The following is a 48,278-nucleotide window of genomic DNA, read 5'->3' as shown; positions in this document are numbered from 1 at the left end:
CCTCCCCATCTCTCGATGGGGAGGATTAAGATGCTGGAGCCGACTCGGCTTTAGGTCTAGGGGCGTCCACATGTTGCGCCTTTCCGGATTGAAGCTGCCCCTCGACCATCCCGCAGAGGCGATGCCCGTCGCCATTTGCGAGCGGCTTGGCCTGGAACCGCAGGAACTGCTCGGCCATGTCGTGGTGCGGCGGGGCAATGATGCGCGGCGGAAAAATGCGATCCAGCTTGTCTACACCGTCGATGTCGATGTGGCGGACGAGGCGGCGGTGCTGGAGCGCTTCGCCAAGGACCATGACGTGCGGCCGCGTCCCGACACCGACTATCGCTTCGTGGCGAAGGCGCCCGCGGGCTGGTCGGGCAAGCGGCCCGTCGTCATCGGAGCGGGGCCGTGCGGGCTGTTCGCGGGCCTGATCCTGGCGCAAATGGGGTTCCGCCCGATCATCCTGGACCGGGGCAAGCTGGTGCGGGAGCGGACCAAGGACACATGGGGGCTGTGGCGCCGGGCCGAGCTGAACCCCGACAGCAATGTCCAGTTCGGCGAGGGCGGGGCGGGGACATTCTCCGACGGCAAGCTCTATTGCCGGGTGAAGGACCCGCGTTTTCTGGGCCGCAAGGTGCTGGAGGAATTCGTCGCGGCGGGCGCGCCGGACGATATCCTGACCGAGGCGCATCCGCATATCGGCACCTTCCGCCTCGTTTCCATGGTGGAGGCGATGCGGCGGCAGATCGAGGGGCTGGGCGGCGAATATCGCTGGCAGCACCGGGTCGACGATCTGGAACTGGAGCGGCAGGGCGACGGCACGCAAAAGCTGCGCGGGGTGCATCTGGCCGATGGCGGCTTTATCGAGACGGATCATGTCGTGCTGGCGGTGGGGCATAGCGCCCGGCCGACCTTCGAAATGTTGCATCGGCGCGGCGTGCATATCGAGGCGAAGCCCTTTTCCATCGGCGTGCGGATCGAGCATCCGCAAAGCTGGATCGACCGGGCGCGCTACGGCAATTGCGCCGGGCATCCGGTGCTGGGCGCGGCGGCGTACAGCCTGGTCCATCATTGCGCCAATGGGCGCACCGTTTACAGTTTCTGCATGTGTCCCGGCGGGCGGGTGGTGGCCGCGACTTCGGAGGAAGGGCGCGTCGTCACCAACGGCATGAGCCAATATTCGCGGGCCGAATTCAACGCCAATTCGGGGCTGGTGGTCGGCATCGATCCGGAGCGCGACTATCCCGGCGGGCCGCTGGCGGGGATAGAATTGCAGCGCCATTGGGAAAGCATGGCCTTCGTCGCGGGGGGCGAAACCTATCACGCGCCGGGGCAGCGGGTCGGGGATTTCCTGGCCGGGCGGGCTTCGACGGCGCTGGGGGAGGTCGTGCCGTCCTACAAGCCGGGCGTCACCATGACCGACCTGTCGCTATGCCTGCCCGAATTCGTGCTGGAGGCTTTTCATGAGGCGATCCCGGTCTTCGGGCGGCAGATCGCCAATTACGATCATCCCGACGCGGTGATGACGGGGGTGGAGACGCGCACATCATCCCCTATCCGGATCACGCGGAGGAAGGATTTGCAGAGCCTGAACGTCGCGGGCCTTTATCCGGCCGGGGAAGGGGCGGGCTATGCCGGTGGCATTCTCTCGGCGGCGATCGACGGGATCAAGGTGGCCGAGGCGGTGGGGATGAGCATCGCGGCGGAGTGACTTTCATGGCTGGCGGACGAGTCGCTGGCCCCTTCGTCCATCAAAACCGCTTGGGTGAAACGGGTTGGGCGGCGCTGCTGCGACAGGGTGGCAGCAATGTGCCATATCGGGACAATGGGATAATTCTTGGAATTTTCCATATGTCGATGAGATCGCTATTTTATATTCATTACTCAAGCGGCGGCTTTTGTAATATATAGCTTCGCGCCGCTTTTCGGCCGGTCAACTACCGCCGCAGCCGCATTTTCCATGATATCGACGATCCTGGCAGAGGAGGCCCTCATGCATGCCAAGCCCTTGATTTTGGCGCTTTGCTCATCCTTGCTGCTTTCGACAGGGGTGGGCGCCAGACAGGCGAACGATCAACTGACCGTGGTCGCGTCGCCGGAAAAGGAAATCACCTATAAGAAATGGTCGGCCCGGGCGGAGAACCGGTTGACCAACAGCGTGCGCCGCAATGCCGGCTTCATGGACGATCAGCGTTCGGTCGGCTTTGCCCGCGTGCTGTTCCGCCTGGACGGCGACGGGCGGCCGCAGGCGGTCGCGCTGGCCCAGCCATCCCAATCCCGCACGGTCGACCGCATTTCGCTGCGCGCGGTCAGGACCATGGGCAGCCTGACGCCGTTGCCGCAGGGAATCCCCGCCAATTCCAAGTTCGAGGCGTGGATCATCGTCGCCAATGACATGTGGCAGCGGGACGAGATGATGAACCAGTTGCGCGCCGGGCACCGGGCGCGGACGCTGGCTCAGGCGGATGGGGAGCGGTCCGTCCTGATTGCGTCGCGCTGACCGCCGCCTCTCCCCCCTTGGCGGCGTGCTGCGACGCGGAGTCTGGAAGGGCGCTGGACAAGTCCATCGCCCTGCGCCCTTCCGGCTTCCGTCCGAAGCATATTGATTTATCTTCGAAATTGAAGATTAAGATAGGATCGTCCGAATTGACGGATGATTGTTGCTTTGTTGATGCTTTTTATGACCGGATTTATCAAAAGATATTTCTTTGGTTATAGATGCGGCGACGGAAGGGGAATTGAAGGACGGCATGGTTCCTGTCGATGAAACCGTTTTCGCGGCGGCGGTGCGCGTGGAATGATCGCGGCCCTGTTCCTCGCCTCGGCCGTGGCGGTTGTCGATGGCGGCACGTTGCGCGTCAATGGCGAGCATATCCGCCTGCTCGGCATAGAGGCGCCCGATATTGCCGCGCGATGCCGCAAGGGCGGCAATTGCCCACCCGCCGATCCGCGCCGGAGCAAGGACAGCCTGAAACATTCGCTGCGCGATCCGATCACCATCATCCCCGTGGCCCGCGATGCGGCCGGGCGGACGGTGGCGATCATCTACGCCGGGGGCCTGAACGTGTCGTGCGAGCAATTGCGCAAGGGCATGGCGGTCTACAGGCCGCGCTGGGACAGCGACCGCCGGCTGGCCAGGGAATGCCGCTTCGCCCGCGCTGGCGGCGGATAGGCGGCTGGCGGGCAATTTCCGACATTGCGATTGTAGCCCATGGCTTTGTCGCGACCTTTATCGAGGGGGTCGGCAGGGCTTCCCCTCATATTGGTGGCGATTAAGCACGTAAGCCTTGCCGTTCCAACGTTCGACCGGAAAGCAAAAGCCGGGACCGCCGATCTCGATGTCCGGCCACCCGTTCGCGCCTTTCGTGGTGAGGAAGTTGGGAATCCCCTGGCTGGCCGTGATCAGTTTCCAGGTGGCATCGGCTTGCTTGCTCACGATCGTGTAGCCTGTTCCCGTCATGCCGAAACAGTAGGTGCCTCCTTCCGTGATGACCGCTTCGGGTCGGCCATCGCCGTTCAGATCGCGGATCGTCTCCATATTGCCGGGGCTATAGCTTGGCGTGCCCGGATCGCCGCAGGCGCGCCATTGCTTGCCGACAAGCTTGAAACCGCCCGCCCGGAAGGCGGCGGCACGGTCGGCGGGAGAGAGATTGGATTGGGCATTGGCGGGTTCCGCAAGCAAGGCGACTGTCGCTGCAAGGGCAATATATCGATACATGGCGCTCTCCCTCCCATAAGCAGGTGCCCGTCATATCACGCCTCGACATGGGAAAGCAGCACCCTCATTCGGATGAGTCTATAAGCAAATCAACCGATCAATTCTGTTGTAACCTTGCCGCCCGGAGAGGACGATCTAGTGCGGCGGAGCCGGATCGCCGCGCATTGACTCTAGACCGGGGTCGCAAAGAGAGTTGGGGATTGGATGGTTTTTCCAAGCCTTGCGTTGCATCTGGTTGTAACTAGGGGGCAAGCCCGCAGAATCTGAAAACGCAGCGCCGATTGAGAAAGGATTCACGCCTCACCGGCTACCGACAACTGGCAATCATGGAAGGTCGCTCATGCAACTGAATCAACAGCATCTTGCGGCATTGCAGATGGCGGCTTTTCAACCCAATGGGCGAGGGGGCATGATGCCCATTTCCTGGGCGGATGTCGCTTTGGATCAATGGGATGGATTTGATCCTCCTCTGCCCCGACAGCGCTTCGACCGGCATGAATTGCGAGCCTTCTGCCGGGATAAGGAAACGCCTGTGTTTCATGCCTTCGTTGCGATCATGGCATGGGGCCGTCAGTCGGCCCGTACCGGCGAATTTCGCAAGTCGGTCGAGGAAAAGCGCGGGCAGATCGAGCAGGCGCTGAATGGCCTTCGTGCAGGGCAAGGGCGCGTTGAAGCCTATAATGCGTGGTCGGGACTGGTGAAGGGTCTGGGCCCCTCATTCTTTACCAAGGTGATTGCCTTCATGTCGCCGTCAGATGATGTCGCGATCATGGACCAATGGGCGGTCAAGGCGCTTCATCTCCTTTATGGGAAGGAGATCGTTCACCTTACCCCGCCTTCGGGCGATCAGAAGCGCTGCTCGCCATCTGGGAAGAATGATGGAACCCGGTATTCCGCCTACTGCGCCCATCTTGAGCATCTTGGGTCTGCGCTTGGCTTGAAGGGCGCCTCTGCGGTGGAGGAGCGCATATTTTGCCGCCCGGATGGGCCGTGGAGAGAATATGTCGACCGAAATTGGCAGCCAATGTAACGGTTGAGACAGATTCCCTGGAGACCCGATACGAGCGACAATGACGCATCCATTCGCGCTTGTTCGGGCGGTTCTGTAGGAAAGATTGTGGGCATGGCGAAGCTCCACGCGGCCAATTCGCCAAGATAATCAGTATTTCATTGGGAAATTTTGGATGCCCGACAAGGATTCGAACCTTGATTGACGGAGTCAGAGTCCGCTCTCTTACCATTAGAGGATCGGGCATCAGGGTGGGCCAAAAGCTCACCGGAGAGGCGCAAATAGGCGGCGATTTCGGATTGGTCAAGAGGGTTTGCGACAGCTATCCCGGACATTTTCATGGCCCGGCCAGCGCCGCCCCAAAAGAAAAACCCGCCGGACAGGCTGTCGCTTCCGGCGGGCTCTTCCATGGCTCGATGAGCCATGATGGCTGGGAAGCCGCTTCCTGAGATAGGAAGCGGCTTCCCTTGTTTCAAAGGGCTTATTCCATGTCCTCGGTGGTGAAATGCTCACCCTGGACGGCGGCCAGCGGATCGTCGCCAATGGCGGCTTCCGGACCCTGGCGCAGTTCGGCGGCATGCTCTTCGGCAGCCGTCTTGGGCGCGATCAGGTCGACCTGGCTGGAGGCGCGCAGCGCGGCCCGCATCGCCGCGTCACGCGACGAGGCGGCAACGCGCATGCGGTTCATGCCCGCGCCGGTGCCCGCCGGGATCAGGCGGCCGACGATGACGTTTTCCTTGAGGCCGACCAGCGTGTCCTTCTTGCCCTGGACCGCCGCTTCCGTGAGGACGCGGGTGGTTTCCTGGAAGGACGCCGCCGAGATGAACGAACGCGTCTGCAGCGAAGCCTTGGTGATGCCGAGCAGCACCGGCTTGCCCTCCGCAGGCTGGAAGCCCGGCTGGAGCTTGGCGTTGATCTCCTCCATCTCCTCGCGGTCGACCTGTTCGCCCACCAGCAGGGTGGTGTCGCCGGACACGGTGATCTCGACCTTTTGCAGCATCTGACGAACGATCGTCTCGATATGCTTGTCGTTGATCTTCACGCCCTGCAAGCGATAGACTTCCTGGATTTCGGCGACCAGATATTCCGCCAGCGGCTCGATGCCGAGCACTTCGAGAATATCGTGCGGGTCGGGCGAACCACCGATCAGGTTGTCGCCGCGCTTCACATAGTCGCCTTCCTGAACGTCGATCACCTTGCTCTTGGGGATCAGATATTCGACCGGCTCGCCGCCATCCTCCGGATTGATGGCGATCTTGCGCTTCGCCTTGTAATCCTTGAGGAACTGGACGCGGCCCGACACCTTGGCAATGATCGCATTGTCCTTGGGCTTGCGGGCTTCGAACAGTTCGGCGACGCGCGGCAGACCGCCGGTGATGTCGCGGGTCTTGGCCGCTTCGCGGGAGACACGCGCCAGCACGTCACCGGCCTGAACCTGCGCGCCGTCGTCCACCGACAGGGTCGCGCCGACCGCCAGCATGTAGCGGGCAGCCTCGCCCGACTGGTCGTCGAGCAGGGTCAGGCGCGGACGAAGGTCTTCCTTGGTCCGGGCGGCGCCGCGATGTTCGGTCACGACGCGCTGGGCGATGCCGGTCGCTTCGTCGGTCTGTTCGGCCAGCGTCTTGCCGTCGATCAGATCCTGATACTTCACGATGCCCGGCTTTTCGGTGATCACCGGCATGGTGAAGGGATCCCACTCGGCGAAGCGGTCGCCCTTCTTCACGGCATCGCCATCCGCGAACAGGATGGTGGCGCCGTAGGGCAGGCGGTGCGTTTCGCGTTCGCGGCCTTCGGAGTCGATGATCGCGATCTCGCCATTGCGGGCGAGCGACAGGCGGCGGCCATTCTTGTCGGTGATGGTCGGCATGTCGCGCAGTTCGACCGTGCCGTCCGACAGGGCTTCCAGGTTCGACGTTTCGTTGAAGTTCGCCGCGCCGCCGATGTGGAAGGTACGCATGGTAAGCTGCGTGCCCGGCTCGCCGATGGACTGCGCCGCGATGACGCCGACCGCTTCGCCGATATTTACCGGCGTGCCGCGGGCGAGGTCGCGGCCGTAGCATTTGCCGCACACGCCCATCTTGCTTTCGCAGATCAGCGGGCTGCGGATCTTCACGGCCTGCGTGCCGATCGCCTCGATCTGCGCCACCAGCGCTTCGTCCAGCAGCGTGCCGATGGGCACGATGACCGAGCCGTCCTTGCTGTCGACGATGTCCTGCGCCGTGGTGCGGCCCAGGATGCGCTCGCCCAGCGAGGCGATGACCGAACCGCCCTGGACGATGGCCTTCATCTCCAGCGCCTTTTCGGTGCCGCAATCTTCCTCGACGACCGTGCAGTCCTGCGACACGTCGACCAGACGGCGGGTCAGGTAACCCGAATTCGCCGTCTTGAGCGCGGTGTCGGCCAGACCCTTGCGAGCGCCGTGGGTGGAGTTGAAATATTCAAGGACGGTCAGGCCTTCCTTGAAGTTCGAGATGATCGGCGTTTCGATGATTTCGCCGCTCGGCTTGGCCATCAGGCCGCGCATGCCGGCGAGCTGCTTCATCTGGGCCTGCGAACCGCGGGCGCCGGAGTGGGCCATCATGTAGATCGAGTTGATCTGCGCCATGCGGCCGGTCTGCGGATCCTTGGGCTGGGCGCGGATTTCGTCCATCATGGCGTTCGCGACCTGGTCGCCGCAACGGCTCCAGGCGTCGATCACCTTGTTGTACTTTTCCTGCTGGGTGATCAGGCCGTCCTGATATTGCTGCTCATAATCGGCCACCAGCGCCTTGGTTTCGTCGACCATCGCGGTCTTCGAATCCGGGATCACCATGTCGTCCTTGCCGAACGAAATGCCCGCCTGGAACGCGTGACGGAAGCCCAGCGCCATGATGGCGTCGGCGAACAGCACCGTGTCCTTCTGGCCGGTGTGACGATAGACCTGATCGATGACGTCGCCGATTTCCTTCTTGGTCAGAAGGCGGTTGACGACGTCGAAGGGCACCTTGTGGCTCTTGGGCAGGCATTCGCCCAGCAGCATGCGGCCCGGCGTCGTTTCGAAACGCTTCATATACTGGTTGCCGGCTTCGTCGGTCTGCGGCACGCGGCTGACGATCTTCGAGTGCAGGGTGACGGCCTTGGCATAGAGGGCCTGGTGGACCTCCTGCATGTCGGCCAGCAGCATGCCTTCGCCCGGCTCGCCTTCGCGCTCCATCGACAGATAATAGATGCCCAGAACCATGTCCTGCGACGGAACGATGATCGGCTTGCCGTTGGCGGGGCTGAGGATGTTGTTGGTCGACATCATCAGCACGCGGGCTTCAAGCTGCGCTTCCAGCGACAGCGGCACGTGGACCGCCATCTGGTCGCCGTCGAAGTCGGCGTTGAAGGCCGAGCAGACCAGCGGGTGAAGCTGGATCGCCTTGCCCTCGATCAGCACGGGTTCGAATGCCTGGATGCCGAGGCGGTGGAGCGTCGGCGCGCGGTTCAGCATCACCGGATGCTCGCGGATCACCTCGTCCAGGATATCCCAGACTTCCTTGCGCTCCTTTTCGACCCACTTCTTCGCCTGCTTCAGGGTCATCGAAAGACCCTTGGCGTCGAGGCGGGCGTAGATGAAGGGCTTGAACAGTTCGAGCGCCATCTTCTTGGGCAGGCCGCACTGGTGCAGCTTCAATTCCGGACCGGTCACGATGACCGAACGGCCCGAATAGTCGACGCGCTTGCCGAGCAGGTTCTGGCGGAAGCGGCCCTGCTTGCCCTTGAGCATGTCGGACAGCGACTTCAACGGACGCTTGTTCGCGCCGGTGATGACGCGGCCGCGACGGCCATTGTCGAACAGGGCGTCGACCGCTTCCTGCAACATGCGCTTTTCGTTGCGGACGATGATGTCCGGGGCGCGCAGTTCCATCAGCCGCTTCAAACGGTTGTTGCGGTTGATGACGCGGCGATACAGGTCGTTGAGGTCCGACGTCGCGAAGCGGCCGCCGTCCAGCGGGACCAGCGGGCGCAGTTCCGGCGGAATGACCGGCACGACGTCCAGGATCATCCATTCGGGGCGGTTGCCCGATTCCAGGAAGCTTTCAACCACCTTCAGGCGCTTGATGATCTTCTTGGGTTTCAGTTCCGACTTGGTGACGGCCAGTTCGTCCAGCAGCGCCTGCTTCTCGCCCTCAAGGTCGAGATCCATCAGCATCTGCTTGACCGCTTCCGCGCCGATCCCGGCGGAGAAGGCGTCCTCGCCATATTCGTCCTGCGCGTCGAGCAGTTCGTCCTCGGTCAGAAGCTGGAACTTTTCGAGCGGGGTCAGGCCCGGCTCGGTGACGATGTAGGATTCGAAATAGAGCACGCGCTCAAGCTGCTTCAACTGCATGTCGAGCAGCAGGCCGATGCGGCTGGGCAGCGACTTCAGGAACCAGATGTGCGCGACCGGCGCGGCCAGTTCGATATGGCCCATCCGCTCGCGGCGGACCTTCGAGACGGTAACCTCGACACCGCACTTTTCGCAGACGATGCCCTTATACTTCATGCGCTTATACTTGCCGCACAGGCATTCGTAATCCTTGATCGGACCGAAGATGCGGGCGCAGAACAGGCCGTCACGCTCAGGCTTGAACGTGCGGTAGTTGATGGTTTCCGGCTTCTTGATCTCGCCGAAGGACCAGGACCGGATGCGTTCCGGAGAGGCGAGGCCGATCTGGATCTGGTCGAAGGTTTCCGGCTTCTGGATCGGATTGGCGAAATTGGTCAGTTCGTTCATTTTTTAGCTCCTAAGCCAAAGGCTTCAGGTTCAAATTCCGGTCCGTTCGTCCTGAGTAGGGGCTGAGCTTGTCGAAGTCCCGTATCGAAGGGGTTCTTCGATACGCCATTTCGACTTCGCTCAATGGCTACTCAGGACGAACGGCAAATGGCATAGGCCGGTTTACTCGGCCGCCTGCGCGAAGCCGTCGCCGTCTTCCTCGACCTCGTCCATCGCGGCGAGTTCGACGTTGAGGCCCAGCGAGCGCATTTCCTTGACCAGCACGTTGAAGCTTTCGGGAATGCCTGCCTCGAACGTGTCGTCGCCCTTGACGATCGCCTCGTACACCTTGGTGCGGCCGATAACGTCGTCCGATTTCACCGTCAGCATTTCCTGCAGCGTGTAGGCGGCGCCATAGGCCTGGAGCGCCCACACCTCCATTTCACCGAAGCGCTGACCACCGAACTGCGCCTTACCGCCCAGCGGCTGCTGGGTGACGAGCGAGTAGGGGCCGATGGAACGGGCGTGGATCTTGTCGTCGACCAAGTGGTGCAGTTTCAGCATGTAGATGATGCCGACAGTCACCTTGCGGTCGAACCGGTCGCCCGTGCGGCCGTCGAACAGGTCCGACTGACCCGACGAGTGCAGCCCCGCCAGTTCCAGCATCGCCGACACGTCGGCTTCGCGGGCGCCGTCGAACACCGGGGTCGCCATCGGCACGCCGCGCTGGAGATGCTCCGCCAGGTCGACGATCTGCTCGGCCGTGCGGCCCTCGATCTGGTCGGCATATTGCGGGCCGTAGGTTTCCAGGAGGCGGGTCTTGACCGCATCCGGCATCTCGCCGCCCTGCGCGTTCGGATTGGCTTCGCGCCAATCCTCCAGCGCATGCTTGAGCTGCTGGCCGAGGCCGCGCGCGGCCCAGCCCAGATGCGTTTCGAAGATCTGCCCCACGTTCATGCGCGACGGCACGCCCAGCGGATTGAGCACGATGTCGACATGGGTGCCGTCCTCCAGGAACGGCATGTCCTCGATGGGCAGGATGCGCGAGATCACGCCCTTGTTGCCGTGACGGCCCGCCATCTTGTCGCCCGGTTGCAGCTTGCGCTTCACCGCGACGAAGACCTTGACCATCTTGAGCACGCCCGGCGGCAGTTCGTCGCCGCGCTGCAGCTTGTCGACGCGGTCCTCGAACTTCTCGACGATCAGCTTCACCGCTTCGTCATACTGCGCCTTGACGGCTTCGATGCCGGCCTGACGGGCGTCGTCCGCGACCGCGAACTTCCACCATTCATGACGCTCGACCTCGGCCAACAGCGCCTCGTCGATCTCCACGCCCTTCTTGATGCCCTTGGGAGCGGCGGCTGCGACCTGGCCGAGCAGCATTTCCTGGAGGCGGTTGAAGGTGGCGCGGTTCAGGATGGCGCGTTCGTCCTCGCGGTCCTTGGCCAGGCGGTCGATTTCCTCCCGCTCGATCGCCATGGCGCGCTCGTCCTTGTCGATGCCGTGGCGGTTGAAGACGCGCACTTCGACGACCGTACCGGCAACGCCCGGCGGCAGGCGCAGGGACGTGTCGCGCACGTCGCTCGCCTTTTCGCCGAAGATGGCGCGGAGCAGCTTTTCTTCCGGGGTCATCGGCGATTCACCCTTGGGGGTGATCTTGCCGACCAGGATATCGCCCGGCTCCACTTCGGCGCCGATATAGACGATGCCCGCCTCGTCGAGGTTGCGCAGAGCTTCCTCGCCCACGTTCGGGATGTCGCGGGTGATGTCTTCCGGCCCCAGCTTGGTGTCGCGGGCCATGACCTCGAACTCCTCGATATGGATCGAGGTGAAGACGTCGTCCTTCACGATCCGCTCGGAGATCAGGATGGAGTCTTCATAGTTGTAGCCGTTCCAGGGCATGAACGCGACCAGCGTGTTGCGGCCCAGCGCCAGTTCGCCGAACTCGGTCGAAGGACCGTCGGCGATGACGTCGCCCGCCTCGATCAGGTCGCCCACCTTCACCAGCGGACGCTGGTTGATGCAGGTGTCCTGGTTCGAACGCTGGAACTTCTGCAGCGTGTAGATGTCCACGCCCGACTGGCCGGGTTCGATGTCGCCGGTGGCGCGGATCACGATGCGGGTCGCGTCGACCTGATCGATGATGCCAGCGCGGCGGGCGGCAATCGCAGCGCCGGAATCGCGGGCGACCGTGCCTTCCATGCCGGTGCCGACGAACGGCGCCTCGGCCCGGACGAGCGGAACCGCCTGACGCTGCATGTTCGATCCCATGAGCGCACGGTTGGCGTCGTCATTCTCCAGGAAGGGAATGAGCGAGGCCGCGACCGAAACGAGCTGCTTCGGGCTGACGTCCATCAGGGTGATGTGATCCTTGGGCGCCATCAGGAATTCGCCTGCCTCGCGTGCCGAGATCAGGTCTTCGGCCAGCGTGCCGTCGGCGTTCAGTTCCGCGTTCGCCTGCGCGATGGTGTGCTTGGCCTCTTCCATCGCCGACAGATAGACGACCTCATTGGTCACCTTGCCGTCGATCACCTTGCGGTAGGGCGTTTCGATGAAGCCATATTTGTTGACGCGGCTGAACGTGGCCAGCGAGTTGATCAGACCGATGTTCGGGCCTTCAGGCGTTTCGATCGGGCAGATGCGGCCATAGTGGGTCGGGTGAACGTCGCGGACTTCGAAGCCTGCGCGCTCGCGGGTCAGGCCGCCCGGCCCAAGCGCCGACACGCGGCGCTTGTGGGTAACTTCCGACAGCGGGTTGGTCTGGTCCATGAACTGCGAAAGCTGCGAGGAACCGAAGAATTCACGCACGGCGGCCACGGCGGGCTTCGCGTTGATGAGGTCGTTCGGCATCACGGTCGACACGTCGACGCTCGACATGCGCTCCTTGACGGCGCGCTCCATGCGGAGAAGGCCGACGCGATACTGGTTTTCCAGCAATTCGCCGACCGAACGGACGCGGCGGTTGCCGAGATTGTCGATATCGTCAATCTCGCCCTTGCCGTCCTTCAGGTTCACCAGTTCCTTGACGACCGCGAGGATATCCTCGGTGCGGAGCGTCGTGACGGTGTCCTCTGCATCCAGGTCGAGACGCATGTTGAGCTTCACGCGGCCCACGGCCGACAGGTCATAGCGCTCCGGATCGAAGAACAGGCCGCCGAACAGCGCTTCGGCGGTTTCCTTCGTCGGCGGTTCGCCGGGGCGCATCACGCGATAAATGTCGGCCAGCGCCTGATCGCGTTCCTCAGCCTTGTCGGCCTTCAGCGTATTGCGAATCCAGGGACCGGTGGTGACATGGTCGATGTCCAGCAGTTCCAGGCGGTCGATGCCCGCCTTGTCCAGCTTTTCGAGATTCTCAGGCGACACTTCGTCGCCCGCCTCGATATAGATTTCGCCGGTGCTCTCGTTGATGAGGTCATAGGCGCTGTAGCGGCCATAGACTTCCTCGGTCGGGATCAGCAGGGTTTCAAGCCCGTCCTTCTCCGCCTTGTTGGCGGCGCGCGGCGAAATCTTGTGACCGGCGGCGAACACGACTTCGCCCGACTTGGCGTCGACGATGTCGAAGGCCGGCTTCTGGCCGCGCCACGCTTCGGTGACATAGGGAATCTGCCAGCCGCCTTCGCCGCGGACGAACGTCACCTTGTTGTAGAAATAGCCGAGCATGTCCTCCGGCGTCAGGCCCAGCGCATAGAGCAGGGCGGTGACGGGAAGCTTGCGCTTGCGGTCGATGCGGACGTTGACGATGTCCTTCGCGTCGAATTCGAAGTCGAGCCACGAACCGCGATAGGGAATGACGCGGGCGGCGAACAGATATTTGCCCGACGAGTGGGTCTTGCCACGGTCATGGTCGAACAGCACGCCCGGCGAACGGTGCATCTGCGACACGATGACGCGCTCTGTCCCGTTGACGATGAAGGTGCCGTTGCCGGTCATGAGCGGCATGTCGCCCATGTAGACGTCCTGCTCCTTGATATCGAGCACGGAGCGGGTCTCGGTGTCCTGGTCCACTTCGAACACGATCAGGCGCAGCGTGACGCGCATCGGCGCGGCGTAGGTGATGCCGCGCTGACGGCATTCCTCGACGTCGTACTTCGGCTCTTCCAGCTCATAATGGACAAAGTCCATTTCCGCCGTGCCCGCGAAATCGCGGATCGGGAAGACCGAGCGCAGGGTCTTTTCCAGGCCGGAAACATAGCCGATCTTCGGGTCGGACCGCAGGAACTGTTCATAGCTCTCCCGCTGGACCTCGATCAGGTTCGGCATCTGCACCACTTCGTGGATGTCGCCGAACACCTTCCTGATGCGCTTCTTCGCGCCGGTGTTGCTGATCGTGGGGAGAGCTTTGGTCGCCATTGCGTATCCTGCCTGTAGTTCGTCGAATTTTTTCGCATCGCAGCGAAAATTCAGCCTGACGAGGCGCGCTCAAGGGGTGATTCGCCCCTCTGCCGCCACGCAAAAAAGTGCGGGCCGGGACTGTCCGATCCGCACTGTCAGCATGTCGTAACCCGCCGATTTCGCCCTATTCCGCCGGATTCGCGCGCTAAGCGAAGCCGGACCCCGAGCGATCCGGGGGACGGTTCATGCTAGGCCGGAAGGCGTCGCACGGACCGGATTTGAACGGCCCATATAGGCGCGATGTGGCCCGTTGTGAAGGGGCCAGAATGGGTCAGAGGGTTTGATCCACTTTAGTTGCCCCGCCGGATCGTTGTTGTAGAGAGGTGGGATGATATTGGGGGGCGTTCCATCTCTTCTGTCGATCAAGCGCCCTGCGTGAGGGGGGCGGCGTTCCTCTGCTGCGCGGTGGCGCTGGCCCCGCCTGCCCTGGGTCAGGATGAAGAGGGCCATCAGGGGCAGATGGCGGGGCGGCCCATCGTCATCGTCACCGCCCGCCGCGTGGCGGAGGCGGAGGGCAAGGTGCCGATCAGCATCGCCCGGCTGGACAGCGCCGGACTGGAGCGGCGCGGCGTCGACACGCTGGACGACCTCGCCAGGGTCGTGCCCAATCTGGCCATGCCGATGGTCGGCGGCTTCGGGGCGCGGCAGCCGATCATGCGCGGCGTTTTTTCCCCCATCGGCGCAGCTACGGTGGGCCTCTATGTCGATGACGTGCCGGTGCAGATAAGGTCGCTGGAGGTGGCGGGCAATCCCGACCTGCGCCGGTTCGACCTGGACCGGGTGGAGGTGCTGCGCGGGCCGCAGGGCACGTTGTTCGGCGCGGATTCCATGGGCGGCACGATCCGCCTGCTGACCCGCCAGCCGCGCCTGAACGGCATGGACGGGCAGGCCAGCGGCGAGCTGGCGGCGGTCAAGGGCGGCGGCCTGACGCGGGAGGCGCAGGCGGCGCTCGGCGGCGCGATCCTGCCGGGGCGGATCGGGGCGCGGATCAGCGGCTATTATCGGCGCGATGCCGGGGCGGTCGACCGGATCGATCCGGTTTCCGGGGCGCTGCTGACGAAAAATGCCGATCATGGCGCGGCATGGGGCCTGCGGATGGCGGTCAAGGCGGCGCTGAACGAGCGGCTGGAACTGACGCCCAGCCTCTTCTACCAGCGGACGGAGCGGGCCGACCTGCCCTTTCAGGAAAGCGGCCTTGGCCCTTTCCGCCAGTCCGCCACCCTGCGTCAGCCGGGGCGGGACCGGTTGCTGCTGCCTGCGCTGACGGCGCGGCTGGATCTGGGCGGGGCAACGCTGACCAGCGTCACCGCATGGCTGGACCGGCGGAACCGGCAAGTGGTGGATTATTCCGGCTTCTTCGGGGAGATCGTGCTGGGCGGCGCGGTGCCCGGCATCCGCACGCCGGGCGGCAGTTACAGCCGCACCACCGTCCGCCAGCGCAATTTCACGCAGGAGGTGCGGATCGCCTCCGACACGGGCGGTCCCGTCCGCTGGCTGATCGGCGGCTTTTACGGCCGGTCGCGCATCGTCATGGAGCAGCGGGTGGTGGAGCCGGGCATCGCCGACCTCGCGCAATCGCAGCTTGGCCTGTCGGTGGAGGAGATTTTCGGCCTGCCGCTGCTGCCCGGCGGGCAAAGCTATCACAGCCGCCAGACGATAAGCGAGCGCATGCTGGCCGCCTTCGGTCAGGCGACATGGGCGCTGGCCCCCCGGTGGGAGGTGACGGCGGGGCTGCGCCTGTCGCGCAATCCGCTGACCTTCCGCCTGATGTCGGAGGGGCCGTTCGCGGGCGGCAGCAACAGCGTCGGCCCCCGCCGCCAGCGGGCTACGCCGGTCACGCCCTATGCCAGCCTGTCCTGGCGTCCGGGCGGCGACAGCCTGCTCTATCTGAGCGCTGGCAAGGGCTTTCGCAGCGGCGGCACCAACGGCGCGGTGCCGGTGGGCGGTTGCGCGGCCGATCTGGCGGCATTCGGCCGCAGCGCCGCGCCCGACAGCTACGGCCCGGATTCGCTCTGGAGCTATGAGGCGGGGGTGAAGGCGGGCTTTCCGGGGCGGGGGCTGCATTTCTCGCTGGCTGCCTTCCGCATCGACTGGCGGCGCATCCAGCAGTCGATCACCCTGCCCAATTGCGGCTTTTCCTATGTCGACAATCTGGGCGCGGCGCGCAACCAGGGGGTGGAGCTGGCGGTGCGGGCGGAGCCTTTGCGTCGGCTGGTGCTGGATCTGTCGCTGGGCTTCGTCGATGCGCGGTTCCGGCGGGATGTCGGGGCGGGCGGCATCGTCGCGGCGGGGGACCGGCTGCCCTATGTGCCGCGCTGGTCGGGGACGCTGGCGGCGGAACAGGGCTTTGCGCTGCCGGGACGGATGGACGGCTTCGTGCGGGCGGAATGGCGGCATGCGGGGCCGTATCGCCGCGCGCCTTCGACCCTGTCGGCCGCCTATGACCCCCGCGTCTATGCCGGGGCGGGCAGCGACCTGCTGTTCCTGCGCGCCGGGATTGGGCGGGACGGGTGGCGATTGTCCGCCTTTGCCGACAATCTGCTGGACAGCCGGGCCATCCTTTTTCGCAATGCGGAACTGGCGCCGGTCACCGGATCGCCGCTCCGCGAAATGGCGCAGCGGCCGCGCACTATCGGCCTGTCAGCCAGCGTCGGCCTTTGACGGGCGGACCAGCGCGATGACCGGCGCGGCGGCCAGCGCCATCGCCGCATAGACCCATATGGGCAGGCCGTAGCCGCCGCCCGCCGCCCGCATCTGATCGGTCAGCATCGGCGCCATCGCGCCGAGCAGGCCGATAATCGCCGTGTTGATGCCGAGCAGCCGGGGAAAGTCCTCCGCCCCCGCCACATCGGCCAGCAGCATCGATCCCGACTGGCCTGGCAGCGCGCTCGCCGTGCCCCAGAGCAGGACGAACAGCCAGACCCCGGCCATGGCCGTCGCGCCCGCCCACAGCAGCGCCGCCGTCCCCGCCGCCAGCAGCAGCGCGGTGGCGATCAGGCTGCGCCGGGGACCGATGCGGTCGGCCAGCATGCCGCCCATCAGCAGCGCGGGCAGGCCCAGCAGGTTGGCGGCGCTATAGGCCAGCACCGCGCCGGATCGCGACAGGCCCTGCGCCATCAGGCTGTCCACCGCCGCGAACAGCACGCCGTTGATCGCCAGTTGCAACAGCGTCGACGCCAGCAGGATGCGGAGGAAATCGGGGCTGATCGCGGCGGTTTCGTTCCCCTGCCGTTCGCCGTCGATCCGCCCGCCGGGGACCAGCAGCAACAGCGGCGGGCAGCCCAGCGCCATGACCGCCGCGCAGAGCAGCATGGCCCCGCGCCACGACCAGAGGGCGATGGCGGCTCCGACAAGGGGCGGCACCAGCGCCCCCGCGACGACCGCCGCGCCCAGGAATATCGCCAGCGCCAGTCCGCGCCGCGCCGCATGATGCCGGGTGATGACGGCGATGCCGGGCACGATGGTCGATGTGCCGACGCCCATCCCCGCCAGCGCCAGCCCGGCGGTCAGCGCGAACATGTCGTGCGCGACGGCCGCAACGGCGTATCCTGCGGCGCAGAGCGCGATGCCCGCCAGCAGCACCGGCCGCGCCCCGATCCGCCCCAGCGCCCAGCCCACCGCCAAGCTGGCCAGGCTCATCGCCAGCAGGAATGCGGTGGCCGCGCCGCCCGCCCGCCCCCCGAAATCCGGCGCCAGATCGGGCAGGAACACGCCCAGCGACATCAGCGTGCAGCCCTGGATCGACAGCGTCATCGCGGACAGGGCGGCGACCGTCAGCCACGGGTTTCGGACCGTCTGCACGGCGGAAAGCGGGGCAAGAGGGGAGGGGGCGCGGGGCACGCCAGCAGCAATATCGTTTTTTACTGCAATTTAAACAGGCTAATGTCCGATTCGTGCAATGCGGTAGAGGCAAGCTGCGTATATTCCCCGCGGCGGGAATGTGGGGAGTTGGGACTGGCTGTGATCCGGACGGAGGAAATCTACGACGCGGCGATCGACGATGCGGCGTTCGATCGGTTGGCCTCCACGCTGGCGGAAGCGGTGGGGGCGCGGTCGGGCGTCCTCCATTGGGGGCGCGCTCCGCATCATGTCGCGGAAATTTCCTATTCCGGCTATTTCTCCGAAGCGCAGATGGCCGCTTATGATCGGGATTTTCAGGACGACGATATTTGGGGCGCGGCGCTGAACCGGATAGAGGCGGCCAATCGCGTCTGGAATATCGAAGCTCTGGTGCCCAGCCAGGCCTATGAAGGCAGCCGGATCTACAATGAGTGGATCAGGGGCATGGGGGACGACACCTATCGCTGCCTGGGCGGGGTGATCCGGCAGGACGGGACGACCGGCAATATCGGCCTGCATCGCGGCCGCGGGCAAAGGCCGTTCAGTGAGCGGGAGGTGCGGGCGATCCAGGACAGCATCGGCCATATCGGCCGCATGTTCGGCATTCGGGGAAAGTTGGACCGGGCCAATCATTATGGCCGGTCGCTGCATGCGACGCTCGACATGGTGGGGCATGCCGTCTTCACGCTGCGGCCCGACGGGGGGCTGATCGACTGCAACCGTCCGGCGGACGCGCTGTTGCGCCGGGCCGACGCGCTGACCCTGCGCCAGCGGCAGTTGAAGGCCCGCGATCCCCGCGACGACGAGGCTCTGCAATCCGCGCTGCGGGCGGCGGCGGCGCGGCAGGGCGGACAGGCGAGCGCGATCTTCGTCCATCGCGAACAGGGCCTGCCCTATATGCTGTCCATCGCGTCGGTGCGGGTGGGCATGGAGCGGCAGATCGTCGCCATCGCCACCGACCCGGCGGACCGGGATCTCAGCATCGCCAGCCGCATCCGCGCCCTTTACGGCCTGACCAGGGCGGAGGCGGAAGTGGCCGAGGCGCTGTGCGCCGGGCGCGGGCTGGAGGAATTGTCGCAGGAACGCGGCGTGGCGCTCAACACGGTGCGCACGCAGATCAAGAATATCTATGCGAAGATGGATTGCAGCCGCCAGTCCGAACTGGTCGCCCGCATCGGCGCCCTGCCGCGCTTGAGCGGGGAAACATAACACCAAATCCTCCCTACGCGCAGCGTGGGGAGGGGGACCGCGCGAAGCGTGGTGGAGGGGAAATTCGAAGGTCATGCCCCATTCCCCTCCACCATGCTTCGCATGGTCCCCCTCCCCATCTCTCGATGGGGAGGAATAGGAGAATCCTCACTCCGCCGCGTGCAGCATGATCCCGCTGACCGCCCCATTGCGGACCGAGCAGACGAAGGGCACGGCCCCCCGGTCGCCGGAGACTTCGCCTTCCACTTCCCAACCGGTGGACATGGTGCTGGCGGCGATGCGGCCCACTATCTTTGCGCCCGGCCCGGCCTCTTCCCGCGCCTTCGCGGCGCAGGCGTTGCGCGCTGCCGCGGCGGTGCGGATCGTGCCGTAGCCGGGGGAGACATAGGGCTGGCGCTTCGCGTCGCGTTCGGCCTGCCGGTCGCGGGCGATGTCGCTGGCGATGGCGGCGTCCACGGCGCGGTGCAGGTCGCGATGGTCCTGCGCATGGACGGGGAGCGCCAGGCCCCCCGACGCCAGAGCCAGGATGCAGATGATCGTCTTTCGCATGGCGTTTCTCCCCCCGCTTATTTGAACAGGCTGCCCAATATGCCGCGCACCAGTTGGCCCGCGATTCCGCCCGACCTGCGGCTGGACCCGCCGAACACGGCGCGGCCCAGTTCGTTTGCGACCTGACGCCCGACCGACGATGCGGCGGATCGGGTGGCGGACTGGATCGCTTTGTCGAAACCGGATGGCCGGGCCGCCTCGCGCGCGGCGGCGGCATCCTGCCGGGCCTGTTCCTTCAATTGGGCCTCGCGCTGCTTCGCCTCCACCTTGGCCTGGGCGGCGGCGGCCTTGTCGGCTTCGGCCTGCGCCTTGGATGCCTGGGCAGCGGCGGCGGCGGCCTGACCCCGCGCCGCCAATATCTCCTCGGCGGACTCGCGGTCGACGGTCGTGTCATATTTGCCCGCGCAGGGGGATATGGACTGGATGATCGCCCGTTCCTTCGCGTCGAGCGGGCCAAGCCGCGAGCGGGGCGGCGCGATCAGCGTCCGCTGCACGATGCCGGGCGAGCCATCCTCCTGCAACAGCGACACCAAAGCCTCACCCACCTTCAGTTCGGTGATCGCGGTTTCGACGTTCAGGTCGGGGTTGATGCGGAATGTTTCCGCCGCCGCCTTGATCGCCTTCTGGTCGCGGGGGGTGAAGGCGCGCAGCGCGTGCTGGACCCGGTTGCCAAGCTGTCCCGCCACATCCTCCGGAATGTCGATGGGGTTTTGCGTCACGAAATAGACGCCCACGCCCTTGGATCGGATCAGGCGCACCACCTGCTCGATCTTGTCGGTCAGCGCCTTGGGCGCGTCGTCGAACAGCAAGTGAGCCTCGTCGAAGAAGAAGACGAGCACCGGCTTGTCCGGATCGCCCACTTCGGGCAGCGTCTCGAACAATTCGCTCAGCAGCCAGAGCAGGAAGGTGGCGTAGAGCTTTGGGCTCTGCATCAGCTTGTCGGCGGCCAGCACGTTGATATAGCCGCGCCCCTTCTCATCCACCTGCAACATGTCATGGATGTCGAGCGCGGGTTCACCGAAGAAATGGTCGCCGCCTTGGCTTTCCAACTGGAGCAATTGCCGCTGGATCGCGCCGACGCTGGCCTTGGTCACATTGCCATATTGGGCGGACAGGCTGTCGGCATTTTCCGCGCAATAGGCCAGCATCGCCTGCAGATCGCCGAGGTCCAGCAGCAGCAGGCCCTGCTCATCGGCATATTTGAAGGCGATGGAGAGCACCCCCTCCTGCGTTTCATTGAGGCCCATCAGGCGGGACAGCAGCAGCGGCCCCATTTCGCTGACGGTGGTGCGGACGGGATGGCCCTGCTGCCCGTACAAGTCCCAGAAGATGGCGGGATTGTCGGCATAGCTGTAATTTTCGATGCCGATTTCCTGGGCGCGGGCGACCAGCTTGTCGGCATTTTTCGCGGTGGGGGAACCGGCCATGGAAATGCCCGCCAGATCGCCCTTCACATCCGCGAGGAAGACGGGAACGCCGAGTGCGGAGAAGCTTTCGGCTATGCCCTGCAGCGTCACCGTCTTGCCGGTGCCGGTCGCGCCCGCGATCAGGCCGTGGCGGTTGGCCCTGCGCAGGTTCAGCGTCTGGGGAATGCCGCCATCCTTGTCCGGCGCGCCAAGGCCGATGAAAATGCCGTCGCTCATCTGCGTCATGCTCCCTAAAACGGCACGGGCCGCGCCCGCCGGAGTCTGTCATCCTCTTTGTAAAGGGGAGACAGGGTATCCGGCAAGCGCGGCCCGTAACGATCCGCTGATTTTCAGCCGCTTATTTGTCGCGCAACCTCACGGGCAGGAACACCGCGGGCTGGCCCCGGCGCAGCACCTGAAGCAGGATCGCGCTGCGCCCTTGCGAGGACACCGCCTTCACCTGCGCGTCCAGTTCCGCCTGGCTGGCGACCGGACGGTTGTTGGCGGTGATGATAACGTCGCCCCGGCGCAGACCCTTCGCGCCCGCGTCGGTCGAACCGTCGACGGCGGTGATGACGATGCCCCGCGTGTCGGCGGAAATGCCAAGCTGCCGGATGATGGTCGGCGTCAGCGGGATGGCCGAAATGCCGAGCGACTGCTGCGCCGCCTGCCCGCCGGACTGGCCGTCCTGCTGCTGGTTGAAATCATCGTCCTGCTGCTGGGCGAAGGCGTTCAGTTCGTCCTCCGACGGGCGTTCGCCCACCACGGCGGTCACGGTCTGGCGCTGGCCGTTGCGCAGCAGCACGATGGGCACGCGGCCGCCGATCGGCTGGTTGGCGACGATGGATGACAGATTCTGGTCCGGCGTCACTTCCTGCCCGGCCACGCTGACGATCACGTCGCCCGCCTTGATCCCGGCCTTGTCCGCGCCCTTGCCCGGCTCCACGCCCTGCACGAATTCGCCGCGATTCTTGGCCAGGCCAAGGGAGTCGGCCAGATCCTCGCCCAACGGGCTGATCTGGATGCCCAGATAGCCGCGCTTGACCGCCTGACCCGTGCGCAGCGTGTTCACGATGGGCGCGGCCTGTTCGGACGGAATGGCGAAGCCGATGCCGACATTGCCGCCCGACGGCGACAGGATCTGGCTGTTGATGCCGATCACATTGCCGCGCATGTCGAACATCGGGCCGCCGGAGTTGCCCTGGTTGATCGACGCGTCGGTCTGGATGAACTTGTCATAGGTGCCGCCGGTGCCGCGATGCACGGCGGAAATGATGCCCGCCGTCACCGTGCCCGACAGGGCGAAGGGGTTGCCGATGGCGATCACCCAGTCGCCCACCCGCGCCTTGGTGCTGTCGCCGAACTTGACGAAGGGCAGCGCCTTTTTCGGCTCGATCTTCAGCACGGCGATGTCGGTCGCGGGATCGCGGCCGATCAGCCGGGCCGGATATTCCTCGCTGTTGGTCAGGGTGACGGTGATGGAATCGACGCTGGCCCCTTCGGCTCCGGCGGACACCACATGGTTGTTGGTGACGATATAGCCGTCGGCCGAGATGATGAAGCCCGAACCCAGCGACTGCGCCTGACGGGTCTGGGGCTTGCCGCCCTGCTGGCCGAACAGGTCGCCGAAGGGCGTGCCCGCGAAGGGATTCTGCACCTGCACCCGCTGCTTGGTGGAGATGTTGACGACGGCCGGTTGCAGCTTTTCGACCATGTCGGCCAGGCTGGCGGGCGCGCCGGCGGGGGCTGCGGCCTGCATCCCCTCATTCTGCGCGACCTGCGCGCCGACGTTGGAACTGGTCGTGACGGCGATGGCCGTGCCGCCGAGCAGCAGGGCGCCGGTAATGGCATAAGCGTAACGCACTCGTGACGGTCCTCTCATGAACTTGGCGAAGGAAAGGCGGGACTCTGCGATGAGCGGGATGCGCCGCGCTCCCTTAACCCTCATTGAATGACACTCGTTCCGTAATGAAATCAGCGCCCCTGAAACTGTTTCAGGAAATCATTGTCGCGGGACAGGACCATGCTGGTCGAACCCTGCTTGTCCGGCGCGAAAGTATAGCGATAGGCCTGCATGGCGCGATAGAAATCGTAGAATTGCGCGTCCTTGCCGAAACTGTCCGAATAGATGCGGGCGGCGTTGGCGTCCGCCTCTGCGCGGATGATCTGCGCCTGCTTGGCCCCTTGCGCGCGGATGGTGAGCGCCTCCTGCTCACGCGCGGTGCGCATGCGGGTGAAGGCGCTTTCCAGCGGCGCGCCGTCGGGCAGGTCGGCGCGCTTGATCCGCACGTCGACGATCTGCGCGCCATATTGGCGGGCGACGCGGTTCAGGCCCGCCTCGATATTGTCCATCACCTGCCCGCGTTCGGGGCTGAGCAAAGCCGCGAACGGCCGCTTGCCCAGTTCGTTGCGCAGCGCGGAGCCGAGGATCGGCCGCAGCGCGTCGGACACGCGTTCCTCGCTGCCCGCCGCGATATACATGCGCAGCGGATCGACGATGCGATACCGGGCGAAGGCGTCGACCTGCAAGCGCAACTGGTCGGTGGACAGCACCTGCTGCCGCTCCATCTCCACCGACAGCACGCGCTTGTCGATCCACACCACCTGATCGATGAACGGCCAGCGCAGGATGACGCCCGCGCCGGTCTTGCCGAAATCCTCGTTCGGGCGGTATCGGTTGATGATCTTCTTGGGATCGCCGAAGCGCACGATCACGCCCTGCTTGGTTTCGGGCACGATGGCGATGGTGCTGCCAAGCAGCAGCAGCGCGGCGATGGCGATCAGCGCGATGGCGACGGGATGACGGGACAGTCCCTGCATCACTGGCCCTCCCCGGCGTTCTGGGCCGTGCTGGCCTGCGCCCGGCGTTTGAGTTCGGGCAGCGGCAGGAACGGCGTCACATTGCCGCTTTCGACGATGGTCTTGTCGACGTTCGACAGGACGCCCTCCATGGTTTCATAATACATGCGGCGGCGGGTCACGTCGGGCGCGAGCTTATATTGCTCGTACACCTTGTCGAAAGCCGCCGCCTCGCCCTGCGCCTTGGCCGTCACCTGCTGCGCGGCGGCGCGGGCTTCGTTCAGATAGGTCTGGGCGGTCTGCTGCGCGGCGGACACGGCCTTGAACGCGTCGTTGACGGCGGTCGGCGGATCGGCCTGCTTGATCGCGACGCCCTGCACCCGGATGCCCGAACGATAGCCGTCCAATATTTCCTGCATCCGCTGCTCGACCTGCTGCTCGATCTCGGTCCGGCCCGCGCCCAGCGCATCCTCCAGGCTGACGCTGGCGACGACGGAGCGCATCGCGCTTTCGGCGACTTCGCGCACGGAGGAGTCAGGGTCGGACAATTGGAACAGATAGAGTTCCGGACTGCGGATGTTCCAGCGCACCGAATAGGCCAGATCGATGATGTTCTGGTCGCCGGTCAGCACCAGATTCTCACTCTCCGCGCGGGTCGATCCGATGTCGATGGTGCGGATTTCCTCCACGTCGACGGTCGTCACATTTTCCAGCGGCGCGGGCAGGGTCAGGCTGATGCCCGGCGAGAGTGTGCGGCTATATTTGCCCAGCAGCGTGACGACGCCGCGTTCCTGCGGGCCGACGCGGTGGAAACAGGTGAGGACCAGCCACAGCACCACCAATATGCCGACGGCGGCGGGCCACAACGCCTTGCCCGAAGGACGGGGCGGAAGGTTGCCGAAGCCGCCTCCGCCGCCCTGGCCGAAGCTTTCCTTGCCGCGGCGCAGCAGTTCCTCGATCGCGGAGGGGCCCTTGGCGCCGGGGCGGCCGGGTTGCGTCCAGGGATTGCGCGGTCCGCCATCCCCCTTGCCCTGGCCGTCATTGCCGTCCGGCCCATCGCTCTTGCCGCCCCACGGACCCTGGGCCATGGCGCTCGCAATGCCCGGCATCCACCCGAAAAATCTCTTCATCCCCTCTCTATAGGAAGGCTTTCCGGCGAAAAACAGTGGTCTTCGTCAGGATTATTGTTTCGAATGATGTCGTCGCCCGTTTCGTTCCGGGGCAATCGGCACTACATGGCGCTTCCATGACCGATCTCGACGATTTCGCCGCCCGCCTGAAAACGCTGACCGACGGCCGCGCCAGCGCGCCGCGCATCAAGGACGGGGTGATGACGCTGGCGCTGGATGTGGCGGGCCTGTCGCCGGAACAGCGCGAGGCGGTGGCCGCCGCGATCCGCGAGGGCGCGCTGACCGTGCCGGGCGTCGACGACGTGCGCATCGCCATGACGGCGGAGCGCAGGCCCTTGAGGATCATCGCCGTCGCTTCGGGCAAGGGCGGGGTGGGCAAATCGACCCTGTCGGCCAATCTGGCGGTGGCCCTGCAACGGCTGGGGATGAAGGTCGGGCTGGTCGACGCCGACATCTACGGCCCCTCGCAGGCCCGGCTGATGGGCAGCGAGGACCGGAAGCCGCAGGCGAAGGACAAGCAGTTGATCCCGGTGCAGAGCCCGCTCGGCATTCCGATGCTGTCGATGGGCCATCTGGTCGAGCCGGGCAAGGCGCTGGCCTGGCGCGGGCCGATGGCGGGCAATGCGCTGGGGCAGTTGATCGACGCCGACTGGGGCGATGCGGAGGTGCTGATCGTCGACATGCCGCCGGGCACGGGCGACGTGCAATTGTCGATGGTGCAGAAGCATAAGCCTGTCGGCGCGGTGATCGTATCGACGCCGCAGGATCTGGCGCTGATCGACGCCACCCGCGCCGTCAGCCTGTTCGAACAGACGCAGGTGCCGATGATCGGGCTGGTGGAGAATATGGCGGGCTATGCCTGCCCCCATTGCGGCGAGATGTCCGACCCCTTCGGCCAGGGCGGCGCGGAGGCTGCGGCAGGCGAAATGGGCATGCCCTTCCTGGGCCGCATCCCGCTGGCCATCGACATCCGCAGGCGGTCCGACGCGGGCGATCCCCCGGCGGCGGGCGACGACGCGCATGGCGCACCCTTCCGCGCCATCGCGGAGAAGGTGGCCGCGTGGTTGCGGGGCGGGCGCTGACATCCCTTCTTCCGTCATCCCGGCGAAGGCTGGGATCTCGTGAGGCTACGCCGTGCCCTATCGCCTGAGATCCCAGCCTTCGCCGGGATGACGGGGTGGGGCCTTCCATGCGATTGCGGAGAAGGCGGCGGCAAGGTTGCGGGAACAGCAGGACAGTCCATCCCCCCTCGTCATGCTGAACTTGTTTCAGCATCCATTTCTCCCCAGGCGACCAAGGCTCCTGGAGGCACGATGGATGCTGAAACAAGTTCAGCATGACGGAGAGGGGGGCGTGGGGTCCAGCCACGCCTGCACGCTACCCCGCCGTCATTTCGATGGAACGCCTTGCGCCCCTCCTGCGTCCTTCCCATGTCTCCGGAATAGGAAGGACCATCCCATGCCGCTTGCCGCCGACCAGGATATCGCCGATCTACTGAACGAAACCCGCACCATCGCGCTGATCGGCATTTCCGACCGGCCCGACCGGCCCAGCTATGGCGTGATGAAAACCCTTCAGGACCATGGCTATCGCGTCCTGCCGGTCAATCCGCAGATCGCGGGCGAGCATGTCCATGGCGAATTTGTCTGGGCCAGCCTGTCCGACATCGGCGTGCCCATCGACATGGTCGATATCTTCCGCCGCAGCGAGGCGGCGGGCGAAGCGGTGGACGACGCCATAGCGGCGGGCGCGAAGGCGGTCTGGATGCAGTTGGCCGTCGTCAACGAAGCCGCCGCCGCCCGCGCCGAAGCGGCTGGCCTCAAGGTCGTAATGGACCGCTGCCCCGCTATCGAGATACGCCGCCTCCAACTCGCGCCGGTCGCCTCTCAATAGGGCTTTCCACAGCTTCCATGCCTCTTTATCAGCGGGGTCATGGGGCGCGCACCGCGAAAGCAGGGTCAGCAGACGGAAAGGGGTTTGAACCGGCGCGCTTTGCTGGTCGGCGGCGGCGCGACGGCGGGCCTGCTGCTGGCATGGGCGGTCTGGCCCCGCGCCTATCGCCCCAATCTCAACACCGCGCCGGGTGAAACCGCCTTCAACACCTTCCTGAAGATCGACCGGGCGGGGCAGATCATCGTCATCGTGCCGCAGACGGAGATGGGGCAGGGGGTCAGCACCCTGTTGCCGCAGATTTTGGCCGACGAACTGGGCGCGGACTGGCGCACCATAGGCGTGCAGAGCGCGCCCATCGGCCCGCTCTACGCCAATATCCTGCTGGCCCGCCAATGGCTGGCCAATGACTGGAGCAGGCTGGCCGGAGAGGCGGGCGAATGGGCCATCGATCAATATGCGACGCGCAGCGCGCTGATGCTGACCGGCGCGGGTACGTCGATCCCCATGTTCCACCAACCCTATCGGGAGGCGGGCGCTGCGGCGCGGGTGCTGCTGTGCAAGGCGGCGGCGGCGCGATGGGACGTGGCGTGGGAAAGCTGCGACATCCAGAACGGCATCATCTCCGACGGCGGAAAGCGCACGCTGAAACTGGGCGAAGTGGCGGAGGATGCCGCGACCTTCGACCTGCCCGACATATTGCCCTTTCGTCAGGCGGAGGTGGACCGGCTGGCGGGGCAGGAACTTCCCCGGCTCGACACCCCGTCCAAGATCGACGGCAGCCATGTCTTCGCCGCCGACGTCCGCCTGCCCGACATGGTCTTCGCCTCCATCCGGCAGGGACCGATCGGCGACGCGGTGCTGAAAAGCGTCAATGAAGGCGCGGCGAAATCCGTCGCCGGTTTCCTGAAACTGGTCCGGCGGGAACGCTGGGTGGCGGCGGTCGCCAGCAACTGGTGGGCGGCGAACAAGGCGCTGGACCTTGCCGATCCGCTCTTCGAACTTGCCGGAAAACCGGTCGACAGCGCGGGGATGGAGGCGGCGCTGGAACGGGCCTTTTCCGCGTCCGGCGAGCGTCTCTACGCGCAGGGCGACCTGAAGCCCCTGTTCAAGGATGCGACCATCATCGCCAGCGAATATCGGGTGCGGCCCGGCCTGCATCTGGCGCCGGAGCCGATGTGCGCCACTGCCCGCATCGGCGACGACGGGGCGGAGGTGTGGATGGCGACCCAGGCGCCCGGTCTTGCGCGGGCCGCCATCGCCAAAGCGCTGGACCTGTCGCCGGGGGCGGTGACGCTCTATCCGCTGCATGCGGGCGGCGGCTATGGGCGGCGGATGGATCATGACGCGGGGGTGCAGGCGGCGCTGCTCTCCCGGGAGATGAAGCGGCCTGTCCAACTGCTCTGGTCGCGGCTGGAGGATGTGGTGCAGGACCGGCCCGGCGCGCCCGCCCATGCGCGCATGGCGGCCCGGCTGGGCCGCAACGGGGCGATAGAGGGCTGGTTGGCGAAGGTCGCCGCCCCCTGCGCCATGACCCAGACATGGGCGCGCATCGCCGACGGCAAGCCGCCGCACGAAGCCGCCGCAGCCTCCGCGGACATCTCCACCCGGCTGGCGGTGGCGGGCATGGAACTGCCCTATGCCGTGCCCAACTGGGCGGTGGATCATTTCCCCGCCGATATCGGCCTGCCGTTGGGCTTCACGCGGGGCAACGCGCATCTGCACGGGGCCTTCTTCACGGAAAGCTTCATGGATGAACTGGCCCATCAGGCGCAGATGGAGGCCATGTCCTTCCGCATCCAGATGCTGGGCGGCAATCCCCGGCTGGCGCATTGCCTGACCACGGTCGGCGCGCTGGGCGGCTGGCAGGGCGGCATAGAGGGCAGCGGGCAGGGGCTGGCCGCCCATGCCATGAACGGCGCTTACATAGCGGTCATGGTGGAGGCGGCCATTGTCGAGGGCAAGTTACAGGTCGGCCGGATCGTCGCCGCCGTCGACGGCGGGGAGCAGGTCAATCCCGACATTGCCCGGCAGCAGATAGAAAGCGGCCTGATCCACGGGCTGGCCATGGCCATGGGCGCATCCGTCCCCTATGCGAAGGCCATGCCGACGCGGGCGATATTGGGCCGCATGGGCCTGCCGCGACTGGCGGATATCGGCGAAGTGACCGTGGAACTGATCCGCAGCACCGCGCCGCCCGCAGGCCTCACCGATCTGGGCGTGCCCGTGGTCGCGCCTGCGGTGGCCAATGCGCTGTTCACCACCACCGGGCGGCGGTTCCGCAGCCTGCCGCTGTTGATGGAAGGATGAAGGACTTGGGCAAGGTTGGCCTGCTGGTCATCAATCTGGGCACGCCGGACGGGCCGGACCCGGCGTCGGTGCGGCGCTATCTGGCCGAATTCCTGTCCGACCCGCGCGTGGTGGAGATTCCGCAACTCCTGTGGCAGCCGATCCTGCGCGGCCCGATCCTGCTGACCCGGCCGAAGAAATCCGCCCATGCCTATCGGCAGGTGTGGATGAAGGACGGGTCGCCGCTCGCCGTCTACACCCGCGACACGGCGCGGGGGTTGCAGGAAAGATTGGGACCGGATGTGATGGTCGACTGGGCCATGCGCTACGGCAATCCCTCTATCGGCACACGGCTGGCGGCGATGATCGCGGCAGGGTGCGGCCGCATTTTGCTCGCGCCGCTCTATCCCCAATATTGCGCGGCGACGACGGCCACCGCGCTGGACGCCGCCTATGCCGCGCTGGGGAAGATGCGGGCGCAGCCGGCGATCCGCACCCTGCCGCCCTATCATGCCGACCCCGCCTATATAGAGGCGCTGCGCGCATCGACGCAGGCGCAACTGGCCGCGCTGGATTTCGCGCCGGACCTGCTGATCGCCAGCTTCCACGGCATGCCGGAACGGACGCGGCAACTGGGCGATCCCTATCGCGACCAGTGCGTGGAAAGCGCCCGCCTGCTGGGCGAAGCGCTGGGGCGGGAGGTGCGGGTGACGTTCCAGTCCCGCTTCGGCCGCGCCAAATGGCTCGGCCCCGCCACGGACGAGGCGCTGCGGCAGCTTCCATCCGAAGGGATTGCGAACATCGCCGTCCTGACCCCCGGATTCTCGGCCGATTGCCTCGAAACCCTAGAGGAAATCGCGATACGCGGCAAAGAGGAATTTATCGCATCCGGCGGTAATAATTTTGTCCATTTAAGTTGTTTGAACGCGTCTCCGGACGCTATGAATCTCTATGAGAATCTGGCCCGTCGCGAACTGGCCGGCTGGCTGGAGGGGTGAGTTTCGTCCTGTCTTTTTCTTGAGGAGAGCCACAATGAGCAAGGTTGCAGTCGTCACGGGCGGAACGCGTGGCATTGGCGAGGCGATCAGCCTGGCGCTCAAGGAAATGGGGTTCACCGTCGCCGCCAACTATGCGGGCAACGACGCCAAGGCCCAGGCCTTTTCGGACAAGACGGGGATCGCGTCCTTCAAATGGGACGTGGGCGATCATCAGGCCTGCCTGGACGGCTGCGCGCAGGTGGCCGAAGCGCTCGGCCCGATCGACGTGGTGGTCAATAATGCAGGCATCACGCGGGACGGCGTCCTGGCGAAGATGAGCTTCGACGACTGGAACGAAGTGATGCGCATCAATCTGGGCGGTTGCTTCAACATGGCGAAGGCGACGTTCGAGGGGATGCGCCAGCGCGGTTGGGGCCGTTTCGTCAATATCGGATCGATCAACGGGCAGGCGGGCCAATATGGCCAGGTCAATTACGCCGCCGCCAAGTCGGGCATCCATGGCTTCACCAAGGCGCTGGCGCAGGAAGGCGCGAAATATGGCGTCACCGTCAACGCCATCGCGCCCGGCTATATCGACACGGACATGGTCGCCGCCGTCCCCGCCCCGGTGCTGGAAAAGATCGTCGCCAAGATTCCGGTCGGCCGTCTGGGCCATGCCGATGAAATCGCGCGCGGCGTCGCCTTTTTCTGCAGCGAGGATGGCGGCTTCGTGACCGGCAGCACCCTGTCGATCAACGGCGGGCAGCATATGTACTGATGATAGGGGCGGATGCTTCCGAAGGCGTTTCGGCGGCATCGCCCTTCGCCCCGCCGGTCAAGCGCAGCGTGACCATTGCGGGGCATCAGACCGCCATCAGCCTTGAACCGATATTCTGGCACGCCCTCCGCGCTGCGGCGGCGCGGGAGGGCCTTCCCGTCAACGCGCTGATCGCGCGCATCGATGTGGCGCGCATGGCGGCCGTCGATCCCCCAAATCTGGCGAGCGCGATAAGATGCTGGCTATTCGAGGATATTATGCGGCGGTAAAATAATAATTATTCGCAATAGCATTGACTCTGAGAACGAGTCTCAATAGCAGACGCCCCTGAGTTAAAGATAAGGGGATCTGTTTCATGTCCAAGCCACTGTCACGACCATCCTTCCTGGCGCTAAGCTGCGTCGGCGCGATGGCTTTCGCTTCCAGCGTACAGGCGCAGGATGCAAAGCTAGGCGGGATGACGGTCACCGACACGGCGATCGACGAATCGCCGATCAAGGTCGAGAAGGCGGAATCCCCCAAATATACCCGCCCGCTGCTGGACACGCCGCAGACCATCACCGTGATCAACAAGGAAACCATCAAGCAGCAGAATCTGCTGACGCTGCGCGACGTGCTGTCGACCGTGCCCGGCATCACCTTCGGCGCGGGCGAGGGCGGCTTCGGCTATGGCGACCGCATCATCCTGCGCGGCCAGGACGCGAAGAACGACGTGACCGTCGACGGCGTGCGTTCCGGCGCGTTCCTGAACCGCAACGAAGTCTATAATATCGAACAGGTCGAAGTCACCAACGGCGCCAATTCGGTCATGAACGGCGGCGGTTCTGTCGCTGGCACGATCAACCTGGTGACGAAGCGTCCGCTGGCCGACGACCAGACGATCCTGAACGCGGGCATCGGCACCGACAATTATTACCGCGCCACCGTCGACGCCAACAAACGCGTCAACGATCTGGTCGCGGTGCGCCTGAACGCCGTCTACCACCGCAACGACGTGCCCGGCCGCGATGTCGAGGATTATGAACGCTGGGGCATCGCGCCCGCCGTCACCTTCGGCATCGACGGGCCGACCAGCCTGACGCTGCAAGGCGAATATCTGGATGACAAGGCGATGCCGCAATATGGCGTCCGCTATTATCCCGAGCAGGGTGGCATCCTGAAGGAGTTCGACCGGGAGGGCTATTATGGGTTCGCCAATATCGACCGGCAGGACAGCAAGACGAAGTCGTTGCAGACGATCTTCTCCCACGCGTTCAGCGACACGCTGAAAATCCGCAACCTGACCCGGTATGAGAATATCAGCCAGCATACCGTCACCAGCCAGCCCAATGGCGACTTCTGCCTCTCCACCGGGGTCCAGCCCAGCGGAGCGGCCTGTCTCGCGACCGTGCCGCCCGGCTACTTCATGCCGAACCGGGGTAATGGCCGGGGCAATACGCGCTTCATCAAGAATGAGACCGCCTATACGCAATTCGACCTCAGCGCCGATTTCGACACCGGCGGCGTCGGTCATACGCTGGTGCTCGGCGCTTCGGCGCTCTGGGAAAAATACAACCAGTTGAACGGCAACATCATCCGCAACGCGGACGGTTCCAATCCGTTCGCAACCGCCTATCCGTTGGTGAACATCTCCAACCCCGGCGAGTTCATCACTGGCCCGGCTGGCTTCACCTATGGCCGCAACGTCTATGAAGGGCCGATCAACTTCATCCGGTCCGGCCGTAACCTGGGCGAGCAGACCAGCTATGCCGCCTATCTTTTCGACACGCTGAAATTCGCCGACTGGTTCGAGATCAACGGCGGCCTGCGGTATGAAAAGGCCAAGGGGTGGAACCGGAACGTCACCTATGACGCTACGGCCGGCTCCGCCACGCTCGGCAATCCGACCGGCGTATCGGCGGCGACCCGCATCGACGACACGCTCTTCTCCTACCGCGTGGGCGCGGTGGTGAAGCCGACGCAGGCCACCAGCATCTATGTCGCCTACGGCAATTCCAAACTGCCCTCCAAGGCGTCGGTCGATGGAAGCTGCACGGTAACCGATGCCGATAATCAGGTCGGCACCTGCTTCCTGAAGCCGGAAACGACGGAAAATTACGAGATCGGCGCGAAGGCCGAACTGTTCGACCGCCAGTTGCTGGTCTCCGTCGCCCTGTTCCGCAACGACCGGAACCAGATCAAGCTCGTCTCGGGCGATCCCACTGTGCCCAACCAGGTGTTGGACGGCAAGCAGCGGGTGGAGGGCTTCTCCTTCGGCGCGTCGGGCAACATCACCCCGAACTGGACGATATCGGCCAACTATATGTATCTGAAGGCGAAGATCCGGCAGGGCGTCTCCGACTTCTGCCTGGCCAATCCGGGTCAGGGCAGTTGCACCAACTCGCCCACCGATCCTGATCCCACCGCCCGCACCCTGCTGCCCAACACGCCGAAGCATTCCGGCAGCCTGTTCACCACCTACCGTTTCGACTTCGGGTTGGAACTGGGTTACGGCATCACCTACCAGGGCAGCTTCCAGCTCAACCCCACGGCGGCGGCGATCTACAGCGTGCCCAGCTACACCATCCACCGCTTCATGGCCTCCTACCCGATCACGGAGAATCTGAAGGCGCAGGTGAACGTGCAGAACTTCACGAACGAAAAATATGTGACGACCGTGCGCAACAATGTGAACAGCAGTTGGGCCCAGCCCGCCCCGACGCGGTCGGCGGTACTCAGCCTCAACTATCAGTTCTGATCGACCCATACCCCCCAGCACCGTCCCTTGCTGGGGGTAAGCGGGCGGGCGGCGATACACTCTCTCCTCCTCGGGTCGCCGCCCGCCCGTCCCTTTTTTGAAGATGCGATTGATTCGCATTAGAATACGCGTTATGGACAGGCTCTCGCCGCAGGGCCGCAAAGGGGATCTGGCATGCTTCGCGTAGCGGATAGATTTGTTGAAGAGGCGCAGGACGACTCGTTCGCGCCGTCCCGACCGACGCTCGCGATCATCCCCGGCAGAGCGGCCGAACCCGCGACGCCCCCCGCCCGCTACGGCGCGAAGGGCGGCGTGAACGTCCCCGCCGTCATCCTGATCCTGCTGGCCCATGCCATCGTGATCGCTGCCCTGATCCAGGCCCGCCAGCATGTGCAGCGCGTGCGGGAAACCCGCCTCTCGGTCGTGAACCTGACGCCGCCGCCAGCGTCGTGCAGGGCGGCGACCTGGGCGCGCGCATGATCGCGGGCAAGCCGCCCCGCTACCCCATCGACAGCCGCCGCAAGCGGGAGCAGGGCACGGTCGTCCTCGCCCTGACGCTGGGGCTGGACGGGGCCGTGGAAAATCTGGCCATCGCGCAGAGCAGCGGCTTCCCCCGGTTGGACCATGCCGCCCGCGATGCCGTGCGCGGCTGGCGGTGGAAGCCGCTGATGCGCGACGGCCAGCCCGTCCGGGTCAGGGGCGTGGTCGAAATCCCCTTCGTCCTGCGGTCAGAAACGGAGTGAGGAGGGGTCGGCAGACTGCCGCCCGCCTGCTTTTGTTTCTCAATAGTGTTTGACTCTGCGAACGCGTCTCAATAACTGGCCTCGAAACGAGGGAAAAGGGGACCAATCGCCATGCAATCCGTCAACCGCCGACGCTCCGCGCCCGCCTTTCTGGCGCTCGGCTGCGTCGGGGCGTTCGCATCGAGTCCCGCCCTGGCGGTCGACAATGCGGACGAAGCTGCGGTCGATCAGCAGGCGGATGCGGGCCAGATCATCGTCAACGGCCGCTATAATCAGGACATCATCTCGCCCAAGGCGACCGCGCCGCTGATCAACACGCCGCGCTCGGTCGCCATCGTCAGCGAAAATGTGATCAAGGACACCGGCTCCGCCACGCTGGTGGAGGCGCTGCGCACCGTGCCCGGCATCACCTTCGGCGCGGCGGAGGGCGGCAATCCCATCGGCGACCGTCCCTTCATCCGCGGCTTCGATAGCCAGGGCAGCACCTATGTCGACGGCGTGCGCGACACGTCGGCGCAGTCGCGGGAAACCTTCGCGGTAGAGCAGATCCAGGTCGTGCGCGGCTCCGACAGTTCGCTGGGCGGGCGCGGCAGCGCGGGCGGTTCGCTGAACATCATCACCAAACTGCCCCGCGACCGCGATTTCGCGAGCGCCGACCTGTCCTACGGCACGGCGGACTATAAGCGGATCACGGCGGACCTGAATTACCGGCTGACCGATTCGGTCGCCTTCCGCGTGGCGGGCATGTGGCACGATCAGGAAGTGGCCGGCCGCGACGCCCTCTGGCAGAAGCGCTGGGGCGTGGCGCCCTCGCTCACCATCGGTATGAACGCGCCGACGCAGTTGACGCTGTCCTGGTATCATCTGGATACGGATGAACTGCCCGACAGCGGCTTGCCCTATCGCTATGTCTGCTCGACCACCGTGTGCAACGCGCCGACCGGCTTCACCTTTTCCGAACCGATGGTCGGGGACGTGACGCTGGCGACCGGCGCCACCGGCCATGTCGACCGCGACAGCTTCTACGGCCTCAAGAACCGCGACTTCCGCGAGAGCAAGACGGGCCAGTTCACCGTCCGCGCGAGCCATGATTTCGGCGGCGTGACGCTGCGCAACACCGCGCGCTACAGCCATAACAGCCAAGCCTATATCTACACCCAGCCCGACGACAGCCAGGGGAACGCCTTCAACAGCGGCCAGGTCTGGCGCCGCGCCAACACCCGCTATGGCTATGTCGACACGCTGTCGAACCAGATCGACCTGTTCGGCAAGTTCAACACCGGCGGGATCGAGCACAGCTTTTCCGCAGGCGCGGAACTGAGCTGGGAAAAGGCGCGACGCGGCACCTTCAACGTGACCACGCGGCATTTTTCCAGCGGCACCACCAACGGCCCCTCGTGCAGCCCGGCGCAGGTCGCGACCTTCGACTGCACCAGCCTGTTCAATCCCAACCCGTCCGATCCCTGGGTCAATCATGTGGACGGCAATTATGCCGCCACCGGCCCGATCACGCGCACGACGCCGGGGCAGGAAACGCAGAACAACGCCAACACGAAGGCGATCTACGCCTTCGATTCGATCAGCATCGGCCAATCGCTGATCCTGAACCTGGGCGCGCGCTACGACGATTATCGTTCGAAGGTGGCGCTGCCGCTCATCAACGGCGTGACGCCGACGGTCAGCCGTGACGACGGCATATTCAACTGGCAGGCGGGCCTGATCTTCAAGCCGACCGCCAACACCAGCCTCTACGCCTCCTATGCGACATCGGCCACGCCGCCCAACAGCCTGCTGGGCGAAGGGCAGGAAGGCAACAGCTTCGGCACCATCGCCGCCACCACGACCCCGGCGCAGACCGCCGCCGCCATCGCCGCGCTGCGCGCCGCCGCCGATGCGGCGCTGAAGGTCGAACGCACCAAGAGCTACGAAATCGGCGCCAAGGCGGACCTGTTCAATTCCCGCCTGTCGCTGAACGTCGCGCTGTTCCGCACGGAAACGAAGAACGCCCGCGTCACCGGCCCGAACAACACGGTCGAATATATTGGCGAGCGTCTGATCAAGGGCGTGGAATTCGGCTTCAACGGCGAAATCCTGCCCAAGTGGAGCATATTCGGCGGCTATACCTATATGGACGCGAAAATCGTCGACGGCGGATTCACCGCGTTGACGGCGGCGGCGGTCCCCGGTCAGGCGGCCAAGACCGTTCTGGTGCCGTCCGTCAACAACGGCCGCCAGTTCCCGCAGACCGCCAAACACAGCTTCTCGCTCTGGACCAATTATGAAGTCCTGCCGAAGCTCAATATCGGCGGCGGCGCCTTCTATATGAGCCGGGTCTTTGGCGGCTATGCCGACAACCGCGCCGCGACGCAGAACGGCGCAGGCGTGGTGACGGTCAGCCCCGCGACCAGGATCATCGCGCGTTCGGTGCCCAGCTATTGGCGCTTCGACGCCCGCGCCAGCTATGAATTCGACGAGCGGATCGGCCTCAGCGTCAATATTCAGAACCTGACGAACAAGACCTATTTCAGCCAGGCCTTCTCCAACCATTATGCGACGATGGCGGCTGGCCGGTCGGCCTTCGCGACGCTCAGCGTCAAATATTGATGCGATGACCGCACCGGTCCCGCCTTCGCTGGCCCAATTGAGCGCGATGGGCGCCGACACGCTCGCCGCGCGGCTGGCGGAACCGGGGACGGATCGCGTCGAACTGATCCGGGTCGCGGCGGAAGGGGGCGTGGCGCAGGCGCAGATCGTGCTGGGGCAGATGCTGCTCGACGGCGTCGAACTGCCCGCCGATCCGCGCGCAGCCTTCGGCTGGTTCAACCGGGCCGCCGCCAGCCACGACATGTTCGCGCTCAACATGGTCGGGCGCTGCTATGAACTGGGCTGGGGCGTGGCCGTCGATCCGGATCGGGCGACGGAATGCTATCGCGTCGCCGCCGGGCGGGGCCTGGCCGAGGCGGTGTATAATTACGCCACGCAACTGGCCCTGAAGGGCGATCATGAAGCGGCGCTGGACTGGTATCGCAGGGCGGCGGACGATCCGGGCCTGATCGGGGCCAAGGCGGCCAATTATATCGGCAGCTTTCATGAGGATGGCTGGGCCGTCGCGGTGGACCGGGCGCAGGCGTTCCGCCATTATCGGATCGCGGCGGAGGGCGGCGATTTTCGCGGCCAGTTCAATCTGGCCCGCCTGCTGGCGGAGGATGGTGCGACGGAAGAGGCGCTGCGCTGGCTCCGCCGGGTGCGGGAAACGGCGACCCCCGCCTTCATGGAGAAGGCGGCGGACCATCTGCGCCAATCATCATTGCGGCAGGTGGGTCTGGCCGCCCTGCTGGGACAGGAGTCGCCGACATGCTGACCGTCATTCCCGAATTGCTGGACGCCGATACGGTACGGCGCGTGCGCGACCTGATCGACGCGGCGCAGTGGGTGGACGGCAATGTCACCTCCGGCCATCAATCGGCGCTGGCCAAGCGCAACCTGCAATTGCCGGAGGATTGCGCGGAGGCGAAGCAGGCGGGCCAGGTCGTGCTGGACGCGCTGGGCCGCTCGCCCCTGTTCATCGCCGCCGCATTGCCGCTCAAGGTGTTTCCGCCGCTGTTCAACAGCTATGCGGGCGGACAGGCGTTCGGCACCCATGTCGACAATGCCGTGCGGATTCAGGCCGGTACAGGCTTCCGCGTGCGGTCGGACCTGTCGATCACCGTCTTTCTGGAGGAACCGGAAAGCTATGACGGCGGTGAATTGACGGTCGAAACCAATTTCGGCGTGCAGCAGGTGAAGTTGGCGGCGGGACATGCGGTCCTCTACCCCTCATCCTCGCTGCATCGGGTAGAGCCGGTGACGCGGGGGCGGCGGGTGGCCAGCTTCTTCTGGCTCCAGTCGATGGTGCGCGACGACGCGGCGCGGCAGATGCTGTTCGACCTCGACAGCAGCATTCAGGCGCTGGCGGTAGAACTGGGCCACGACCAGGCGCAGGTCATCCGCCTGACCGGCGTATATCACAACCTCCTCCGCCGCTGGGCCGACGCCTAAAAATCCTCCCTATGCGAAGCATGGGGAGGGGGACCGCCGCCGAAGGCGGTGGTGGAGGGGAAATTCGGAGGTCGCGCCCCATTCCCCTCCGTCGACGCTACGCGCCGCCACCTCCCCATCTCCCGATGGGGAGGAATAGGATAGCTCCACCCATCACCCCAACATCGCCGCCATCACAGGCGTCATATATTCCTGCCCCCCGGCACCCACTCGCCGTATCAGACAGGCAGCAATCCCATGCCGGGCAGCCAGCGCCATCCCCCGCTCATGCCCCAATATCGTGATCGCGGTCGCCCAGGCATCCGCCATCATCGCGCTGTCATGACACACGGTAACGGAGGCGACGTCATTCGCAACCGGCCCCCCGACCGCCGGGTCCAAACTGTGCGAAAGCCGCTTGCCCCCTTCCTCGCGAAACCGCCGATAGTCCCCGGAAGTCGCCACCGACAACCCGCACAAAGCAATCCGCAACACAGGCAGCGACAATCCAGGCGGAGCCTCCACATCGACCCACCATGGCTGAAGGTCCGGCTTCACGCCCTGACCCCGCAATTCCCCGCCAATCTCGATCAAAAAATGCCCCGCGCCCATTTCCCGCAGCGCCGCCGCCACGGCATCCACCGCGAACCCCTTGGCGATGCCCGAAAAGTCCAGCGTCACGTCGGCCATGCGCCGGGCGCGGTCGTCCGCAACCTCGATGGCCGTCCAGGGGGAGGGATGATTGGGCGCCGCCGACAGCCCGGTCAGCCCATCCGGACCAAAGCCCCATTGCGCCACAAGACGGCCTATCGCCGGATCGAACGCCCCGCCCGACAGCCGCGCCATGTCCAGCCCTGCGCGCAGCACCGTCATCATGTCGGCGGGCAGGGCCATCCATTGCCCCACAGGCGCGGCGTTGAAGCGGCTGATCGCGGAGTCCGCTTCCCAATTGCTCATCTGCGCGATGACGCGGTTCAGCACCGCCTCGATGGCGGCCTCGCTTCCGGGCGGCGGGTCGACGATGCGGGCCGACCAGCTCGTGCCCATGGTCGGCCCGCCATAATCGCCGATCCGCCCCAGCCTGTTTCCCGCCCCGAAGGCGTCGGGCGACAGGCCGGGCGGAATGGCGATGCGGATAGGGGTAGGGGAGGGGGTCAGCCCTGCACCTCCACCGTCATGGCATAGGTGGCGCGGTCCTGCGGCGGACCCATGGGCCGGGGGCCACCCTGACCCGCCGGAGCAGCCGCGCCCTGCGCGCCGCCCGGACCGCCTGCGCCCGGCCCTTCACCCGGACCACGCCGTCCGCCGCTGCTCAGGCTGACCCAATACATGCCCGCTTCCGGCCAGGTGAATGTCACCTTGCCCTGCGCGTCGGTCTTGGCGTCCATCTGCTTCAGGTCGGCGCGGTAGCGGATGCCGCCGGGGATCGCGACCACGTCCAGCCCGGCGGCGGGCTTGCCGTTCAGCAGGAACTGGAAGGTCGCCGCTTCCCCCACGGCCAGATCGTTCGGATGGGTGACGGGCACCATTTCCAGCCCCTTGCCGGTCGTGGCGAAGGCCTTCCGGTCCGGCTCGCCCGCCGTCACGAAGGTTTCGATGCGGGTGGTCGCCGTGGCGGTCTGCACGTCGGTCGCGCCCTGCGGCACGGCGGTCGCCAGCGTGGCGGCGGTGGTGCCGCGCGGCAGCATCTTGCGCTCGCCGTTCAGCATGTAATTGCCCATCAGCATTTCGTTGACGACGGCGATCCTGTACGTCCCCTTCGCCTTGATCCCCAGGTCGAATGTCTGGCGCAGCTTGCCGACGGAGCGGTTTTCGACCTGCGCCGTGCTGCCGTCGGGCGCGGTGACGACCGGCTGCCAGTCCTGCCCCGGATGGTCGAAATAATAAAGGTCGCTGGAAATGGCGGCGTCCACCGTCAGCCATTCATTGCCCGAACCCGCGAACATGGTTTCGGACGGCAGCAGCCAGGGCCGCGCCGCGCCCGCCATCTGCGGCACGGCAATGGCAGCGGTGGCGGCGATCAGCAGCAGCTTGCGGAACCCGGTCATGGCCATGCTCCCCCTCAACGCGCCAGAACGGCGCTGACCGCGCCCAGTTCGAACTGGCCCGTCGCGCTGCCCTTGCCCCCTGCGGCCGTCACGTTGAGCGGCACGCGCACCACTTCACGCCCGCCATTTTCGCGGGCGGCCTCCACCGCGACGGTATATTTGCCCGGCGCCAGCGTGCCCACCGCGAAGCTCAGCTTATGCGTGCCCGGAGCGCGGGTCGCGCCCGATATGCCGTCGGCGGGCAGCGTCAGCGACCGGCCCGAAGCCCGCCACCACATGCGGATGTCGCGCAGCCATTTGACGCCGCCATTATTCCGCTTGTCGACATCATAGAGCACCGACAGGGTGCGGGCGGGCGCGCCCTCCTTCTCCAGCCACACCGCCACATAGGGCCGGTGATATTCGGCCACCGACAGGCGCGGCAGGGTGAGCGTGACGTCCAGCGTCTGCGCGGTCGCGGGTGCGGCCAGGGCGGTCGCCGCTCCCAAAACGCTGCCGGTCAGGACGATCTTGTGGCTGATCTGCATGAGGTAAAAATCCCCCTTAGTGGATGAAGATGATGGCGAGGATCGCCGGAATGGCCAGGCCCATGGCGACCAGCGGCCAGGTGGTCGGCCGCTTCTTGGCATGCAGCCACAGCAGCACCAGCCCGGTCAGCGCGAACAGGAAGCAGGCGATAGCGAAGATGTCGATGAACCATTTCCACACATCGCCCGCGTTGCGGCCCTTGTGCAGGTCGTTCAGATAGCTGATCCACCCCCGGCTGGTCGCTTCACTGGCGACTTCGCCGCTGTGCCGGTCGATCGACACCCAGCCGTCGCCGCCCGGACGGGGCAGGGCCAGATACACCTCGTCCGCCGACCATTCCGCTTCGCCCCCGCCGCTCTGGCCGACCTGCTTTTCCACCCAAGCCGCGATGGGGGCGGGCAGGGGCTTCTTCGCGTCCGGCCCGTCATCGGCCGCGACCTGCTGCAACAAAGCGGGCGGCAGGGTGGCGGATTTGGTGATCGTCTGCGGCGACCCCTCCACATCGGCGGCATGGTTCAGCGTGATCCCGGTAAAGGCGAACAGCAACAGCCCGATCAGGCTGATCGCCGAACTCACCCAATGCCAGGTGTGAAGCTGTTTCAGCCAGAAGGCCTTGGGGCTCTTCTTCTTCTTGTTCGGCTGAGCGCGGACGGGAGCGTGCATCGGAAGCGGGACGAGTCCTCTATGGGATAAGGCCGGTTCCATAACGCGAACGACTCGCAATTGCAAACAGCAGCTTGGCCGAAATTGTATCAAAATGTACGGGCGGCTCCGGCCGGGGCGGCGTCGACCCGCTATTGACGGGTGATCCCATCCCCACTAGCCGCCTTGGCAAGGGGGGTCGTATGGAAACGTCATCGATTCCGATGGCTTGCCCGCAAAGGACGAACATATGCTGACGTCGGCCATTGCCGCTGGAATGATGATGATGGGCGCGCAGGCCGCGGGAACGGGCGCCAGCCCCCCGGATGCGACCCAGACGCTGGTCGTGCCGCCGCCCCCGGTCATGCCGAACCTGCCCGGCACCACCACCACCGCTCCGCCGGCCACCGCGCCGGGCGACATCGTCGTCACGGGCCACACGCGCCCGCCGCCGGGCGATCCGCTGGAACGGCTGAACGAAAAGAGTTTCCAGACGGTGCAGGCGGTCGACAAGGCCGTGGTGGAGCCGGTCGCCAAGGCCTATAACAAGGGCCTGCCCAAGCCGGTGCGCAAGGGGCTGCGCAACTTCTTCTCCAATTTGCAGGAGCCGGTGGTGTTCCTCGCCTATATGCTCCAGTTCAAGCCGGGCAAGGCGATGGAGACGGCGGGCCGCTTCACCGTCAACACGACGCTGGGCGTTGCGGGCCTGTTCGACGTGGCGAAGCGCAAGCCCTTCTTCCTGCCCTATCGCCCCAACGGCCTCGCCAATGTGCTGGGCTATTATGGGGTGGGTCCGGGGCCGTACATGTATCTGCCGATCGTCGGGCCGACGACGCTGCGCGACATCGTCGGGGATACGGTGGACAAGCTGATCGTGCCCTTCGCCGTGGGCAAGCCGTTCAACGAGCCCAAATATGTGATCCCGGCGACGATCCTGAACCAGTTGGGCCAGCGCGCCGCGTTCGACGAGACGATCCAGCAGATCCGGGATGAGGCCAATCCCTACGCCTATTATCGCGAACTCTATCTGAAACAGCGCAAGGCGGAGATAGAGGCGCTGCACGGCCGCACGCCGGAGGAACCGGTGACGCCGGTTTATGGGCCGGGTTTAGGGAAAACGCCGCCGCCGGAGCAAGTTCCGACCCCGTAGGCAGCGAGGACAAGACCCGCCCTCTCCTATTCCTCCCCATCGAGAGATGGGGAGGGGGACCGCGCGAAGCGTGGTGGAGGGGAATGGGGCACGACCTCCGAATTTCCCCTCCACCAGCCTTCGGCCGGTCCCCCTCCCCACGCTGCGCGTAGGGAGGAATTTAAAGACGGCGGGGAGAAATCACCGCCCCAACAACCCCCGCGCCTGCCCGGCAATCTCCGCCAGCATCGCCACATTCGGCGTCGCCGCCGCCTTGGCGCGATGGACCAGGGCTCGGAACTGCTGGATGCGCGCGCCCTTCTCCTTCAACCAAGCCTCGACATGATGGGCGATGTCCTTGCCCTTCCCCTGCGCCAGGAAGTCCAGCCGCACCTGCTGCATGTCCCGCGCCACGCCGGAAATCAGCAGCCGCTCCCACGGATCGGACGGCTCCATGCGGGCGGCGGTGGATTGCACCCAGTCGATGCCGACCGCCTCGCCCAAATGGGTAAAGGCCCGCGTCAACGCCACCTCATCCACCGACAGCCGCCCCGCCAGCGCGGCGATGCCGACCGCCCCGTCCAGCTTGAACAGCCCGGCGGCCCGGCGCGCCAGCCCTTCCGGCGCGCCCAGCGCCAGCAGCCGGTCCGTCACCGCCGCGACCCGGCGCAGCGCTTCGCTGGTCAGCAGGTCGTCCACCTGCTTCGCCAGCTTTTCCACGCCGCCCGCCAGCGCGGCATGGCCCGCCTGCGGCAAGGTGCCGGGCGACAGGCTGCGCAATATGTCCGCGATCTGCGCCCGCATGCCGCTGGCGATGTCGCCGAACAGGGCGAGCCGGGCGGCCTCCGACATTTCCGCCGCGTCGATATCGTCCCACAGGCGATGAATGTCGTACAGCCGCTCCGCGATCAGGAAGGCGCTGGCCAGATCGGCCAGCGAGCAGCCCTCCTCCTCCGCCAGTTCGAACGGGTGGATCAGGCCCAGCCGGTTGACGATGCGGTTCGCGACCTTGGTGGCGATGATCTCCTTCGCCAGCGCATGGGCGGCGATGGCGTCCGCCTCCTTCTTGCGCATCGCGGGCGGGAATGCCTGCGCCAGTTCGCCGCCCATGCTGGCGTCGCTGGCCAGATCGCCATGCTCGATCGCGTCCTGCAACGCCAGCTTGGCGGTCGACAACAGTACCGCCAGTTCGGGCCGGGTCAGCCCCTGCCCGTCCTGCCCGCGCCGCAGCAACTGGTCGTTGGCGGCCAGCCCCTCCACCTGACGGTCCAGCCGCCCCGATTCCTCGAACGTCTCGATCAGCCGCACATAGCTGGCCAGATCCGCCGCGCCGCCCGCCTCCGCGATGGAAAGGCCCAGCGCCTGCAACCGGTTATCCTCCAGCACGATGTCGGCCACCGCGTCGGTCATGCCGACCAGCAATTTATTGCGGTCGTCGAAGGACAGGCGGCCTTCCGCCATTTCCTTGTTCAGCGCGATCTTGATATTGACCTCATTGTCCGAACAATCGACGCCCGCGCTATTGTCGATGAAGTCGGTGTTGATCCGCCCGCCGCGCAGGGAAAAGGCGATGCGCGCCGCCTGCGTCGTGCCCAGATTCGCGCCTTCGCCCACCACCTTCACGCGCAACTGTTCGGCATTGACGCGCAGCCGGTCGTTGGCCGGATCGCCCACTTCGCCATGGCTTTGCGCGGCCGCCTTCACATAGGTGCCGATGCCGCCGAACCACAGCAGGTCGTTGGGGCTTTTCAGGATGGCGGAGATCAGCGCGGTCGGCTCCATCTCCGCATCGGTCACGCCCAATATCGCCTGCACTTCGGGGGTCAGCGCTATGCTCTTCAGGCTGCGCGAAAAGACGCCGCCGCCTTTGGAGATCAGCTTCTTGTCATAATCCTCCCAGCTTGACCGGGGCAGGGCGAACAGGCGGCTCCGTTCCTCCCACGACTTGGCCGGATCGGGATCGGGGTCCAGGAAGATGTGGCGGTGGTCGAATGCGGCGACCAGCTTGATCGCCTTGCTCAGCAACATGCCGTTGCCGAACACGTCGCCCGACATGTCGCCGCAACCGACGACGCGCACCGGTTCGCTCTGCACGTCGACGCCCATTTCCGCGAAATGGCGCTTCACGCTGATCCACGCGCCCTTGGCGGTGATGCCCATCGCCTTGTGATCATACCCGTTGGAACCGCCGCTGGCGAAGGCGTCGCCCAGCCAGAAGTCCCGCTCCAATGCGATGGCGTTGGCGACGTCGGAAAAGGTCGCCGTGCCCTTGTCCGCCGCGACCACGAAATAGGGGTCGTCGCCGTCATGGATGACGACCTGCGCGGGATGCTTCACCTTGCCCTTGACGATATTGTCCGTGACCGACAGCAGCGACCGGATGAAGATGCGATAGCTTTCCGTCCCCTCCGCGAACCAGGCGTCGCGGTCGACCTGCGGGCTGGGCAACTGCTTGGGGTAGAAGCCGCCCTTGGCCCCGGTGGGCACGATGACGGCGTTCTTCACCCGCTGCGCTTTCATCAGCCCCAAGACTTCCGTGCGGAAATCGTCGCGCCGGTCGGACCAGCGCAGCCCGCCGCGCGCCACCGGCCCGGCGCGCAGGTGGATGCCCTCGACGCGGGGGGAATAGACCCAGATTTCGCGCCACGGCAGCGGCGCGGGCAAGCCCGGTATCTGCGCGCTGTCCAGCTTGAACGCCAATGCTTCCTGCGCGGCGGGCGCGTAGAAATTGGTGCGCAACGTCGCGGTGATGACGGCGCGCAGCAGGCGCAGCACGCGGTCCTCGTCAATCGCCGTCACCTGCTCCAGACCCGCGTCGATGGCGGCCTGCGCGGCGGCGGCGCGGGCCGCGCCATCCTTGGCGGCGGGGTCGTGCAACGCCTCGAACAGTTCGATAAGCTGGCGGGCAATGCCCTGCTCGCGGCGCAGCGTCTCGGCAAAGGTCGCCATGCCATAGGCCATGCCGGTCTGGCGCAGATAGCGGAACAGGGCGCGCAGCAGCACGACCGACCGCTGGTCCAGCCCCGCCGTCACGATCAGTTCGTTGAACCGGTCATTTTCCGCCACGCCCTCCGTCACTTGCGCGATGGCTTCGGTGACGATGTCGGCGCGGGCGATCACCGCGTCGGCGTCGCCAGCGGGCAGTTCCAGCACGAAGCGCTGGACATGGCCCAACGCGCCGCCCTCGACCGCCGTCATCATCTCCTCGATCACGCGGAAGCCGAAATTCTCGAAGGCGGGGACGACTTCGGACAGGGCGATGGCGTCATGGCTGTACAGTTTCAGCCGCAGCCGTTCGGGCGTGTCCTCGCCATTGCGGTAGATGCGGATCGACTTGTCGCCGGGGCCGGACAGGCCGTGCAGCAGGCGGATGTCGATGGCCGCCTCGGCCGGACCCGCGCCGTTGCGATAGCCCATGGGGAAACCGGCGGCATAGCGTTGGGCGAGGGCGGCGGCGCGGCCCGCCTCCTCCGTCTCGGCCAGCGCTTCCTCCACGGCGGGCAGCCAGCCGCGCACCATCTGCTTCAACTGCCGATCCAGCGGCTGTTCGTCCGGCTCCACCCCGCCGTCGCGCAGGTCCAGCGTGATGCGCAGCAGCGCAAGGCCGCTTTCCTCCAGCGCGATGGACCAGCTCAGCACCGGGCCGTTGCAGGCCTGGGACAGCATGTCCTGCACCGCCACGCGCCGCGCCGTCGTCAATTCCTCACGCGGCAGCCAGGCGAAGGCGTAGAGATGGCGGGCCAGCGCGCTGGTGCCCAGCACCAGCTTCGGCCGGGGCCGGTCGGTCAGCGACATGAAGGTCAGCACCAGCCGCTCCAGCGTCTCCCGTTCGAAACCGATCAATATGTCGTGGGGCAGGGCGGTCAGCGCATGGGTCAGCACCTTGCCCGCATGGCCGTGCGGGTCGAAATTGAACTTGTCCATCAGCGCCGACAAGGCGGATCGCAGCAGCGGCACCTTGTCCGGCGTGGTCGCCAGCCCCGCGCTGGTCCACATGCCCGCATGGATCGACAGGGCGGTGACCTGCTTCCCCTCCCGCACCGGCACGATGATCAGGTCCAGCAACACCCGGCGATGGACGCGGGACAGGCGGTTGGACTTGATGATCAGGGGGGTGCGCTTGCCCTCCTCGAACCATGTGAAGGCCGCCTCTATGGTGGCGGGGGCCAGCATCGGCTGGTCGTGCAGGCCGCACACGCCGATGCGCGCGCCTGCCTTGCCGTCGCGGCGGCGCACTTCATGGCCGATCTGGGTGAAATGGCGCGCCAGGAACCAGCGCAGCAGGGCCGCGCCTTCCTCATCGGGCACGGCGTCCGCGTCGGCCGCCAGCGCCTCGCGCATCTTCGGCCAGTCGGCGACGGCGGCGCGCACGTCGGCCAGCGTCTCCTCCAGCGTCTTTTCCAGCGCCCGGCGGGCCTTCGCGTCGGCGCGGTCGGCCTCGATATAGATCATCGATTCCCGGCGGGCGCCGGGCGTGTCGTCGTCCAATATCGCCTTCAAACGGCTGTCGCCGTCGCGCTCGACCGACAGGACGGGATGCAGCAGGCGGTGGATGATGATGTCGGCGGCGGCCAGCGCATTGGCGATGCTGTCCACCAGGAACGGCATGTCGTCATTGACGATGGCGATCCGCATGAAGCGCCCGGTCGCCCCCTCGCCCAGCGTCTCCATGGCGATGGCGACATGGCCGGTGCGGCGGGCGGCGGCGGTGCGGGCGATGAAGGCGGCGGCGTCCAGCACCGCGTCATGATCGAAGCCCTCGCTCTCGCCGGGCAGCGCGCCCCGCGCCAGCGCCGTTTCCAGAGCGTCCCTTATGCCGTGGTCAACCTGCTTCGATTCAGCCAATGCCGTCATGCGTCTGCCTCTTGCCTGCGGATTTTCCCGCCTCCCCATGAACGGAGAAAGCGCCGGAGACCGCCACGCGACCTCTCTATCCGCGCCGCCCACTATGCGCCACCGCGTCGTGAGGCTCAAGCCAGAGTTGGAAATAAAATTACGCTAAATTGAAATAATATGATGCACCGCAACATGATATGCCCGGCACCTCGCCAAATCATTCATGTACTGAACGCCGACCGGCTCTAGCTGGCAGCAGCCACAATGGCCCGCTGGCTCAGCTCCGACCCTTCCGGCACCGCGCCCACCAGAACGAGCGAACCGTCCTTCTCCCGCCGGGCGATGACCACCGCCAGCCCGTCGCCATCGGTCGCGACCGTAAGGGGATCGATCGCCGCCGCCGCCTTCATCGCGGCGCGGGCGGTCTGCTGCCGGTCGGGCTTGGCCGGGCCATCGGTGCGGCGCTGGGCGCGCTCGTCCCGGACCAGGGCCTTCAGGCCACCGTCATAATTGGCAAGATAATCCCCAAAAGCGCCCAGCCCGATGCCATTGGCGCGGGCATGGTCCAGCGCAGTCGCATATTCGGTGATGCGCGTCTTGTCGTAGCTGGAACCGAAGACCAGCTTCACCACGGCGGTCATCGGGGCGCGGGCCTGAACCTTCAACCCGCTATTGTCGAGCAGTTCGGCATATTCCTCCGGCCGGGCGATGGTGACCAGCGCGAAATCGTAGCTAAGGCCGATGGCGCGATAGAGCGCGGCATGGCTGCGCGCTTCGCTGGTGCGCGCCTGCTCCGCGCTGTCGCGGGCCAGCGCCAGCCAGTCGGCCAGCGGCGCATCCTCATCCGGACTTTCCATGCCGCTCAGGTCAAGCGTGCCGAAATCCTCAGCCGCCGGGCCATCCGCCCAGATCG

At 65.7% G+C, this 48,278-nt stretch carries 32 protein-coding genes, 1 tRNA gene and 1 pseudogene (1 of these 34 only partly in view); 18 read left to right on the top strand and 16 right to left on the bottom strand.

Translation table 11 applies throughout. The annotated features are described in order from the left end of the window. Positions 1-70 precede the first annotated feature (70 nt). From BV95_RS09075 to BV95_RS09065, 3 genes are all read left to right on the top strand, one after another. Entirely contained in the window at positions 71-1,693 is a 1,623-nt protein-coding gene (locus BV95_RS09075; RefSeq protein WP_037450329.1) for an NAD(P)/FAD-dependent oxidoreductase, read from the top strand. 282 nt (positions 1,694-1,975) lie between these two features. Then, positions 1,976-2,482 carry an energy transducer TonB family protein gene (locus BV95_RS09070; RefSeq protein ID WP_037450380.1) on the top strand — a complete coding sequence of 169 codons (507 nt, stop codon included), beginning with the start codon at positions 1,976-1,978 and terminating at the stop codon, positions 2,480-2,482. Between the two features lie 297 nt (positions 2,483-2,779). Then, complete coding sequence (locus tag BV95_RS09065) at positions 2,780-3,154, top strand: thermonuclease family protein (protein WP_013849010.1); 375 nt, start codon at positions 2,780-2,782, stop codon at positions 3,152-3,154. Positions 3,155-3,211: 57 nt separating this feature from the next. Here BV95_RS09065 and BV95_RS09060 read toward each other — a convergent pair whose 3' ends face one another. Further along, positions 3,212-3,700 (bottom strand): hypothetical protein, encoded by a 489-nt coding sequence (locus BV95_RS09060; protein WP_037450326.1) that lies wholly within the window; start codon positions 3,698-3,700, stop codon positions 3,212-3,214. A gap of 340 nt (positions 3,701-4,040) precedes the next feature. Here BV95_RS09060 and BV95_RS09055 point away from each other — a divergent pair, with 340 nt between their 5' ends. Then, positions 4,041-4,730: an 8-oxoguanine DNA glycosylase OGG fold protein gene (locus BV95_RS09055; protein WP_037450323.1), complete on the top strand. Its 690-nt coding sequence runs from the start codon at positions 4,041-4,043 to the stop codon at positions 4,728-4,730. A 151-nt stretch (positions 4,731-4,881) separates the two neighbouring features. On the opposite strand, the gene BV95_RS09050 is transcribed toward BV95_RS09055, so the two are convergent. From BV95_RS09050 to rpoB, 3 genes are all read right to left on the bottom strand, one after another. Further along, positions 4,882-4,955, bottom strand: a tRNA-Gln gene (locus BV95_RS09050). Positions 4,956-5,190: 235 nt separating this feature from the next. Continuing rightward, positions 5,191-9,447, bottom strand: coding sequence for a DNA-directed RNA polymerase subunit beta' (gene rpoC, locus BV95_RS09045; protein WP_037450318.1), 4,257 nt, complete (start codon positions 9,445-9,447; stop codon positions 5,191-5,193). Between the two features lie 162 nt (positions 9,448-9,609). Next, the gene (rpoB, locus tag BV95_RS09040) at positions 9,610-13,776 is read right to left on the bottom strand and encodes a DNA-directed RNA polymerase subunit beta (protein ID WP_037450315.1); all 4,167 of its coding nucleotides are present in this window, start codon (positions 13,774-13,776) and stop codon (positions 9,610-9,612) included. Between the two features lie 417 nt (positions 13,777-14,193). Here rpoB and BV95_RS09035 point away from each other — a divergent pair, with 417 nt between their 5' ends. Continuing rightward, the gene (locus BV95_RS09035) at positions 14,194-16,479 is read left to right on the top strand and encodes a TonB-dependent receptor (RefSeq protein WP_234703131.1); all 2,286 of its coding nucleotides are present in this window, start codon (positions 14,194-14,196) and stop codon (positions 16,477-16,479) included. Here the strand turns inward: BV95_RS09035 and BV95_RS09030 are convergent. Further along, a complete protein-coding gene (locus BV95_RS09030; protein ID WP_234703130.1) occupies positions 16,459-17,658 on the bottom strand; it encodes an MFS transporter in 1,200 nt (399 codons plus the stop codon). The two genes, BV95_RS09035 and BV95_RS09030, sit on opposite strands and share 21 nt — an antisense overlap. 120 nt (positions 17,659-17,778) lie before the next feature. Between BV95_RS09030 and BV95_RS09025 the strand changes: the two genes are divergently transcribed. Continuing rightward, complete coding sequence (locus BV95_RS09025) at positions 17,779-18,867, top strand: helix-turn-helix transcriptional regulator (RefSeq protein ID WP_234703129.1); 1,089 nt, start codon at positions 17,779-17,781, stop codon at positions 18,865-18,867. 147 nt (positions 18,868-19,014) lie between these two features. Here BV95_RS09025 and BV95_RS09020 read toward each other — a convergent pair whose 3' ends face one another. The 5 genes from BV95_RS09020 to hflK all read right to left on the bottom strand — a co-directional run bounded on the left by BV95_RS09020 (position 19,015) and on the right by hflK (position 24,751). Further along, the gene (locus tag BV95_RS09020; protein WP_037450303.1) at positions 19,015-19,416 is read right to left on the bottom strand and encodes a hypothetical protein; all 402 of its coding nucleotides are present in this window, start codon (positions 19,414-19,416) and stop codon (positions 19,015-19,017) included. Between the two features lie 17 nt (positions 19,417-19,433). Continuing rightward, positions 19,434-21,059: a helicase HerA-like domain-containing protein gene (locus tag BV95_RS09015; protein ID WP_037450300.1), complete on the bottom strand. Its 1,626-nt coding sequence runs from the start codon at positions 21,057-21,059 to the stop codon at positions 19,434-19,436. A 121-nt stretch (positions 21,060-21,180) separates the two neighbouring features. Further along, on the bottom strand, positions 21,181-22,686 hold the full coding sequence (locus BV95_RS09010; protein ID WP_037450298.1) for a Do family serine endopeptidase: 1,506 nt from the start codon (positions 22,684-22,686) through the stop codon (positions 21,181-21,183). A gap of 110 nt (positions 22,687-22,796) precedes the next feature. Beyond that, a complete protein-coding gene (gene hflC / locus BV95_RS09005) occupies positions 22,797-23,642 on the bottom strand; it encodes a protease modulator HflC (protein ID WP_037450295.1) in 846 nt (281 codons plus the stop codon). Then, positions 23,642-24,751 carry an FtsH protease activity modulator HflK gene (gene hflK / locus BV95_RS09000; RefSeq protein WP_174544437.1) on the bottom strand — a complete coding sequence of 370 codons (1,110 nt, stop codon included), beginning with the start codon at positions 24,749-24,751 and terminating at the stop codon, positions 23,642-23,644. Before hflK ends, hflC begins: the two co-directional genes overlap by 1 nt. A 314-nt stretch (positions 24,752-25,065) precedes the next feature. On the opposite strand from hflK, the gene BV95_RS08995 reads away from it, so the two are divergent. The 11 genes and pseudogenes from BV95_RS08995 (at position 25,066) to BV95_RS08945 (ending at position 38,203) form a co-directional block, all read left to right on the top strand. Next, on the top strand, positions 25,066-25,833 hold the full coding sequence (locus BV95_RS08995; RefSeq protein WP_234703132.1) for an Mrp/NBP35 family ATP-binding protein: 768 nt from the start codon (positions 25,066-25,068) through the stop codon (positions 25,831-25,833). Positions 25,834-26,209: 376 nt separating this feature from the next. Then, on the top strand, positions 26,210-26,644 hold the full coding sequence (locus tag BV95_RS08990; RefSeq protein WP_037450289.1) for a CoA-binding protein: 435 nt from the start codon (positions 26,210-26,212) through the stop codon (positions 26,642-26,644). 39 nt (positions 26,645-26,683) lie between these two features. Beyond that, positions 26,684-28,951 (top strand): xanthine dehydrogenase family protein molybdopterin-binding subunit, encoded by a 2,268-nt coding sequence (locus BV95_RS08985; protein ID WP_051749671.1) that lies wholly within the window; start codon positions 26,684-26,686, stop codon positions 28,949-28,951. Then, a complete protein-coding gene (gene hemH / locus BV95_RS08980; RefSeq protein ID WP_174544438.1) occupies positions 28,948-29,928 on the top strand; it encodes a ferrochelatase in 981 nt (326 codons plus the stop codon). Before BV95_RS08985 ends, hemH begins: the two co-directional genes overlap by 4 nt. A gap of 34 nt (positions 29,929-29,962) precedes the next feature. Then, positions 29,963-30,685, top strand: coding sequence for an acetoacetyl-CoA reductase (gene phbB, locus BV95_RS08975; RefSeq protein ID WP_037450284.1), 723 nt, complete (start codon positions 29,963-29,965; stop codon positions 30,683-30,685). Then, on the top strand, positions 30,685-30,954 hold the full coding sequence (locus BV95_RS08970; protein WP_037450282.1) for a ribbon-helix-helix domain-containing protein: 270 nt from the start codon (positions 30,685-30,687) through the stop codon (positions 30,952-30,954). Before phbB ends, BV95_RS08970 begins: the two co-directional genes overlap by 1 nt. Positions 30,955-31,040: 86 nt before the next feature. Next, positions 31,041-33,422 (top strand): TonB-dependent receptor, encoded by a 2,382-nt coding sequence (locus BV95_RS08965; protein WP_037450278.1) that lies wholly within the window; start codon positions 31,041-31,043, stop codon positions 33,420-33,422. A gap of 174 nt (positions 33,423-33,596) precedes the next feature. Further along, positions 33,597-34,165 (top strand): annotated as a pseudogene (locus BV95_RS08960) (energy transducer TonB). A 111-nt stretch (positions 34,166-34,276) separates the two neighbouring features. Continuing rightward, a complete protein-coding gene (locus tag BV95_RS08955) occupies positions 34,277-36,769 on the top strand; it encodes a TonB-dependent receptor (protein ID WP_037450273.1) in 2,493 nt (830 codons plus the stop codon). A gap of 4 nt (positions 36,770-36,773) precedes the next feature. Continuing rightward, positions 36,774-37,526: a tetratricopeptide repeat protein gene (locus BV95_RS08950; protein ID WP_037450270.1), complete on the top strand. Its 753-nt coding sequence runs from the start codon at positions 36,774-36,776 to the stop codon at positions 37,524-37,526. Further along, complete coding sequence (locus BV95_RS08945; protein ID WP_037450267.1) at positions 37,520-38,203, top strand: Fe2+-dependent dioxygenase; 684 nt, start codon at positions 37,520-37,522, stop codon at positions 38,201-38,203. Before BV95_RS08950 ends, BV95_RS08945 begins: the two co-directional genes overlap by 7 nt. A 153-nt stretch (positions 38,204-38,356) precedes the next feature. On the opposite strand, the gene BV95_RS08940 is transcribed toward BV95_RS08945, so the two are convergent. From BV95_RS08940 to BV95_RS08925, 4 genes are all read right to left on the bottom strand, one after another. Then, positions 38,357-39,229 (bottom strand): FAD:protein FMN transferase, encoded by an 873-nt coding sequence (locus BV95_RS08940; protein ID WP_037450265.1) that lies wholly within the window; start codon positions 39,227-39,229, stop codon positions 38,357-38,359. Positions 39,230-39,336: 107 nt separating this feature from the next. Further along, complete coding sequence (locus BV95_RS08935; RefSeq protein ID WP_037450263.1) at positions 39,337-40,230, bottom strand: DUF4198 domain-containing protein; 894 nt, start codon at positions 40,228-40,230, stop codon at positions 39,337-39,339. A 14-nt stretch (positions 40,231-40,244) separates the two neighbouring features. Then, positions 40,245-40,757, bottom strand: coding sequence for a DUF2271 domain-containing protein (locus BV95_RS08930; RefSeq protein ID WP_037450260.1), 513 nt, complete (start codon positions 40,755-40,757; stop codon positions 40,245-40,247). A gap of 16 nt (positions 40,758-40,773) precedes the next feature. Next, positions 40,774-41,421, bottom strand: coding sequence for a PepSY-associated TM helix domain-containing protein (locus BV95_RS08925; RefSeq protein WP_037450257.1), 648 nt, complete (start codon positions 41,419-41,421; stop codon positions 40,774-40,776). 229 nt (positions 41,422-41,650) lie between these two features. Between BV95_RS08925 and BV95_RS08920 the strand changes: the two genes are divergently transcribed. Continuing rightward, the gene (locus tag BV95_RS08920) at positions 41,651-42,550 is read left to right on the top strand and encodes an MlaA family lipoprotein (RefSeq protein WP_037450368.1); all 900 of its coding nucleotides are present in this window, start codon (positions 41,651-41,653) and stop codon (positions 42,548-42,550) included. 180 nt (positions 42,551-42,730) lie between these two features. Here the strand turns inward: BV95_RS08920 and BV95_RS08915 are convergent, their stop codons facing one another. Together BV95_RS08915 and BV95_RS08910 are read right to left on the bottom strand one after the other, a co-directional pair. Continuing rightward, positions 42,731-47,383 carry an NAD-glutamate dehydrogenase gene (locus BV95_RS08915; RefSeq protein ID WP_037450254.1) on the bottom strand — a complete coding sequence of 1,551 codons (4,653 nt, stop codon included), beginning with the start codon at positions 47,381-47,383 and terminating at the stop codon, positions 42,731-42,733. A 227-nt stretch (positions 47,384-47,610) separates the two neighbouring features. Then, on the bottom strand, positions 47,611-48,278 hold the 3' portion of the coding sequence (locus BV95_RS08910; RefSeq protein ID WP_037450251.1) for a PAS domain-containing protein. It continues 604 nt past the right edge of the window; the window shows 668 of its 1,272 coding nt (coding positions 605-1,272); its start codon lies off the right edge, out of view; its stop codon occupies positions 47,611-47,613.

Source organism: Sphingobium chlorophenolicum (assembly GCF_000722875.1).
GTDB lineage: Bacteria > Pseudomonadota > Alphaproteobacteria > Sphingomonadales > Sphingomonadaceae > Sphingobium > Sphingobium chlorophenolicum.
Note: the sequence above shows the minus strand (reverse complement) of the source record. Positions and strands in the feature narration are given on the sequence as shown.

Bases quoted from the DNA above. Each gene is read 5' to 3' on its own strand.
- BV95_RS09075 (WP_037450329.1), top strand. From the start codon at position 71: ATGTTGCGCCTTTCCGGATTGAAGCTGCCCCTCGACCATCCCGCAGAG.
- BV95_RS09070 (WP_037450380.1), top strand. From the start codon at position 1,976: ATGCATGCCAAGCCCTTGATTTTGGCGCTTTGCTCATCCTTGCTGCTT.
- BV95_RS09065 (WP_013849010.1), top strand. From the start codon at position 2,780: ATGATCGCGGCCCTGTTCCTCGCCTCGGCCGTGGCGGTTGTCGATGGC.
- BV95_RS09060 (WP_037450326.1), bottom strand. From the start codon at position 3,700: ATGTATCGATATATTGCCCTTGCAGCGACAGTCGCCTTGCTTGCGGAA.
- BV95_RS09055 (WP_037450323.1), top strand. From the start codon at position 4,041: ATGCAACTGAATCAACAGCATCTTGCGGCATTGCAGATGGCGGCTTTT.
- rpoC (WP_037450318.1), bottom strand. From the start codon at position 9,447: ATGAACGAACTGACCAATTTCGCCAATCCGATCCAGAAGCCGGAAACC.
- rpoB (WP_037450315.1), bottom strand. From the start codon at position 13,776: ATGGCGACCAAAGCTCTCCCCACGATCAGCAACACCGGCGCGAAGAAG.
- BV95_RS09020 (WP_037450303.1), bottom strand. From the start codon at position 19,416: ATGCGAAAGACGATCATCTGCATCCTGGCTCTGGCGTCGGGGGGCCTG.
- BV95_RS09015 (WP_037450300.1), bottom strand. From the start codon at position 21,059: ATGAGCGACGGCATTTTCATCGGCCTTGGCGCGCCGGACAAGGATGGC.
- hflC (WP_037450295.1), bottom strand. From the start codon at position 23,642: ATGCAGGGACTGTCCCGTCATCCCGTCGCCATCGCGCTGATCGCCATC.
- hflK (WP_174544437.1), bottom strand. From the start codon at position 24,751: ATGAAGAGATTTTTCGGGTGGATGCCGGGCATTGCGAGCGCCATGGCC.
- BV95_RS08995 (WP_234703132.1), top strand. From the start codon at position 25,066: ATGACGGCGGAGCGCAGGCCCTTGAGGATCATCGCCGTCGCTTCGGGC.
- BV95_RS08990 (WP_037450289.1), top strand. From the start codon at position 26,210: ATGCCGCTTGCCGCCGACCAGGATATCGCCGATCTACTGAACGAAACC.
- BV95_RS08985 (WP_051749671.1), top strand. From the start codon at position 26,684: ATGGGGCGCGCACCGCGAAAGCAGGGTCAGCAGACGGAAAGGGGTTTG.
- hemH (WP_174544438.1), top strand. From the start codon at position 28,948: ATGAAGGACTTGGGCAAGGTTGGCCTGCTGGTCATCAATCTGGGCACG.
- phbB (WP_037450284.1), top strand. From the start codon at position 29,963: ATGAGCAAGGTTGCAGTCGTCACGGGCGGAACGCGTGGCATTGGCGAG.
- BV95_RS08970 (WP_037450282.1), top strand. From the start codon at position 30,685: ATGATAGGGGCGGATGCTTCCGAAGGCGTTTCGGCGGCATCGCCCTTC.
- BV95_RS08965 (WP_037450278.1), top strand. From the start codon at position 31,041: ATGTCCAAGCCACTGTCACGACCATCCTTCCTGGCGCTAAGCTGCGTC.
- BV95_RS08955 (WP_037450273.1), top strand. From the start codon at position 34,277: ATGCAATCCGTCAACCGCCGACGCTCCGCGCCCGCCTTTCTGGCGCTC.
- BV95_RS08950 (WP_037450270.1), top strand. From the start codon at position 36,774: ATGACCGCACCGGTCCCGCCTTCGCTGGCCCAATTGAGCGCGATGGGC.
- BV95_RS08945 (WP_037450267.1), top strand. From the start codon at position 37,520: ATGCTGACCGTCATTCCCGAATTGCTGGACGCCGATACGGTACGGCGC.
- BV95_RS08940 (WP_037450265.1), bottom strand. From the start codon at position 39,229: ATGGGCACGAGCTGGTCGGCCCGCATCGTCGACCCGCCGCCCGGAAGC.
- BV95_RS08935 (WP_037450263.1), bottom strand. From the start codon at position 40,230: ATGACCGGGTTCCGCAAGCTGCTGCTGATCGCCGCCACCGCTGCCATT.
- BV95_RS08930 (WP_037450260.1), bottom strand. From the start codon at position 40,757: ATGCAGATCAGCCACAAGATCGTCCTGACCGGCAGCGTTTTGGGAGCG.
- BV95_RS08925 (WP_037450257.1), bottom strand. From the start codon at position 41,421: ATGCACGCTCCCGTCCGCGCTCAGCCGAACAAGAAGAAGAAGAGCCCC.
- BV95_RS08920 (WP_037450368.1), top strand. From the start codon at position 41,651: ATGCTGACGTCGGCCATTGCCGCTGGAATGATGATGATGGGCGCGCAG.
- BV95_RS08915 (WP_037450254.1), bottom strand. From the start codon at position 47,383: ATGACGGCATTGGCTGAATCGAAGCAGGTTGACCACGGCATAAGGGAC.